This is a genomic window from Fervidobacterium gondwanense DSM 13020 (assembly GCF_900143265.1).
GTDB lineage: Bacteria > Thermotogota > Thermotogae > Thermotogales > Fervidobacteriaceae > Fervidobacterium > Fervidobacterium gondwanense.
Window position 1 is genome coordinate 1 of record NZ_FRDJ01000010.1, and the last position, 57,671, is coordinate 57,671.

Genomic DNA, 57,671 nt, shown 5'->3' on the forward strand with positions numbered 1-57,671 from the left:
GACGACGCAGCGGGTTTGGCAATCAGTGAAAAGATGAGGGGACAAATCAAAGGTCTTGACATGGCAATCAAGAACTCGCAAGACGCTATCAGCTTGATTCAGACAGCAGAAGGAGCACTGACAGAAGTACACTCGATACTCCAAAGGATGAGGGAACTTGCAGTACAAGCATCAAGCGATACGAACACAGACGTAGATAGGAACCAGATACAAGCAGAACTCAACCAGTTAAGAGAAGAAATTGACAGAATCTCCAGGACAACGGAATTCAACACGAAGAAATTGTTAGATGGAAAACTTGAGAACTTCAGATTCACACCAGATGGAAAAGTAGTTACAGGTGGAAATATTAATGTACAAATTGGTACAATCACAAACTCGGTGCAAGAAGGAACTTACGTTGTAGAAGTTGGGCAGTTAAATGGTGGCGTATCATCAGCAATAGATGTCAAGATTACGCTCATCACTGCGGGAGGAACAAACAGTAAAGTAACTGCTATCAACGTTGGAGCTCTTACATTTGCAGGAATCAATATCACCTGGACTGGCACAACATTTAGCATTGCAGACTTTGGAGGAGCACTACCTTCGAATGAAGTGATTGATAGTGCAGTTGTACGAGTGGAAGGTAGATACACAACGGCGAGTCAACTTATCTTCCAAATAGGTTCAAACGAAGGGCATAACATGATAGCAGGAATAGACAACATGAGTGCAAAGTCACTTGGATTGTTAACAAGCACACTCAAAGTGACAGACCAGAATAGTGCAGAAAAAACAATAATGGTGGTAGATGCAGCGATCCACAGGGTAAGTACAGCAAGGTCTGCACTTGGTGCAATCCAGAATAGGCTTGAGCACACGATAGCGAACCTTGGAGTAGCAGCAGAGAACCTGACAGCAGCGGAAAGCCGAATAAGAGATGCAGACATGGCGAAAGAGATGATGCAATTTACGAAGCAGCAGATACTGTTGCAATCGAGCATGTCGATGCTTGCACAAGCTAACGCTCAACCTCAACAGGTGTTGCAACTGCTCAGATAAACAATTTAATATCAAATGTTTAACAAAAGCGGGCTTCACGCCCGCTTTTGTTTTTTTGCTTTTAGGAAAGTGATTTACGAAAGATGAATAATATTTTAGAAGAATTACAAAATATCTTTTCTCCTTCGGAGGGGACATACATATGGAGAAATCTAACCGTTGCCTAATTAGTGTTGCTATGATTACGAAAAACGAGGAACACAATTTAGATAGGGCTTTGGGAAGCATTAAGCCTTACGTTGACGAAATTATTGTTGTTGATACTGGTTCAACAGACAAAAGTGTTGAAATAGCGAGAAAGTATACTGATAAGATTTATTTCTACGAGTGGCACGATGACTTCTCAGCTGCCCGTAATTATTCTTTACAATTTCCAACATGTGAATGGGTGCTCATATACGATGCTGACGAAGAAGTAAGAGAGGATTTTGCTGGCATAAGAGAATTCTTGGAGAAATTGCCTGATGATGTTAATACTGTTTATCTTCCTACACTTAATTATCTCGACTGGGATCTCAAAAAGACTGAGATAGCGTCAACGGCGAGGGTTTTTAGGAACGGCACCGTGAAGTATGAAAATATCATTCATAATCAGGCTATTTACAAAGGTAAGATAGTGGAAGCACCTTTCACGATATATCACTACGGATATATTTGGACACGAAAATTAAGAAAGAGCAAGTATGAAAGAACAAGAAATCTTATCGTTAAACTTTTGAATGAAACGAAAGATTTACCTTCACAAGAAAGAGTTTACTACCTTTGTCAATTATATAAGGCAGAACTCATAGGTTCAAGGAAGTACGTTTTATATGATATAGTCCAGGAAATACTGAGTATCATAACATCTGATAAGAAGATGCCATCAATAGGCCTTGAAGTGTTGTTCATGCATTCACTAGATCTTAACAACAAGGGTTTCAGGGAAGAAGCTAGAAATTTGTTACACTTCCTTTTAAAAGTCGAGCCAAGTAATCCAGACCCGTATTATGCTTTATTAGCTGTAGAAGAGGCTGAGGAAAATTATAGTAAGGTAATAGAATATGGAGAAGAATTTCTCAAGAAGATAGATTATGTTGAGAAAAATCCTGAGAAGTTTGCTTGGACAATAATTTCTATCAAGTACGTTCCTTCAGCTCATGCCTTATTATCTATTGCATATCTGAGGTATAAGAATGTAAGGAAATTCAAGGAACATTTTTCTAAGGCGTTTGATAAATCAAGACTCTTGCCACATGAAGTTCAGAAGTTTGTAACCGCACTTCTAAAAGAAATTGCGAAAACTGACGACAGCACATTTTCTAAGGTCTTGAATGAATTAGCGGAAATACTACGAATATCAGCAGAGTATGAACTAAAGATAAGTGTCTTTGAAATACTAGAAAAGATTACAAATTTGCACGTGGAATTTGATTTTTCTTTGTTTAGTCCTTTTTTAAACACGCGATTTGGAACACTTGTCTTGGAAAAACTGAAGAGTGGTAAAGACGGTCTAATATCTTATGTTCTTGGTGAAAATGAAGAAGAAATATTAGACAAAATAAAGGAATACGGTATAGAAGGGCTTATATTCTTCCACGAAAATATGAGTGATGATGATCCAGTCAAACTCAAGATTCTAAACAAGTTGCGCAAGTTTGAAGATGAGACGATTTCCGGAATCTCAAATGCACTTATTGGTGATATCAATCTCCGGAAAGCTAATTATTCTCTTGCACTTGATTATTATAAACGCGCTTCTCAGGTCTTTCCAGAATTGTCAAGGTTCATAAAATCTGTACTCGATGATCTGAAGACCAAACTTGATCCAACGATAGAAGGCGTTTTTAAGGAACTGAAAGAATTTTACATTAAAAACAAGGAATTCATGGTAGGAAATTTAAGAAATTTTCCAAAAGCAGAACTCGAGCGTCTATACCTTATATCAGATAGTGACTTTGCAAAGTATGTTAGCGCAGTTAACATTGCGGTATCAAATAAAGAAATGGCAAAAAGGCTATTTGAAAGCATAACTAACAAGGAAGACTTCCAGTTCTTAGAGTATAAGTATGCTAAACTGTTTGAAGAATCAGATAAGGATGAGGACTTAGGAAAAGCGCTTGATTATCATCGTAAGGCAGTGGAGAAGAATGTAAATTTAGGTGACATTTTAATAGGTACGTATAGATTTGATGGTTTCTATCCCCATGAGGAATTTGGAAATTCTCAAGATAAAATAGTATGGGTTGGGAATATCTCCGAAAAGCATTCTGGACTTGGCGTAATTTCGCCAATTAGGGTTTGGAGGAAAGGGGAAAAGTTCTATTATGCATCACCATTTCACACAGATGAAGCAATCAAGATTTATAAGGAAAGATTAAAGACTCACAAGCTACCAAGGCTTACTGTGAATAAGAAATATATTCTTGAAGCTCTATCATATTTAAATGCATCAGATATTAAACTAATTGAAAAAGATGATGAACATCTAAAAATTGTTAAAGCGTGTACGCTTGAATTGGGCATCGAATATTCTGAGGTTTCCAAAAATATATTAAGTTATGAACTTATAAACACCGCTAAGGAATTTAATAGTGCGTTGAAGAATGTTCAAAGTGGAGTGCTCTTCTATTTTGTGCCTGATTTTGAGAATCGAGAAGATATGGTTTGGTATTATCCACTATTTAGAATCATTAGAACAAGAAAGCAAGTGGAAACGGAACTTAGAAATCTTGGGTATACTCACATAGAGCATTTTGTATTTGACGAAAACACAAGAGCAGTGTTATTTAAGAGAAAATAATTAATATTTCATTATCCATGGAGGTGAGGTTATGCGTATTAACCACAACTTATCGGCTCTTAACGCATGGAGGCAGATTACACTCACAGACTCAGACATGAAAAAGGTACTTGAACGACTTTCCTCAGGTTTGAAGATCAACAGAGCAAGCGATGACGCAGCAGGTTTGGCGATAAGCGAAAAGATGAGAGGACAAATCAAAGGTCTCGACATGGCGATTAAGAACTCACAAGATGCAATTTCGCTCATCCAAACAGCAGAAGGTGCGCTGAACGAAGTACACTCTATTCTTCAAAGAATGAGAGAACTGGCTGTTCAGGCTGCAAGTGATACAAACACAGACGTTGACAGGTCCAGCCTCCAAGCCGAAATTGACCAACTAAGAGAAGAAGTGGACAGAATAGCGAGAACTACGGAATTTAACACGAAAAAGCTCTTAAATGGTAACCTTGAAGGATTTAGGGCTACACCAGATGCAAAGATTGTTGCGCAGGGAAACATCGATTTAGACATTACTGCCGTAAGTTCAGCTGCAAGCGTAAATGAAGGGACAATTATAGTCGAAATTGGTCAGTTCACAGGTAATACAACAGGTGCTCTCGACGCAAGGGTTGTATTAGTTCAAAGCAATGGAGTAAGCACGGTTGTAACATCTTACTCACAAGCCTCTGTTGTTATTGGTGGTGTCAAAGTAAAGTGGAGAAATGATAGATTTAACATCAATGAATTCGGAGCTTTGCCGCATGAATCAGTTATTGATACCGGTGTGGCAAGGGTCGAGAAAATTAACACGAGTGGAAACCAGCTTGTTTTCCAAATAGGTGCTAACGAAGGCGCCAATATGATTGCTGGTATTGATTCAATGATGGCAAAGGACCTTGGATTGATTACAAGTGTACTTAAAGTTACAACTCAAAATGCCGCTGAACGTGCAATTAGCGTCATAGACGCGGCAATTCACAAAGTTAGTACAGTTAGGTCTCAGCTCGGTGCTGTTCAAAACAGACTTGAGCATACAATAGCAAATCTCGGTGTAGCGGCGGAGAACCTGACAGCAGCGGAAAGCCGAATAAGAGACGCAGACATGGCAAAAGAGATGATGGAATTTACAAAGAGACAGATACTGTTGCAATCTGGCATGTCGATGTTGGCTCAATCGAATGCTATACCGCAAAATGTTTTGCAATTGCTGAGAGGATAACAGTTTTAAAAAGTAGAATAGGGCGGGGATACCCCGCCTTTATTTTTATTCCGTGATTTCTCAGTGTGGTATAATTAATGGGAAGAATTCTTAAGAGGTGATTGTATGGGATTGATAGAAGTTTCTGGACCGGTTATGACAGGTCCTTCGAGTTCACATACACTTGGTGCACTCAAGATCGCCCGATTTGTTTACAAGCTCATGGGAATTCCTGATAGCGTTGTATTTACACTCCACGGTTCGTTCGCACTAACGTACAAAGGTCACGGAACAGATAGAGCATTACTCGCAGGAATAATGGGACTAAAACCAGATGACCCGAAAGTGAAGGATGCGTATAAAATCGCCGAAGAAAATGGTCTGAAATTCGAATTCGAATTCGCAGACTTAGGTGACGTCCATCCAAATACAGTGCTTATCAAAGCTAAAAAGGGCGAAATCTACAATGAAGTTGAGGGCTCATCAATCGGTGGAGGAGCTATAAGGATTACGAAGATCAATGATGTTGACTGCTCCTTAGAAGGCAATTTACCTGCGCTTGTTGTTGTTAACAAAGACAGGCCCGGTGCGTTGAAATCTATCCTTGATTGTCTCGATGTGAATATTGCCAACGTTTATCTGCGAAGAGTTAATGCCCTTCAAGGAATCGCACTGACTATTATAGAACTCGACGAGAATCCGAAAGAGGAAACCGTTGAATGTTTAAGAGGACTGAAATGTGCATTGGAAGTGTATCAAGTTAAACTCGAAGAAGGTGAATGGGTGTGAAATATTCAGAACTCATAGAAATATGGAAAAATACGAATCTCGAATTCAGCGAGGTTATATTAGCTCAAGAAATGTTGGATACCGGCAGAGATCCGGTTAGGGTTAAGCATAACTTGAAGGCATTGCTTACTGTCATGTTAGAAGAATCTGAGCGAAATTATGGAAAAAGCTTTGAGACGTTAACTGGACTCACTGGAAACAATGGCCAAAAATTATCATTTCATACACCCCAAATGCTGAGCGAGTTCAGCCACGTTGCAACGGTTGTCGCAATTTCGATGGGCGAATCCAACGCATCTATGGGCAGAATAGTCGCTTGTCCAACAGCTGGTTCATGCGGTGTAGTCCCGGGTGCTTTGTACGCACTTTATAAAGTCAAAAAAGCTGATTTTGATTCATTACTAAAAGCTTTTATCGTCGGTTCTGGCGTGGGAAATGTGGTGGCAAAGCGAGCCACTCTATCCGGTGCAGCGGGTGGATGTCAGGCTGAGATAGGGACTGCAACAGCAATGGCTTCTGCTATGCTCACGTATTATTTTTCCCAAGACCCGATAAAGGTAGGAAATGCATCTTCGCTTGCTTTAAAAGCGTTGATGGGATTAGTTTGCGACCCGGTTGGAGGATTCGTTGAAGTTCCTTGCGTCAAGAGAAACGGTAATGCGGTAAACGTTGCAATTGCTTCTTCTGAAATGGCGCTTGCAGGGATTGAGAGCGTGATACCATTTGATGAAGTTGTGGAAGCGATGTACAACGTTGGAAAGTCGCTTCCTGAGTCATTGAGAGAAACCGGGCTTGGCGGCATTGCGGCGACAAAAACGGCGCAGGAAATAGTTGAGAATATACGAAATAAGTGGAATACTTAAGTATGCTTTTTTGATGTCGTACTTTTTCTTTTATCTTATCTTTTGAGCGGTTTGAGAATTTTTCAGTCTTTATATAGAATAGATTATGATGAGTCATATATTCAGAGGGGGTTGAACCGTATGGCAGAAGTTATTAGAGCTCCAAGGGGAACAACGCTGACGTGTAAATCATGGCTAACCGAAGCAGCAATGCGCATGCTTATGAATAACCTCGACCCGGAAGTTGCGAGAGACCCTGCCAATCTCATAGTATACGGTGGAAAGGGTAAGGCTGCAAGGAACTGGGAAAGCTTTTACAAAATAGTTGAAGTCCTTAAAGAACTTGAAGATGACGAGACATTGATAGTCCAGAGCGGTAAACCGGTTGCTGTTTGGAAGACGCATGAATGGGCTCCGAGAGTGCTCATTGCAAATTCAAACCTCGTACCGAAATGGGCAACTTGGGAATACTTCAACGAACTTGAAGCACGCGGACTCATAATGTACGGTCAGATGACCGCAGGTAGCTGGATATACATAGGCACGCAGGGAATTTTGCAGGGGACATATGAAACATTCTACGCAGTTGCGAAGAAATATTTTGGCGGAACGCTAAAAGGAAAACTCGTATTGACGGCAGGTCTTGGCGAAATGGGCGGAGCCCAGCCACTTGCAGTCACCATGAACGATGGCGTTGTTATCGCCGTTGAAGTCGACAAGAGGATGATTGACAGAAGGCTTAACACAGGATATCTCGATACGTGGACAGATAGTCTTGATGAAGCGATAAGAATGGCGAAAGAAGCGATGAAAGAAGGCAAGCCGCTGTCGATAGGACTTTTAGCAAACGCTGCAGATGTGCATCCGGAACTCGTCAGAAGAGGCATAATTCCTGATGTAGTAACGGACCAAACAGCCGCTCATGACCCGTTGAACGGATACGTGCCAGCAGGCATATCGTTTGATGAAGCGCTCAAATTGAGGAAAGAGAATCCGCAAAAATATCTTGAAATGGTTTACGACAGTGTTGTAAAACATGTGAGTGCCATTTTGGAAATGAAAAAACAAGGTGCAAAAGTATTCGAATATGGAAACAACATCCGCAGACTTGCGCAAGACCACGGCGTGAAAGATGCATTCGATATCCCGGGTTACATGCCTGAATACATAAGGGACCTTTTCTGCGAAGGTAAAGGACCGTTCAGATGGGCAGCGCTTTCGGGTAATCCAGAGGATATATACAAGACAGACCAGAAAGTGATTGAACTCTTCGGCGAAGATGAGCACCTGAGAAAATGGATAGAGATGGCGCAGAAAAAAGTGAAATGGCAAGGATTGCCAGCCAGAATCTGCTGGCTTGGTCAAGGTCAGAGAGCCGAGATGGGACTTGCGATGAATGAAATGGTGAAGAAAGGCGAACTTGAAGCGCCGATAGTAATTGGACGCGACCACCACGACACAGGTTCTGTTGCAAGCCCGTATCGAGAAACAGAAGCGATGAAGGATGGAAGCGATGCTATCGCAGACTGGCCCATCCTCAATGCGATGCTCAACGTTGCAAGTGGTGCAACATGGGTTTCGTTCCACCACGGTGGTGGTGTCGGAATTGGATACTCGCTCCATGCTGGTGTTGTTATCGTTGCCGACGGAACTGACTTGTCGAAGAAGAAACTCGAAAGAGTCTTAACAAACGACGTTGGAATGGGCGTTGTGAGGCACGCAGACGCTGGGTATGAAATAGCGATAAACACAGCCAAAAAGCATGGCATAAGGATGCCGATGCTTGATAAGTAAGATAAAATTAGGAGATGATTGAGTGTACGTCGGACCGAGTAAGTACGAATATATAAAGGATATAGAGTTTGATACAAGTGAGCTCATACAATTTTTGGAGAGCAAAAAAGAGCGATTGGATGTTTACCACCGCCATGTGGCGGTGGTAACTTGTCATATAAATGAACTCACTTCCGAAGCTGAGCAAAATAGCAAATTCCCATTCTACCTTAGTTTCATAGTTACGACGTCAAACGAAAAAATCGTCGGTATATCCATTTCACCACCCATGTCTCGTACACCAGCGATTTACAAATTAAACGAATTCAAAACGAAAGAACATTTCGAGCAGAAATTCATTGAAATATCTGGTTTAAAAGAGCAACCGACGTGTCAGTGCGGGATATTGAAACTGCCGTTAAAAACGAGATTTGTAGCCATATCCGGAAACGAAGAATTTCTAAAAAAGGAACTATTCAGCGAAAAGGTGATGGGAGTTGAATCGCTCTCGTTTTCGAACAAGGTCGATGACAAAATTTTAGAGCTCCTTGAAAGATACAGGAGCGGTTGGTACAAAATCTGCAGAACGGCTATAACCGACGACGGGATAAATTTCTTTGTAATAGACAAAAAACTTCCTGATGAGTTCAAACCTTTATTCTCAGAGGTTATTGCACTATTGAGGAAAAAGTACAATTTCCAACCGGCGAAATACTTTCCAATTACTGAAAAAGTATTGGGATCATTCAATGCAGAATTGAGCCTGCTTTTTTCACAAGAACCTTTTACACAGGTCGACAAATTGCTTTCAGATTATGAAAAGATCAAGAAGGACTTGATGAAGTACTTTAGTGAATGAAAACGAATTGAAAAGCGAATGCATTTTGTTGATTTTAATGGTAAAATACTTTATATACTGAAGAATATTGGAGATGATAATTTGAAGCCAAGAGGTTTGTTTCTCTCATTTGTTTTATTATTTTCACTGTTTTCTACGCTATTCGCTGTTAATTTTCCAACACCCACGCCGTACAAATACATAAACGACTATGTTGGCGTAGTTAATGAAGAATACGCGAAGAACATAGTCTCGATAGGCAAGGAACTAGAAGAAAAAACAACAGCGCAGATTGCTGTGGTTATTATTGACACATTACAAGGGCTTACCGTCGAAGATTACGCAGTTGAACTTTTCAGAAGATGGGGAATTGGTCAGAAAGGAAAGGATAACGGTGTACTGTTGTTAGTGGCAATAAAAGACAGAGAGATGCGCATAGAAGTAGGATACGGACTTGAAGGAGCTATTCCCGACGGAAAAGCTGGTCGAATACGAGATGAATACATAATTCCTTACTTCAAAGAAGAAGATTATTCGAAAGGTGTATACTATGGATACTTAGCGCTTGCAAAAGAAGTGGCGAAAGAATATAATGTTGAACTCACATTCGATGTGGACGCAGAATTACCTGAGGAAGATGAAGTTCCAGACATTGGGGAGATAATATTTATATTCATTATGATTTTCATAGTCCTTTCGATTTTCTCTGGTAAAGGATACGTACGCTACGGAGGACCGAGGGGACCTCTTGGACCAGGTGGGTTTGGCGGTTTTGGAGGCTTTGGCGGAGGTTCTGGAAGAAGCTCTGGTGGCGGATTTGGTGGCGGACGCAGCGGCGGTGGTGGTGCAAGTGGGAAGTGGTGATTTGAACTGATTTAATCTAAATCACTGGGAGGTTTAAGAAACAATTATGCCTAAAGAACAGAAACTGAACATACTTCTCTTAGAGGGTGTTGCTATCTTTTTCGTAATGCTCGTGCACGCCGGAACACCGAATTACATATATGCGTTTTTTAGCTATGGTTTGAGTTCGTTAGCATTTGCGAGAGGATACCAATGGAAGGATAGAGGATTTAAAGAATTAATTAAGTCAAGAGTTCTTCTCGTGCAAGCATACTACGTAGCCGGGTTTATTAATACTTTGATATATTTAATTTTGGCACCGCAAAATGTTTTGCAATATCCTAAGTATGTGTACATTACTAACTATCTTATTGGGAGAATGGACAAACTTGATCAAGTAGCAATTAATGCAGTTCCATTATGGTTCTTTCTGATGCTATTCTTATCAGAAGTTATGTACTATTTTGTGAATAAGAGTAGCTTTTTGTTAGCCGCTTCTGTACTCTTAGCGATAATCTTTAGAATCATTCCTCATGAGCCGTTTATTTTCAAGATCGACTCGGCCATAGTTGCATTGCTATTTTTCTGGCTCGGAAAAATTTGGAGAAAATACGAGCTTGAAGTTAGACCTCTGGACTTCGCACTTTCAATTCTTGCATTGATTTTGATTAGCCAAACAAATGGAGACATATCGTGGAACAACCAATGGTTTGGAAAGAGCGGATTTATCGCCTTGCTGGGGGAGATAGTGGCGGTATTCGTAGTCATATATCTTTCAGAGATGGTGAAAGCTATAAGCTTAGACAAATTTTTCTACAAGTTGGCTTTCAATGCGTTGTTTGTAATTGGATATCACATGCTCTTAGGGAGCTTGCTCTACGTAATTTTGAATTTATTTGGAATAGTTATATCCGATGTTATGTCACTTTTAAACAAGATCTGGTATATTTACTTTGCATTTGATTTACTAATAGTGTATTTAGCAATAAGATATATTCCAGCAAAAGTTAAATCGCTGTTGATTGGTGACTTTCGGAGGGTATTGAAATGATTAATAAACAAGAACTTGTATCAGTGATAATACCTGCTTATAACTTGGAAAGCTACATCGAAAGATCACTGAGAAGCGTTTTAGAGCAGACGTATGAGAATATAGAGATTATAGTAGTTAACGACGGTTCAAAAGATAGCACTGCAGAAGTTGCAGAGAAGATACTCAAAAATGCTGGGAAAATTTACAAGATAATCAATCAAAAAAACCAAGGGGCAAGCGTTGCAAGGAACACCGGGCTTACAGCAGCGCAAGGGAAGTACATAAAGTTCTTAGATGGAGATGATACACTCTTTCCGTGGACAGTCGAAGAGCTTGTAGGGGCGATTGAGGAGAATAAATGCGATATAGCATTTGGTGGTCAAAATGTTGTGAATCTTAAAGGAAAGATTTTGTATCGATATGATGAAATGTATGAGTATACTCAAGGAGTTTATGAGTCAAAGGAGATCCTAAAAAAATTTCTCCTACAAACAATGCATATATCATTGAATTCTTCTATATTCTTAAAAGAGATAATTGATAAAAACTTCATCAAGTTTACACCAGGAACTAGGTATTCAGAAGATAATGAGTTTATATCTAAGTATCTCTATTATTCAGGAAGTGGTTATGTGTTCAATAAGGCTGTTGCAAATGCACTTTATCGTATAAAATCTACAACTAAGATTCCAAGTTTATCAGTATTTCATAACGTTGGTGCAATGCTGAGGCTCAAAAGGTTTTTCGAAGAACGAAGAGAAAGAGAAATTGCTAAGATTATAGAATCAGAATGTATACCTGCGGCATACACTTGGACTATTGGAAATTTGGCGTTTAATGGATACCCACTCTTTGATTGGCTTAGAATCGCAAGAATGGATAAAGTGAGGAGAAATGTCATATCTTACAAAATTCACAATAAAAATACAAAATTTGGAAAGCAGCAAAATTTCTTAATTAGTCTTTTCCGCTTCTCTCCATTTTTAGTCTACGTGCTTCTTAGAAGCTACTCATATATCCTAAAAATCTTGCATCGATAAGTTTGATAACGATATGGAGGTCTCTAGGATGAATAAAAAATATCTACTAGCAACGGCGTGTAATGAGAAGTACGAAGAGTTCTTAATAAATCATTGGTTGAGGTCCTTAAAATCGAATTGCACATTAGAAAGCATTGATATCGTCGTTATAGACTATGGACTATCTGAAAATGCACGCAAAATTCTTAAAAGTGAAGCTGTTTTAATCAAAATCGCTGGAAAATTTAAAGGTCATATTAACAACACGAGATTTTTGGAATTGAATGATTTCTTACTTGAAAACGAAAACTATGAGCAAGTAGTGTTATGCGACTCAGGGGATATAATATTCCAGTCGGATATCTCTCATCTTTTCCAGTTAGAACCTGAAAAGATAAAAGCAGTTTGTGAAGAAATATCACCAAATATGGAAATCGTTGCCAACGATAAGAATGTGAAAAATGCTGACGAAATAAAGAAGTTTTTGTCTGACAAAAAATTGATAAACGCAGGCTTTGTCATCTATCCACGAAAACAATTTGTTGAACTTGTATGGTCAATGAACGAAATTATTAGAGATTTGGATGCTTGGGGAACGGATATGGTAGTCTTGAACTACTATGCATACAAAAAAGATTTTTATCAGCTTCATCCTAAGTATAACTTTATTCCCACTACGACGCAAAAAAAGTACAAAGTGAAAAACGGAAAGTTCTATCTTGTAGAAAATGGAAAAGTTGAACTAATCCCAGTTGTTCACAATGCAGGCAGACACAAGTTATTCAGGCCAATCCTAAACTTTGGCTACGGAGAAAGTTACAACATTCCGAGACCGCTCGCAATTTTTGCGTTGAGGACATTCTATCAAGTTCTATCGTTGTTCAAATCTAAAAGATAAAAGGGTGAGAACTCTCACCCTTTTCTATTTCGATAATATTCTGTTTATAATTTCCTTTACATTTTCACCGCTGGCTAACTTTTTGCCCAATTTAATAGTGTTTTCTCTCCATACTTGATAATCCTTTTCAGATACTTTACTTAGTATTTCATCAATTTCTTTCAAAGAATTTACCCCAAAACCTATATTGTATTCCTTTACGGTTTCGTATATTGCCGATTCTTTCCAAACAATTAGCGGCAATCCGCTAACTATATACAAAGATGCCTTATGAGGAGAATTGTATTTAAGATAGTGTCCGACCGTTCCGCTTATTCCGTTGACTTCTTCACCGTCCCATACTAATCCAAAGTGTCCTTCAATTTTGTATGGAAGTTCATCGGGATGAAACACACCTTTGTATTCCAAAACGCCGTCTTTTGTATCACCGTCATAACCTTTTCCGTATAGATAGACTGTGTAATTTAACGGGTTTACTTCTTTTATTATCTTTTTCAAGAATGTTGATTTTGAAAGATTACCTGCGAAAGAAATTACGTATTTTCCTAAACTTGGTAGAGTCTTGCTCATAACTCTTTCGTATACTGGGGTATCGAGGATGTAATCAAACAAGCCGAGAATGTAGATTTTTCCCTTATATCCTAATTTCTCTTTTATATAATCTGCCATTTTCTTTGAATGACATACTGCATGTGTAAAGTTTGAGAATACAAGCTTTTCCCTTGTGAAATCTATGCTTCTTGCAAGTCTTATACTTTCTATATCGTGAATTACAATGCATCTTTTGGCATTTTTGAACGCCTTCCTTAGTGCAGGGGCTATTAACAAATCGAGCCCTGTTCCGTTTTGGAAAAACACGATGGCATTATTTGCGAAATTTCGCTTAAGGTACAATGAAATAAGCCTACTTAGACTGAAAATCCTTGAATTACTATCACTTGCTTTTTTGAAAATGTCGACTCTTTTGAATTTAGCACTCTCAAAAATGATTTCGACGTCATTTTTGGCCTTGTAACCCGCATTAAATTTACTGCCCCAGTGAAAATATGGGACGTAATAAATCTCTTTACCTTCCATTTAACCACACCTCTGTCTTCCTAATTGAAGCTGTTATTACTTCATCCATGTTATAGTACTTGTATTCCGCTAATCTTCCGACAAATATATATTCACCTGTCCTTTCTAATCTTTCGACTTCCTCAGTATATTTTTTCCTTCTTTCCATGTTTTCACTTGTCATAACTATGTAGTATGGTTTGCCATGTGCTGTTGGATATTCAAAACAAACAGTAGTTTTCGAAGATTTTTCATCAAGAAAATGTTTGTATTCAGTTATTCTGGTCCAGTCATAGTCGTTTGGGTAATTAACCACAGCAACCGGTTGGTAGAACTCTATATCAAACGTTTTCAATACAAGATTTAAAGACCTGTACTCTAACTTTCCATGCGAAAAATCAAAAAATCTGTCCAATTCACCAGTATATACTACAAGGCTTGATTTCAGGTAATCTCTGATTTCAAAATAATCTATTCCCATCATCACTGTAATGTTGTCATGGTTCAGAATATTTTCGACGAGTTTTGTGTAACCGTATTTTGGTATGCCTTGATATTTATCAGAGAAGTACCTGTCGTCTCTGTTGGCCCTTACAGGTATTCTTTTTGCTACATCGGGTAATAGTTCTTCAGGATCTCGTTCCCATTGTTTAATAGTATAATTTTTGAAGAAAAGCTCATAAAGCCTTTCGCCAACTTGTGAGACAATAACATCGCGGAAATTTTTAGGAGGATTGTTGAATTTTGATTTCTTAACTTCATTTGATAAAAACTCTTCAACTTCGTATGTGGCAATATTGATGCCGAAAACTTCGCACAAAGTATCTCTATTGATCGGAAAGGGTATTAATTTACCCTCTGCGTAGCTTAGAACTTTGTGTTGATAATAATTGAATTCAGTGAACTTATTGACGAATTCCCAAACTGTCTTATTGTTTGTGTGAAATATGTGTGGACCATAAGTGTGAACCGTTATGCCATTATTATCTTTGTAATCATGGCAGTGACCAGCGATGTGTTTATGCTTTTCGATAACTAAAACCTTTCTACCACTTTCAGCCAAGATTCTTGCTGCTGTTGAGCCAGCTAAACCTGCACCAACTACTACGGCATCAAAAAACATTAAAAAATCACCTCTTCGTATTCTTATTTTACATAATTGACATTCTCAACCTTGAATGATAAAATATATCTTGCCTTACGGCTTTTGGGAGGTCGTCTAATGGCAGGACTGCGGACTCTGGATCCGCCAGTGGAGGTTCGAATCCTCCCCTCCCAGCCAGTTTAAGAAAGCCCCTTTTCGGGGCTTTTTATTTTTATCTCATGTCATCCAACATATCTTTTATTCCACTTGCCACAAAGTTTATTTCGAATTCAAATTGTTCGCCTGTCTCCATGTTCTTTATCATCACAACATTTTTCTCAATTTCGTTCTCACCGATTATTACGCACAATTTTGCGCCCGTTCTTGCTGCGTTCTTTAATTGTGCACCTAATCCTCTTTCCATTATTTCTAAATTCACCGCTATTCCTTCGTCTCTGAGCTGCTGAGCCAATCTAAATGCAACATTTCGCACTTCGCTTCCGCCAAAGTGTGCGATGTATACCTCGTTTATTCTCATATCCTCAACTTCCACATTCTCAGCCTTTATCGCAAGGACTAACCTTTCCATACCCGCGGCAAAACCGAGCGCAGGAACATCTTTTCCTCCGATTTCCTTTATCAACCCATCATACCTTCCGCCACCTGCGATTGCGCTCATCGCACCGAGTTTGTGGTGGTGGACTTCAAATACTGTCCTGTTGTAGTAATCGAGCCCTCTAACAAGCCTCGGGTCCTCGATGTATTTTATCCCAGCAGTGTCAAGCAGTTCTTTCAACTCTTCGTAGTGCTTACGTGCATTTTCGCCTATGTAATCGATAAGCTTTGGAGCATTCTTTGCATACTCTACATCTACCTTACAATCCAAAAGTCTGAGAACATTTCTTTCGTATCTAACTTTACAGTCATCGCACAACTTGTCTAAATGTTGTGAATAATATTCCTTTAGGGCTTCTTTGTACCTTGCCCTGTCTTCAGTATCACCGAGAGTGTTTATATGTATCTCAAAATCTACCAGCCCAATTTCCTTTAAGAACTCATTGACAAATATTATTAACTCAGCATCTGCAAGTGGGGAAGGGCTTCCGAAAATCTCTGCACCAAACTGGTGAAATTGCCTTTGCCTACCAGATTGTGGACGTTCGTACCTAAACATCGGTCCGATGTAGAAATACTTCTGTGGGAAACCGACAGTTATTAACCCATTTTCTACAAAAGCCCTGACAACTGGTGCAGTTCCCTCGGGTCTCAACGTTATACTTCTTCCGCCCTTGTCTTCAAAAGTGTACATTTCTTTCTGAACGATGTCTGTATCTTGCCCAACACTTCTAACAAATAATTTAGTCTCTTCAAAAATCGGTGTTCTAATCTCCGTGAAACCGTACAGCAGCGACAATTTCCTCGCCTTTTCCTCTATCCAGTACCAAAACTTCATCTCCTGCCCGTACAAATCCTCTGTTCCCTTTATTTTTTGGTACACAGTTTTTCCACCTCCGAAATTCGCTTCTTCGCATCATCCTTTGCGCCTTCGTCTACAAATTTCCATTCTGGTCTTATGGGTAACTCCAATACCTTGGTGTAATACTCCAAAGCTTTGCAGTAATCCTTCTTCTTTTCAAAAAGTCTCCCGTACATATAGTAAGTGTACAAATGATTCGGATTATTCTTCAAAGACCTTCCCAAATACTCTTCAGCAAGCGCCAAATTTGGGAATAATGGAACTTCGAGATTTCTAACTCCTGCAAGAAAGAACGGTTCCCATTCGTTAGGTCCGTATTCCATAGCTTTATTCAAATTGTAGTCAATCTTGCCAACTAACGTCAGAGCGAGCAGATTATTTTTCTGAACCCTGTGAGAAAGCACGACGGCTAAGCTATAATACCCTTTCCAGTATTTCGGATTCTCTTTTATTACTCTATCAGCGATATTGTAGGCCTTCTCGGAATATTCATATCCCTTACCGCCCCAGCTGTACAATTCCGTGTAGCCAATAACCACATCGCATATCTCAGATACGCTCAATCTTTCTAAATCTAAGTTTTTGAGAAACTCATCGAGCTCCTTTGCTTGTCTGTTACCTATCATATATTGAATTTTGTAAGAAATTTCACTTTGGGCAAGAACTAAGACATTAAAGAGCACGAAACATACAAACAGAAAACTCAATAATCTTCGCATTTAAACTCCCTTTAACTTATACTCTTCCATTCAGTGCCCATTTCCTAACAGCATATGCCACTCCAGCTTCATCGTTTGATTTTGTTAAAAACCTTGCATATTTCTTTACTTCTTCATGCCCGTTTTCCATAACCACTGGATAACCTACGATTTTCAGAAGTCCTATGTCGTTGAAGCTGTCTCCCAAATACATCGTCTGCTCGTGAGTCACGTTGAAATACCTCAGCAGATATTGAAAAGAAGATTCCTTTGAAGAATTTGGACCAAAGACTTCATAGAACGTTTCATTACCTAATGTGTTGTTTTTCACAACACTCGTTTGGTTCTGAAATCCATCCAACGCTTCCGAAATTGCCTTTACAACAGTTGGCTCGTCACCAACAACTGCAATTTCCGCAATCGAATTCTTTGTTTTTAGATATTTTAACACATCATCGACAACATTCAATCTCCAACTATTTTGCTCCAGATATTTCGAAAACGTACCGCTGTACGGCTCATCGACGTACATATCTTTCTCTTCAAGAAAGTCTCTATAGACTATGTAAAACAAATTATTTCTTCTTGCACTCTCAACAACGCGAATAGCTATCTGTACGTCTAACTCGGACTTGTAAATAACCTTGTCTTCCATCCATTGATAGATGAAAGCCCCGTTTTGAAAAATAACAGGCACATCGAGTCCAAGTTCTTCTATGTAAGGCTTGGCAGAATAAAAATTCCTGCCGGTTGCAACACTTACGTGCAAACCGTTCTCCATCGCTTCACGGAGTGCCAATACATTATCTTTTGGTATATGCTTTTCTTCGTTCAGCAACGTACCATCCAAATCAGTTACTATTAACTTAACCACTAAGAATACCTCCTTATTTATCCCCTTACCCCACGGCTCAGCGGGACACAACAACCTTACCTAAATCTCCGACTATTATCTGTACTCCTTTTGGTTTTCCATCGTTTTCAATGATTTCGACTTTCTTACCTATCAACGAAGAATCAATCCTGTACGAGAAATTCGATATCTTCACTTCGTCCATTAGGATAGAATTCTCTATCTCACAATTCTCAATAAGTGTGTTATTACCGATTGAAGTATAAGGTCCAATGTACGCATTTGAAATCGTGCAGTTATCACCGATAATCACAGGTCCTCTAATTACACTGTTCACTACCTCAGTGTTCTTTCCAATGCTCACTCTTCCCTGCAGTACCGATGTTGCTTCCACAGTACCTTCTATCTTAAACTCTTCAATTACATCGTCGAGGATCTTGTGATTTGCTTCAATCAAATCCTCAGGTTTTCCTGTATCCTTCCACCAACCGTAGATGATATGGCCCTCTACTGTCTCCTTGTTCTGAATCAACCAGTCTATAGCGTCTGTAATTTCCAGCTCATTCCTCCACGATGGCTTTATATTCGCAATTCCCTCGAATATATCCTTTCTGAACAGATACAAACCGATTATCGCAAGATTTGAAGGTGGCTCTTTTGGCTTCTCAACGGTTTTAACAATCTTGCTTCCTTCCATGACAGCGATACCGAACCTTGTTGGGTCCTGAACTGGCGATAACATAATCAGAGCGCTGAGTTCCTTCTTCTCTTCGAATTCTTTGACAAAAGGTCGTATATCATCCATGATGAGGTTGTCGCCAAGATACATCATGAAATCTTCATCGCCGAGGAAATCCTTTGCCATCAGAACGGCATGAGCAAGCCCTTTTGGCTCTGGCTGAAGGATATATGAAAGCTTTACGCCATACTTAGAACCATCGCCAAGCGTTTCTTGGAAATCGTTGATATTTTCTGGGCTTACTATCATGCCTATCTCATGTATACCCACGCTCTTTATCTTCTCGATTGTGTAGAGTATAACTGGTTTATTTGCAACTGGAATAAGGTGTTTAGCTGTTGTGTAAGTAAGTGGTCTCAACCTTGTTCCTTTACCTGCGCACAGAATAATTGCCTTCACTGACAATTCCCCCTTCCGATTGAATGTTGTAGCATTGTAGCAAATCAATTATATTACAAAATTTCGCATTTTCAAAGAAATTTACAGTTAAGAATTCTGTACATACACAAGTATACTGAAGAATCATTAAGAAACTGTGTGAACAAAGGCAGATAATTAAAGACAGGTGTTATTTCTGATGTTAGTGAAAATTTGGACGATTTGGATTGCTCATGCCCTAATGTTATCATTAAAATGCATAGCTATCGAAAATCAAACTTTGGGAGGGACGAAAATGAGCGCTTCTCATGTTTTGAAGCTTATCGAACAGGAAGGAATTAATTTTATCGACCTAAAAGTAGTTGACCTCTGGGGTAGATGGAGGCACGTAACATTAGCCAAGACAAACTTTTCCGAAAAGACTTTTACTGAAGGTGTAGGATTTGACGCGTCGAATCTTGGATATGCAGAAGTTTTCAGCAGCGATATGGTGATAATCCCAGATCCAGAAACAGCAATGATAGAAGAGTACGATAGCGAGAAAGTCCTCTCGATGATATGCGATGTCTACGAAGTAGAGAACATGACACCGTGCTCGCACGACCCGAGGACAATACTTAAAAAGACTCTCGAATCGATAAAAGACATAGCTGATGAAGTTTACCTCGGACCAGAGTACGAATTTCATATATTCGAAGACGTAAGATATGATGTAAAATCAAACAGAGTCATGTTCGAAATAGACAGTGCAGAAGGGTTTTGGAAATCGAGCGAGACAGGGGAGTATTTCATAGGCAGGAAGAAAGGATACCACAGAATCCCGCCATTTGACAAATTCATGGAAGTAAGAAACGCGATAGTCAAGAAACTTCTGGAATACGGCGTTCCGGTAAAATACCACCACCACGAGGTTGGCACATGCCAAGTTGAAATAGAACTTCCACTCGTTGAAGCTCTAAAAGCAGCGGACTACACAATGATAGTCAAGCACGTTGCAAGGCTTGTGGCAAAACAATACGGCTACATCGTAACATTCATGCCAAAACCGATGTACGATGAAGCAGGAAACGGAATGCACGTACATCAATTCTTAAAGAAGAATGGTAAAAACATCTTCAATGGCGACAAACTTTACAACCTTTCACAAGAAGCGCTCTACTACGTTGGTGGCATTTTGAAGAATGCACCAGCTCTCATGGCATTCACCAATCCGTCTACAAACTCATACAGACGTCTTGTCCCAGGATTTGAAGCGCCGACAAACGCAGTATTCGCACTTGCCAACAGAACATCGGCGATTAGAATACCTGCATACGTGAAAGACCCAGAAAAGCGCAGAATTGAATTCAGAACAATAGACGCCACATGCAACCCATACCTTGGATATGCAGCCATGATACTTGCTGGCGTGGATGGAATAAGAAGAAAAATAGACCCAACCGCTGAAGGCTTTGGCCCATTTGAAGGAGACATGTACGAAAAAGAACTCAAACCACTTCCAAAATCGCTCGAAGAAAGCTGTAAAGCATTAGCTGAAAACAATCAATTCCTAACAACATTCCCGAAAGAACTAATAACCCACTGGATAAATGCAAAACTTGTGGAAGAAAGACAAGTAAACGCAATACCTCATCCAAAAGAATACGACCTATACTTCGACGTTTAAAAAATAGTTCCTCCTCGTACCAGTACCCCCAGCCCTCGCTTCCAGCCAGCGAGGGCTTTGTTTTTTCAAAAAAATATATTGACAATTTCATATTACTGATATATAATCAGTACTGTGAATTGACTAATACATACGAAAAGAAAGAAGGTGAGACGATGAGGCGAAGATGCGGCTGTTCAGGACACGGAATGCATGGACCGCATAGATGCGAAGAGATGGGCTTTTCCATGGGAGATTTCTTAACAGCGGTTGTCTTAAATGAGCTTTCAAAAGGAGATATGCACGGATATGAGCTGTATGAAAGAGTTTCGAATTTGGAGTACTACCCATTCAAACACGATCAGAGCGTTCTCTACAGCCTTCTAAGAAAACTAAGTAACCACGGGCTTGTTGAGTATAGAATAGAAGAAGGTAGCGGAGCACCAAGAAAGGTTTACAGCATTACCGAAACTGGAAAAGAATACCTCAAAGAACTCAGAATCTATATTCAGAAACTCAAAGAATCATTTGAAGCGTTCTTGATGAGCTAAATAGTTAACAATTTCAAAAAAGGAGGGAACAAAGATGAGATTTGCGATACCCACAAACGATAGTAAGATGGTTGCAGATCACTTTGGAAGAGCTGAGTATTTCACGATAGTGGAAATCAAAGACGGAAAAGAGTTTGAAAGGAAACTTGTTGAAAATCTCCATGCAAAAGGTCACCACGGACATCATGGACATCACGGACACGAAGAAACCCACGAAACCAGCTGCTGCAACGGACATGGAAACGGACACGGAAATGGAAACCATCATCACGGACATGACGACGTATTCGAATCGACAGGACAGATAGACGCAGTCGTAGCAGTCAGGATGGGACAGCACATGTATGAAGAGCTCGTTGAAAGAAAAATAGACATCTACCTTGTAGAGCCCGGAACATCAATCGACACGATTGTCTCAAAAATGATTTCTGGAGAATTGAAAAAGATAGAGCCGAGGAAATAACGAGGTGAAGGACAACCCCCAGTTTAATAAGCTGGGGGTTGTTTGTTTATCCAAAGTCAAGACCGTTTGTTTGAACAACAATCCCATTCTCTCAGTCAGAATATTGGAAGGTGTGTTGGCTTGAGGAGATGTACACAAGAATGGGGGGAGTATGATGAAAAAAAGTGTCAACTATTCGCATGATATTTGGTTAAGGTGCGATAGCAAGACAGGGTTGTACTATCTGACGACGGAAGTAAGAGGACTGAAGTTCAAGGAATACGGTTATCCAACATTAGAACGATACTTGGTTAAGGTGGGAGGGATGGAAAACCCCAGGGAAACGGAAAGAGTGTACATCAGCGACGCTCTGCTTAAATACTTTGGTTCTGACCTCCCGAAGTGCTTAGACGCAGAACTTATCAAGACAAAGCCCTGGACATATTACCTTGTTCCAAGCAACACTTTCCAAACATTCATTATCTTGCTTGACAAAGGTGGGTTAGTCACTTTTGTCGAAAAACTGCCGAGAAACACTCGAAATTTTGTAATCCTGCCTGCGAGTGAAGTACAGTGGGATTTGGTGGTTCTCACACTGCCAAAGAAAAGAAGAAAAGAAGCAAAAATCACGTATGCAGCCTTTTCAGGATGTTGCGGCACGAGAATGGAAATAATCATAACACCTTAGGGGGAGATTATAAGGCCGGAGTTGCCGCGGATTTAGAGTAGACTCCACCTTTTTATTCCCTTCTCTCTTCACAGTTTATGTTGACTATTGTATATACTGATATTTGTATTAACCGTTAACAAGAAAAACAATTTCCATGGTATAATACAATGTAGCTGAGCGACTCTATGAGGGGTTGAAATTCTAAGATCTAATATGCCACAAACCACAGGAACTATGGTGTTAAAAAGGCTGTTTATTGGCAAATATCTTTGTACATTCCCATAAAATTTCGACACAGTTTGCGGATCCAGTGAAGCGTTCCTAACTATTCTCACAAACTTTCTAAAGGTGTTTAGATTATATATTGCTGCATGATTTCTTCTTTTGAAATTTTAGAACTTTGTGAACCTGTCTTATATTAACTATGAGGGATTTAAAGCCATGACAAGGCCTGATTAGTGGAAGTGGTACTGGGGAAACGGAAAAGTCAGTATAGCACAGAGTTTGAGCTTCCCTACAAGGGATTGAAACAATTGTGAGCGTCGCTATGAGGGTTTGAAACATATGGCTCTTGTTTTTTCCTCATAGTGATATGTTTTGAGCTTCCCTATAAGGGTGTAAAGACCCCCAGCGAAAGCTGGGGGTTATTTATTCACATATTTTTCGTATATCTTCTCTAATCTTTCCTGCAGTTCTTCAATCTTACTGTTATTTTCAACCACTATTCCCTCTTCAACAATATCTTCCTGCCTTTTCAGTATCTCTTCAATTGTCTTTTCGTCGTACCGTCCGCTTAGACGTTCTCTTATCGTTTCAGGACTTGCAACAACTGTTATCGTCAAATCGCAATTCTTAATCCCAAGCCTTCTTTTTATCGCTGCTTCTATGACTATGTCTTTCCCTTTCAGCTCTTCGAGCCTTTTGTCTAATAGTTTCAACATTGTAGGGTGTACTATCTGCTCGAGCTGTCTTAATTTCTCTTCTGATGCAAAGACTATCTTTCCTACTTCTTTTCTGTCGTCAGTTCCGAACGTTTTCTTGATTACTTCTTTGTTTATCTCAAATGCCTTATGACCCAGTTCATCTACGTTTATGTACTCAAACCCTTTACCAACAAAAAACTTTGAGACAGTGCTTTTTCCAGTGGCTATCTTCCCCGTGACACAGATGGTCATAGCAACCTTTCACCGAGAACTTTGTCCTTCATCTTCTCATATTCGTCGTTGTTCAAAATCATGAGGCTTATGTCATCATCTATCGTTTCTGAAAGTTTCTTTACAGCATCCTGCACTGTTTTTTCATCTTTGACGACAACCACAAATTCTTCATCTTTTAGAAATATTGCAACTGGATCGAAAATTGTTTTGAGGATTTCGACGTATTCTTTCATCATTCTACTTCAACCTTTCTCTGTGCAGAATCTTGGTAATTGTATTCCTCAAATCCGCCTCTTCCCATGAGTGCGTATGTTATCTTCTTTCCAAGCTCGACACCCGGCTGGTCATATGGGTTTATATTTAGCAGATGTCCAGCGATAGCAGTTGCGAGTTCGTAGTACATGATGAACTGTCCAAGGTGGTACTCGTCAATTTTCGGGAAGTTTACGGTTATCGATGGTCTTCCGTGCTTTGCAAGTGCAAGCTGCGTTCCTGTTTGTTCACTGTTGAGGAGTGTTGAGAGTTTCTTGCCACCCAAGTATGCCAGCTCTGGTTCGTTTTCGTGGAGTTTTGGAATTGTTATTTCTCTTTCGAACTGCTCAGTTCTCAAGAATGTGATTATCTTGTCATCTGGACCTTCGTTGTAGAGCTGTACTTGTGAGTGCTGGTCTACCGCACCGAGTGCTTTAACCGGTGTCTGACCAACGTTCACTTTATTTCCATCGTTGTCGTACATCTTTCCGAGGCTCTCTGCCCAAAGCTGTCTGTACCAGTCAGCGAGGTAATACAATCTGTTCGAATATGCCATCATAACAGAGATATTTCTGCCTTTTTTGTAATGCAAGTAATGTGTTACTGCAAGCAACGCTGCAGGATTTTCCCAAAGCGGCGATTTTATGGTTTTTTCGTAAGCGTCCTTTGCGCCGATTATGAGTTCTTCAATATCCAAACCTGCTGCTTTGGCAGAAAGCAATCCAACTGGAGTAAGGACGCTGAACCTTCCGCCAACATCTGGTGGTATATCAAGCATGCGTATGCCTTCGCTTCTTCCGAGTCTTCTCAGTACACCTTTTTCCGGGTCTGTTGTGAAGATTATATGTTCCTTCGGGTCTAATCCGTACGCATCGAGTATTCCGCGAACAATGAGGTAGTTTGCCATTGGCTCTGCCGTTGTACCAGACTTAGAGATTATATTGAATAGCGTTGTCTTCGGGTTTATACAATCAAGCACAGCGGCGAGATTATCTGGATCCACGTTGTCAACGACGAAAATCCTCAAAAATCCGTTTCTTTCTTCAACATTCATAGAATTCCAGTTGAACGGTCTTAGTGCGTTTTGAAGGGCGATATTTCCAAGTGCTGAACCGCCAATACCAAGCACTACGAGACTGTCGAATGTGAAGATAAAATCGCTCAGTTCGTTTACCGAGTCTATCCATTTTCTTGTAAGAACGGCATTAACGAAGCCTGGTTTGTTTTCGTCAAGCTTTTTCAAGAATTCTTCCACTTTTCCGGAGTAAGAATCTATTTCTGTGTAATCAAGCCCTCCTGCAACATTCTCAGAGAGGGTGTAAGTCAAATCGAACTTTAACACGTTAAGGCACCTCCGTTTTTTGCTCTCTTAATATTCTAATCTAAATATTACAACGATTGATTGCTAAGTCTGTTTTCTGATTTTTAAAGAATTAATACTTGATAGGTGCAATTATTGGAAGATCCTTAAGCAAATCCCTTGGATTAAGGTATGTGAGCTCAATTAAAAACGCACTTGCAACGACTTGACCTCCAACTTTTTCGACCAATCTCTTAAGTGCCAAAGCAGTACCGCCAGTTGCAAGAACATCGTCGACGATTAGTACTTTTTGCCCGGGTTTTATAGCATCTTCGTGTATATGGAGTTCCGCTTTCCCGTACTCGAGTTCGTATGTATCGCTTATCGTTTTGTATGGGAGTTTTCCAGGTTTTCTCACAGGAACAAATCCATTGTTTAGAATATATGCAAGTGGAGCGCCTATCATGAATCCTCTTGCTTCTGGACAGACAATAACGTCGAACTCGTATTTCTTTGCTTCTTCAACAATCGTATCGATAGCGTGTTTAAAAGCTGTTGAGTCTTTGAGAAGAGGGGTTATATCTCTGAATATAACTCCTTTTTGTGGGAAGTCTGGAATGTCTCTTATAAATGCCTTTAGGTCCACTTTGAAATGCACCTCCGTTTTGTTTTTTACGCATATATTTTACCACAAAAGTTTAAATATTGAAAATAGTAATGCGGAAAATATACCGCTGTACAGTGGGGCCTGCAACCAAGAGAATAGTACTCTGTTAAATATCCTTTCGTTGCGAATCCTCGTACCTCTGGCATACCCTACGCCGACTATGCTTCCGACTATTGAATGCGAAGCCGATATTGGCAAACCAATAGCGGAGAATAACCACAAAGTTACGGCGGATGCACTGATACTTACCATCGCTGAAAAGTCATCAAGCGCAACAAGCTCTCTTCCAATTGTATTAATACTGCGTTTTCCGAAAAAATAAACTCCAACAACGAGGGATAATCCACCGACTAATAACAGCAAATACGGATTAACACCCTGGGAAAGTAGAAGTCCTGTGATTTTTCCGGCATTATTGGCTCCGAAAGAAAATGCACCGTAGAGTGTGAAAGACCATAAGAAAGTTCTCAACACCAATTCTCTGACGCCTAAGTTTTTAATGCCTCTAAAAATTAACGCAAAGATTTTAAAGAACAAATATGCGATTGCAAACGAAGCAACAGGTGTGGCGAACCAGCCCAAGGCTATGAACAAAAGCACTTCTGTATTTACTTCTTTCAATAAGAACCCTACTCCAACACTTGCTCCTACAATTGCCTGCGTCATTGAAATAGGCAAATTAGCTCGCAAGAAAAATAAGGCAACCGCTGCTGAGGAGATGTTTATTATAAGCGCTCCGGCTGTATCTACCTTGACGAGGTTTGATGCAACTTTCAAATTTGGCATACCTTCAATCAAAGAGCCCAAAAGGATGAAAATTATAGAAAAATAAAGGGCTTTTCTCATTTTAAAGATGCCGTTTGCTATCGTTGGACCGAGGAGACTTCCGGCATCGTTGGCGCCAATAATTACAGAAACGACAACAGATGGTAAAAGCAGCAAAAATACCGTAAAGTTCATCTATCCCACCCCTGGAGAAATATTAGCAAGACTGAGAATATAATTATACAACTATTTGCTCATCTTTGGCAATAAAAAAAACAAAGAGGGCACAACTGTACCCTCTTTTCTGGTTTTTGGAGCAGGCGGTGGGACTCGAACCCACACCCTCCTCCTTACCAAGGAGGCGCTCCACCTCTTGAAGCTACGCCTGCACCAAGCGAATCATTTTTGCCGAAAGATATTTTACCAAAACAGGTAATTGAGGTCAAGATGAAAAATTAGAAACTTATTCTTCCTCTTCATCTTCTTCGTCTGTATCGATGAAGAAATCCTCGTCACCCATCATATCTTCCCAAATCTTTACGACATCGTTGAACTCTTCTTCATTTTGCACGGAGTCAAGGAAAACGTTTCCCTCGTCGTCTTCTGACTTGACGAACAAGTATGTATCTCCAAATTCAGAGATTTCTTCATTCTCTACGAAGATTTCTTCACATACCCAGTAAGTTTTTCCTTTGTTTTCGACTTCGCCAAGCAGTACGAAGTGGTGTTCGTTTCCTTCCTCGTCCATAAGCGTGAATGCGTCGATGTGGTCATGGTGTTCATGATCGTGGTCGTGTTCGTGACCGCAATCACATTCGTGATCATCGTGATGATGGTGTTTGTGTTCGTGATCAAACATGTTAATCTCTCCTTCCTCAAAGAAATATACGATTAAATGATACCACACATTCGCTAATTTTGTTTAATTTTGTGTTAAATTTATGTTCTCTTTGCTTTCGGAGTGTTATTCCGAATAAGAGATGAGTTTTCTCATAATCGTGTCAGAAAGTTCGCCCTTTAAACCGGGTGTATTCGACAAATTGACAAGCATCCTGATGAAGGCTTCGAACGAATCTCTCGGCACAACTTTTGAAAGTTTGAACAGATTTTCAACGATCGTTTCGACATTGTTCTTGAGACTTTCGAGTTCTTTGTCATCTACCGTTGTTATGAAATCGACGAGCCTTATCAAAATTCCATTAGCTTCGTGTATATCAAGCTCCTGAGGTATGTGACCTTTTAAGAGTATCTCAGACGGGCTGTACATGGAACCTGATATGCTCTGATCTACGAATACCTTTGCTGCCTCAGGTCCAACTATCCCGCTGGCAAGGATGTAAGAATATTCTTTCTTTTCCTGTTCGTTCATAAGTGAAAGCACCCGGCTCAGTTTATACCAGCTTCTCGGGCTCGGCTTTATGGAGGTTTTCAAAGAGACGCCTTCGCGAACGGACAAAAATTCTGGATATTTGGAGATAAAACTAATGACTTCCTCTGCAACGTTTACCTGCCTTGACCAACTTATCCACTCTTGTGGGTCCGGGTGGACTTCCAATATAAAGAACCTGCTCAGAAAAGCCGGATCGGTTATTAGCTCCACCTGGTCGTAATTTTCATCTGGCGGGTTCATGGAAGCCATTATCCACGTACCTTCCGGAAGTACGTGGTTGTGTATCCTTTTATCGACAAGCAGCTGCATTATAGCATTTCTGATGCTTCTGTGAGCTCGGTTTATCTCGTCAAGCAGTATTATAGTATTCCCATCCTCGGGCCACCAATCTGGTGCCAAGAATTTTGTCTTGTTCTCATCTCTTGCAGGCAGACCTATCAAATCTCCGGGCTCCATCTGGGACAGAACGAGTATGATAAGCTTCCTGTTTGTCTCTTTTGCGATGTCTCTTGCAATGTCGGTCTTCCCAACACCAAAATGGCCGATGAGAAGAGGAATTTCTCCGGCTTCCATTATCTTTTTTGATAAGTACTTTGCTTCGTTGACTGTCACATCTAACACCTTCCTTTATATTCCCTTTTCATTCTTCAGGTGGAAGTTCGATATCTTCAGGAATGACTTCGAATGGGGCGATTTCTTCCTTTGTAGCAGCATCTTGATTGCTGTCTTGCGGGATTTTTTCTTGAGATTCTGATGGCTCGGGCGTTTCAAATAAATCCTTGCCAATGCTTTCAAACGAAGCTCCACCGGCTTGTCTTACTAATTCTTCTATCATGCTTTCATCTTTAAACGTATCGGTGAGGCTGTACACAAATGTCCTTCCCAGTTTTCGCCTCTTAATAACCCCAGCTACTAGCAGCTGCTTGATTAAATTGGACGAATCCTTACCGCGCATGCTGTCTATCTCGAGCTTAGTTGCCTGCCTTCGAACAGCAAGAAATACCGCAATTTCCAATTGAGATGGAGACAAACTTCCGAGATTTCTTCGCTTGGCAACCTTAGAAACAAAATCGGAAAACTGCGGTTTTGTGTAGAATCTATAGTAATCCTCTATTTGTTTCAACTCAACTCCGTACTCTTCGCCGGAATACCTTTCTTGAAGATATTTCAAAACCTCATCAAGTTTTTCTTCAGGCAGTTCGGTAAGTTCAATAAGCAATGTTTTCGATATACCTCGGGAAGCGAATATAATGGCTTCAACAAGAGAAACATATCTTTTCAAATCATCTTGCAGTTGCGACATCTTCTTTCACCACTCTTCTTAAGACCATGTCGTCGTCAATTGTATACCTTTCAAACCTTATCAACTCGAGCACAGCTAAGAACTTAACGATGATTTCATACCTTGAATTGCTATTTCTCAAAATCTCGTACAGGCTTACATTGTCATATATTTCTTCTATCTCAGCCATTATCCTCTCGAGAGAATAGTTCTCTTTTTTAATAACATAAACCTTCTGCTTAACTTCGACTTCTTGAATAGCCGCTTTAACGATCTTAACTAACTTCTTTTCGTCGACCTTCGGGAAAACGTATGGAATCTTTACGGGATACTGATCGGGATTGCTGCTGTTTGCAATGTGTTCCGTTAACTCTTTCAACCTCGCGTATTCCTCAATTCTGCGTATCAACAATTCCCTTTTGTATTCGTACTCTTTCTTTTCCTTTTCGCTCATCGGAAGCAAGCTTTTCGATTTCAGTTCCAAAAGATACGCAGCGGTCGCTATGAACTCCGAAGTTATATTCAAATTAAATTCTTCCATCTGGTTAACATAGTACAAAAACTCATCCGCCAGCTGAGAAATGGACAGCTGACGGATGTCTATTTTCTTTTTTTGAACTAAATAAAGGAGCAGATCTAAGGGACCTTCAAATTGCTCTAACTTAAAATGCAGCTCCATCGCTTAATTAAAAGAAACCTTCTTCCTCCACTATGGATTCGTACGGGATTTCGTAAACTTCGAGAATACCTGCAACACTCTCTGCGTCCTTGCTGTCAACTTTGATTGAGACCTGCCTGCTTTCACCATCTTTGAGAGTGAGTATTGATAGTATGTTGATTTTGTTGTTAGCGAGTACGTCTATGACTCTCTTGAGCTCTCCGGGCTTGTCTTGTAAAGTGAGATTGATCCTTATCCCATGCTCGTCCATTGCGGCGATTTCAGTCATCGCTTCGAGAACTTCCTGGATTGAGAGCACGCCGATGACTTCGCTGTTGGAATTCACAACTGGGAGTATCGTTTCCTTGTTTTCGATGAGCATCATTGCCGCTTCTTCGATTGTTGAATCTTCAACGATGTAGAAGTCAGGGAAAACAACATATGGAGCAACTTTTTCATCCATCTCGACTTCTTTGACGACCGATTTGTGGAGCAAACCGTCGAATTTGCCATCCTCATCGAGGACGATACAGTAATCGCAAGAAAATCTTCGCATCTCGTGTAGTGCCTCTGAAATTGTCTGCGAATTCTTCACCTTTGGAAATAGAGTATTTACCCACCTTACTGCTTTCATGAATAAAACCTCCTTTGCCTCTCATTTTAGTTATGGATTCTTAAAAATAGTAGTAATATACTTCACCGCTGTCTGAACAATACACTGCGAATGAATTGCTTGAATTATTTATCCTGAGTACCTCAAGAGGATAATCCCCCGTATCTAACGTGATTATATCTTTTCCATTTGAAGTAACCATAACCTTATTATACGGTGCACTTAGAATTACAACTTGCTGACCAACCTTAGTAACATACGTAGGCGTGTAAGGAACCTTGAATGTCCCTATAATTTCATCGTTCTTGAGCATATAAATCGTTGAGTTTGACATAGAAGCTATGTAATAAATCTCACCGTCGAAATATGCACTTGATATATATGAAGCAAGTTTTGTTAATTTGCTACTTGCCAAGTTGTACACTTGTCCTCCGCGTGTGTCGACAAGCAAGTCGTTTACCAAAATTGAGGGCGTTGTAAGGCCTATTTTTACCGGCTTTTCGTTAAGAAACTCGACATCCTGTGACTCGTTCCAAAGGTACGTACCTAAAACTTTATTTCTCCAAAGAAAAATATATGCTGCGGAACCTGAAAAAGCTGACTTTGACACCAATTTCAGATTCGTATCGTATATGTGCAGAGCGCCGCCTTCGAGGAGTATATATACATTTTTTCCATCGAAAAGACTACCTTGAATGCGTCTTTCGAATTTAACACTAAACAAAAGCTCTCCATCAAGAGATATCTTCGAAAGATAAGGTCCTGTCCTGTCGACAACCAAATAGCTATTCTTAAGGTCGTATACAGCAATGACAAAATTACCAATGTAGTTGAAATAAGATAAAATTTGCTTGCTTGATATATCATAGACCGCCATGTTGCGGCTGAATGGATCAATAAAAATAACGTCCCCATTAGTGCGGAAATTTCTGAATGAATACTTTATACCAACGTAGACCTTCTCGATAGTTACAGAAAACACGCTTGAAAACAAAAGGATAAGAAATAAAAAAGATATCATAAATCTTAGTGTGTGTCTGTGCATACTCTCTTCAACAGCTCCTTTGCTACTTCTTCCTTAGTACCTTCCAGATTTACAACCGCTTTGCCTTTGAATATTATATATACCTCTGTCTTATCGCTTCCCATCACTTTTCGAGCATCGTTTGCAACTATAACATCGGCATTTTTCTTTACAAGTTTTTCGTAACCGTTCTCGATGATATTCTGAGTCTCTGCTGCAAATCCAACAACAATTTGCGCCGATCTTTTGTGGTGACCTACGTATTCTAATATATCAGGCGTCTTGCTCAATTCAATAACAAGCTTATCTGAAGACTTTTTAATCTTCTCCTTTGCACTTTCAGCTGGTGCATAATCCGCAACAGCGGCACACATAATAAGTATATCATAGTCATCGTATTTTTCCAAAACATTTTCAAACATCTCGCGTGCGCTTTCAACCTTCACTATTTCATCTACAAAATAAGGATATTCCATACACGTTGGTCCGGTTATCAAACACACATCTGCACCTAATCTTTTCGCCACGTTCGCAATTGCATATCCCATCTTACCGCTTGAGTGGTTCGAAATGTACCTTACAGGATCAATGCTTTCCCTTGTTGGACCCGCTGTAACGAGCACCTTCTTGCCTGCAAGCGGCTTCTCTTCAGCCAAGATATGTATAAATTCTATAATTTTTTCATTTTCAGGGTACCTTCCCTTTCCAACCTCTCCACAAGCCAAATGTCCAACTTCCGGTTCTAAAACCTTCCATCCCAATTTCTTAACCTTCTCCAAATTCTCCAAAGTTGCGGGATTTTCGTACATCCGAGTATTCATCGTTGGAACGATGACCTTGTTTTCCTTGTTAAATGCGAGAGCAGTTGTTGTCAAAAGATTGTCAGCAAAACCATTTGCAATCTTTGCAATCGTATTTGCCGTTGCCGGAGCTATGATAAAAACATCAGCCCATTTTGAAACTTCGGTGTGAATTATCCAGCCAGACTCAATCTCGTACGTATCCGTATAGACTTTACAGTTACCAACTGACGAAAACACAACGGGGTTAATCAACTTAGCTGCATTCTCAGTCATTATCACCTGCAGATTCCATCCTTGCTTTCTAATCTTACTTGCCAAATCGACAGCTTTGTATATAGCAATCCCAGAAGAGACACCTAATAGGACATTCATCTTACCCACCACCCTTACTGTATCGTATTTTTCGCCATACGAATATACCTTGTACATATTATTATATCATGTACCAATTTCGCATGTGAATTTGATTTCTGTATTAATTAAAGTACCTTACTCTGATGGCTATTAAAAGTGCTCAGAAACAGCTTAATGTTACGTATAGTTAACAAAACATGAAGCGTAAAAATGATATAAAAAGATACTTGTTGAAATTCAATGCTATCAATGTAAAATCATAATAATTTATATGCATTACAATTGTAACAACAAAACTTTAATTATAATAGATGGGATTACTCGAATGAGTCCAAATGTCCAAAAATTTATGAATTTTATAATCTAAGACTGATAAAGTTGTCATATCTATCTAAATTAGCACATTTTCTTCGTATTTTAAATGAAAATAATAGTAGGTATTGACTTTAAAAAATCAAGTATGTTAAAATATGAAAAAATTTTTTAAGCGTGTTAAAATTCCAAGCTGTTCCAACAGATTGAAAAGACACAATAAGTTATTTCTCATTACTTTTTCAAGGGAGGGTGAAGGTATGAGTAGTTTGAAGAAAGCCGTCTTAGTTCTTCTTTTAGTTAGTTCTCTTAGTGTGTTTGCAGTTGTGAAGATTGGTGCTCTCTTGCCACTCACAGGTGGGGTCTCTGCGTTCGGAGATTTGGTAAAAAAGGGTATCGAGCTGGCACTTGAAGAAAGAGGAACTGTGCTTGGCGAAAAGATTGAGGTTGTCTACATGGACACGAGAAGTGAGAAAACAGAGGCAGCTAACGGTATTGCAAGGCTTATTGATAAAGAAGGAGTTATCGCTGTTATAGGCGAAGTTATCAGCGGTAACTCGATTGCAGCTGGCGAAATAGCTGAAAAGAAAAAAGTACCTATGGTCAGCCCATCTTCGACAAACCCACTCGTGACACAAGGTAAGAAATTTGTTTCAAGGGTATGCTTCATCGACCCGCTCCAGGGTACAGCGCTTGCAGAATTTGCAGTTAAGACATTGAAGATTAAAAAGGCAACGGTCCTCACGGACGTTGAGCAAGACTACAGCGTTGGTCTTTCAAACTATTTCATCGAAAGATTCAAGAAATACGGCGGACAGGTACAGCAGTTGCAATACAAATCAGGAGACAGCGAATTCAGCGCCCAGCTGTCACAAGCGTTGGCATTCGGAGCAGAAGCGATAGTAGTGACAGGATACTACAATGAAATAGCTCTTGTTGCACAACAAGCAAGGGCACTCGGATTCAAAGGATACATCCTTGCGGGAGATGGAGCTGATGCGCCAGAGTTAATAAAGATAGGTGGACAAGCAGTTGAGGGAATATACTTTACAACCCACTACCATCCAGACGCACCTGTTACGAGCGTTTCCAAAAAATTCGCTGAAGCATTTGTAAAGAAATACGGAGTAAGGCCGTCCACACTGTCAGCACTTGGGTACGATGCATACATGTTAGTAGTAGAAGCGATAGAGAGAGCAAAAACAACAAAGCCAGAATTGATAGCTACAGCAATTAGGTCTATTAAGAACTTCCAAGGTGCAAGTGGAACGATTACGATAGATGCAAATACGGGAAATGCAACAAAAGATGTTGTGATTCTAACAGTTAAAAAACAGCAGTTTGCTTTTGCTGCGACTATTTCTGCAGCATCTTTGAAATAGTTTGTTCAAAATTGGGGGGTTAAAACCCCCTTTTAAAATCTTCTTGGGGAGGGATTTATGTGAGGAAAACGGTCGTTGTACTCTGGCTTTTACTTGTCCTCAGTGTCTTTGCTGAGATTAAGATAGGTGTACTCCTACCGCTGACAGGCGGTATTTCTGCTTTTGGTGACTGGACGAAGAAAGGCATAGAGCTTGCCTACAAGCAAAAGAACACAGTTCTCGGTCAGAAGATTGTACTCGTGTATGCAGATACAAGAAGTGAAAAAACGGAAGCTGCAAACGCTATGGCAAGGCTTGCCGACAAGGAAAAAGTCGTTGCTGTAATAGGAGAAATCGCAAGCAGCAACTCTATGGCAGCAGCGGAAATTGCTGAAGCAAGGAAAGTTCCGCAAGTAGCTGTTACGTCAACTAACCCACTCGTGACACAAGGCAAGAAGTTTGTTTCAAGAGTCTGCTTCATCGATCCATTGCAAGGTACAGCACTTGCAGAATTTGCAGCTAAGAACCTCAAAGCCAAGAAAGTGGCAATATTTGTGGACATAGAACAGGACTACAGCGTTGGTTTGACGAACTACTTCGTCGAAAGATTTGAAAAGAAATACAAAGGCCAAGTACTCAAGGTACAGTACAAATCAGGCGACCAAGAGTTCAGTGCACAGATTGGACAAGCAACTGCTTTTGGAGCAGATGTAATAATGTTCACAGGTTACTACAACGAAATAGCACTCGCTGCTCAGCAAGCAAGATCCATGGGCTACAAAGGATACTTCATCGCAGGTGACGGTGCGGACGCTCCAGAGCTCATTAAAATAGGTGGTAAGGCTGTTGAGGGACTCTACTTCACAACACACTACGTACCGGAAGCTGCGACGACGAAACTTGCTAAGGACTTCGTAGAAGCATTCAAAAAAGAATTCGGTACGCTCCCAGCAATGAACGCAGCGCTTGGTTACGATGCTTACATGCTCGTCGTAAACGCTATTGAACGCGCAAAATCAGCAGATCCTGTAAAAATTAACGAAGCAATCAGAGCTACAAAAGGTTTCCAAGGCGTTAGCGGAAACATCACGATCGATGCTAACGGAAACGCAATCAAAGACGTCATTATAGTAAAGGTTAAAGATGGGAAATTCGCATTTGAAACAAGGATAACGCCAGAAAACTTACAATAATTCGCAACAACGCCCGTGCTCTGTGCTAACCGCACAGGCACGGGTTTAGGTTTTTACACATTCTCGAGGAGGTGTCGATATTGACCATAAACCTTACTATCTTTGTTCAAAATCTGTTCAATGGGTTGATGGTTGGTGGGTTGTATGCATTAATAGCTGTGGGATACACAATGGTGTATGGTATACTGAGACTCATTAACTTCGCATTTGGTGACATCATGGTCATGGGTATATACTTCGCATTTTACGGAGCTACGCTCATTAGATTCAGCTTTCCTCTCGCTGTTATATTCTCGCTTGGTGCAACGGCTGTACTGGGTGTTCTTATCGACAGGCTTGCTTACAAGCCACTGAGAAATTCGCCAAGAATTTCAGCCTTGATAACGGCAATTGGTGTGTCGTTCTTCATTGAAAGCTTTGCGGTTGTTTTCTTCGGACCGAACTACAAAGCATTCTTAGAGGCTTTGAAAAACAAAACTATTGCCTTTGAATCGTTCGTCTTCGGCAACGTCTACCTTCCAAAGATCATATTCATCATCCTTGGCATAACCGCTGTTGCTTTGGTTCTGCTTTATCTGATTGTCTACAGAACAAAAATGGGAATGGCAATGCGAGCAATATCTGCTGACATACCGACAACATCATTAATGGGTGTCAATGTTGATAATGTTATTGGCTTTACATTTGCTATCTCATCCGCCTTAGCTGCTCTTGCTGGCATCATGTGGGCTTTGAGGTACCCGAGCTTCTATCCATACACCGGTTTTGTTCCGGGACTTAAAGCGTTCATAGCGGCTGTTCTTGGTGGTATAGGCTCCATTAACGGAGCAGTCCTTGGCGGTATACTGCTCGGTGTCATAGAGATGATGATAATCACATTTTTCCCAACCCTCATGCAGTACAAGGATGCGTTTGCGTTCATAATCCTTATCCTCATACTCCTTGTAAGACCAGCAGGGCTACTCGGCAAACGCGCGGTAGAGAAAGTTTGAGGTGAGAGCAGATGAAGAGCAAGACGAAAAGGGATTTAACACTGACCGTACTATTCGTAATTTTCGTTGCTATTTTGCTTGCTATTGCCAATGTTAGATTCGATTCTTACCAAAGACAAATACTATCACTGATGGCGATATACGGAATAATGGCTGTGAGCTTGAACCTTGTTAATGGTATAACTGGTGTATTTTCACTTGGTCATGCAGGTTTTATATTACTCGGTGCGTATACATCGGCACTTCTCACAATTCCGCCTGACCAAAAACAGATGATATTTATCATTGCACCACCGAGCCCTCTAATAGCGAACTTGCACACCGACTTCTTTACGGCGACGATAATAGGCGGTCTTGTCGCAGCTTTCGGAGCGTTCATAATCGGATTTCCGGTTTTGAGACTTTCGGGAGATTATCTTGCTATAGCGTCGCTCGGTTTTTCAGAAGTCTTAAGGATATTTGCACTAAACCTGCAATCGATAACGAACGGTTCTCTGGGCTTAAAGGGACTGCCAAACTACACGAACATCTGGTGGAGCTGGGGCTGGCTCTTAGTTACGGTATTGTTTATTGTTAGCTTGGTAAAAAGCTCATACGGTAGAGCACTCTTAGCTATACGAGACAACTCGATAGCGGCTGAAGCGATGGGAATAAACGTCTTCAAACACACCTTGCTTTCATTCGTTATCAGCGCATTCTTTGCAGGCGTGAGTGGAGCGCTGTATGCCCACTGGCTCACCACGATAGACCCGAGGATAACGACATTCGGTCCAATCCTAACCTACTACGTGCTCATTATGGTCGTTCTCGGTGGACTTGGTAGCATAAGCGGGTCGATAGTTGGTGCAATAATCTTCGCGTTCCTCATGGAATGGCTCAGAGCGTTCGAACAGCCATTCACACTCTTTGGAAAAGAATTCCCAGCGATACAAGGCATGAGGATGCTCGTTCTCTCAGTGCTGTTTGTCATAACGATGATCGTCTGGAAGCGCGGAATATTTGGAAGAGGAGAACTAACATGGGAAGGAATAATAAGATTTTTCAAGCGCATCAGTTCAAGAGGTGGTAAACAATGAGTGAAGTCAAGACAAATAACAAAACTCAAAAGCCTGTGATACTAAAAATGGACCACGTAACGATGCAATTCGGAGGATTAACTGCGGTCGATGACTTCGATAACGTCGCATACGAAGGCGAAATCCTCGGTATAATAGGTCCGAACGGTGCTGGAAAAACCACAGCGTTCAACGTCATTACAGGCATATACTTCCCAACAAAAGGAAGGATAATATTTGAAGACATAGACATAACACCGTACAGACCGCACCAGATAACGCATCTGGGCATTGCAAGAACGTTCCAGAACATAAGGCTCTTCGGAACGCTTACTGTTCTTGACAACGTCCTTGTTGCAATGCACCATTTGTTGTCAACAAGAGATGCTGATGCGATACTCAAAAAGCACGGTAAAGAACCAAAAATCAAAGGACACCTCTGGTTCTGGAGGGCGGTCAGCAAAATAGGTTACAAAAACCAGGAACAAGCTATGCGAGAAAAAGCTATGCAATTGCTCAAAAAAGTCGAGCTCGACCACCTTGCGGACGAAATAGCATCATCACTCCCATACGGTCAGCAGAGAAAACTTGAAATCGCAAGAGCGCTTGCGACTGAACCGCGGCTACTCCTGCTCGACGAACCAGCGGCAGGTATGAACCCGAAAGAATCCGAAGAACTCATGGAATTCATAAAATACATCCGAGATGAATTCAAACTCACGATCATACTCATCGAACACGACATGAAAGTCGTCATGGGCATATGTGAAAGAATAATAGTTATGGACTCAGGAAAGATAATTGCTGAAGGAACACCTGAAGAAATAAGTCGAAATCCGAGAGTTATCGAAGCTTACCTTGGTAAGGAGTGGGAACATGCCGGTGCTTGAAGTTGAAGGCTTACACGTATTTTACGGCTCAATCAACGCAATTAAAGGAATATCGTTCAAAGTTGATAAAGGAAAAGTCATAACGCTTATCGGCGCCAACGGCGCTGGTAAGACGACGACGCTATCAACAATCGCTGGCTTGGTTAAAGCAAAGAGGGGAAAAATCATCTTCGAAGGAAAGGAAATTCATAACCTGCCACCGCACCAGATTAACAGACTTGGCGTATGCCTTGTTCCGGAAGGTAGAAGAATCTTCCCAAACTTAACGGTCATGGAAAACCTCATGATGGGCGCATTCAACAGAAAAGACAAAGAAGGCGTAAAACAAGACCTTGAATGGGTCTTTTCACTATTCCCAAGACTTGCGGAGAGAAAAAACCAACTGGGCGGAACGCTCTCTGGTGGAGAACAGCAGATGCTTGCGATTTCGAGAGCGCTCATGAGCAGGCCTAAACTACTCATGATGGACGAACCATCGCTTGGACTTGCGCCTATACTTGTTGAAGAAGTCTTCGAAATAATCAAAAAACTTAACGAAGACGGAATGACAATACTGCTTGTTGAACAGAACGCAGTCGGTGCGCTCAACATATCGCACTATGGATACGTACTTGAGACAGGAAACATAACCCTCGAAGGAAATTCCAAAGATCTACTCAAAGACGAAAAAGTCAAAAAAGCATACCTCGGGTTGTGATTTGTTAATTCATTACGAACTCCAAAATACCCGGTTATAGCTGAATACGACCGTTCATACCCGTTTTTTGGATTGTGAAATATACAATCGATAGTTGTCGAAAAGAAGTATGCACAATATTTTGGGTGGGGATTTTGAATTCCCCACCCTTTTAATTTGACAAAAGTTTTCCGTTGATGTACTATATATTGTGTACAATCCTAAAAATATCCAATATAATGCGTTGACTATCCTATTTAAGCGCTTTTTTGAATTTGTGGGGGAATGAATATGACATTTGAAAAGCCACTTTTGCGGGTTGTGAGGGTACTGTACGGCGACCATCCAGAATTGCCTTCCGTCAGCGTATATTTCCAAGGCTGTGATGCTTTTCCAAAATGCGCAGGCTGCCACAATCCTGAGACGTGGGAATTCAACGAAGATTTTTCCGTTGACTTTGAAAGTCTCAAAGAGCACGTCATTTCAAAACTTCAAACACTGCTTAAAACGTACGAAAAAGTCAGCTTGGCGTTACTTGGCGGTGAGCCACTGTCGTTCAGGAACAGAAGATATTGTTATTTACTCGCTAAAGAAGTTAAAGAAACATTTGGCGACAAAGTCGTCGTAATCGTGTACTCTTGGAGGACGCCGAAAGAACTGCTTAACATGAACATACCGCTGAGCTATTTCGATGAATTCGTACTCGGAAGGTACAACCACAAATATCACAGAAACGGATTTCCAGCTTCGGCAAACCAGCTTTACTTAAATAAAGAACAACTTATCCAGATATTGCAAATTATTAGTGCAAGGGGGACAAGGTATGTCAAAGTTAGTTGATATTCTCAAAGTTTTCAACTTCGAAAATGATTTCGTGGAAGAGATTTCTCAAGTTCCCGAAGTTTTTCTTGGTTTAGAAGGCATTGACTGGCAGCTTGATATAGTAAGATTCACTGAACACTTCTTCAACAATGGAATACTCAGCTCTACGATAGATGCCAACGCAAACGTTAGGAGCACGAATGTATATACATACTTCAACGAGGTAGTAAAACCCTGGTCGAAACTCTACTCGCTTTATTACATATACCAGCGCATGAAGTCGCTCTTTGGCAAAGAGGACGCAAGAAAATTTCTGAGGTACGAATTGTATGGCGACGTGTATCTTCACGATGCGCACCACTCAGCATTCGAGCCGTACTGCTATGCCTACTCGCTCAGGCCCATTGTCGAGAAGGGCTTGTTCTTCATCGACAGCATAAAATCCGTCCCAGCAAAGCACCTGTCCTCATACATACAGCACGTTATCCAGTTTGTCATGTTCGCATCGAACCAACAATCAGGCGCTGTTGGACTGCCCGATTTCTTCGTCTGGCTTGCGTACTACTACAAAAAGGACATCGGATCTGGAGTAATACCAAAAGGGCAAGAGAAAGAATATCTGTATCAGATGTTCCAGATATTCACATACTCAATCAACCAACCAATTAGGGGTACGCAGTCTCCGTACACGAACTTCACATACCTTGATAGAAATTACATAAAGTCTATATTCAATGGCGAAACATATCCCGATGGCACGCTGATTACTGACTATGTAGAGGACATAATCGCACTCCAAAAAGAATACTGGCAGTGGATAAGCGAAGAAAGAGAAAAGCAGATGTTCACATTCCCAGTCTTAACTGCATCGCTGCTCTACAAAGATGGAAAATTCATCGACGAAGACAGCGCGAGGTTCATAAACAAAGTGAACTTGAAATGGCAGGACACAAACTGGTACATCTCAGACAGCATCGATGCCGTAGCTTCTTGCTGCAGGCTCACGAGCTCAACTCGTGAAATAAAATTCAAAATGGGACCGGACAAGCTCTCTGGAATGGTCAATTCCATAGGTGGTTCTGACTTGAACATCGGGTCATTCAAAGTCGTAACGCTCAACCTTCCAAGAATAGCGCTCGAAGCGAAAAACAAAGAGCAATTCTTGGAAAAATTGAGGGAAAAAGTCAGAGTCGTACAAAAATCCTTGGCAGCAATAAGGAACATAATCCAGGAAAGGATTCAGCAGGGCGTCCTGCCGCTTTACAACCTTGGCTTGATGGATCTCAACAGGCAGTACGGAACGGTGGGAATCAACGGTGTATATGAAGCGATGGAAATTCTTGGACTAACAACAGTTGACATCGATGGCGTGAAGTACACTCAAGAAGGCGAAGAGTTTGTAGCCACTCTGCTCGATGAGATAAGAAAACTTAACGACGAGGCATTTGAAAAATACGGCTTTACATATAACATCGAGCAAGTCCCTGCAGAAAAGGCGGCTGTTACGTTTGCACAGAAGGATAAAATCTTATATGGAATAAACTACATACTCTACTCTAACCAATGGTTGCCACTAACGACAAACACCGACATGCTCAATAGAATAAAATACTCAGGAATATTCGACAAGAAAGTTTCAGGCGGGGCGATACTGCATATAAACATAGACTCACCGTTCAGAAGCGAAGAAGAAGCTTGGAACATGGTTAACTTAGTAGCTCAGATGGGTGTTGTGTACTTCGCATTCAACCAGAAAATCAGCGTATGCCAACACGGGCACGCATTCTATGGAGAAAAATGCCCAACGTGCGGTGGAAAGAAAACAGACGAATACCTGAGAATCGTTGGCTACTTAGTCCCTGTGAGCTCCTTCAACAAAGTCAGACAAAAAGAAGAATACCCAAAGAGAATATTCTACTGATAAAAAATAACTCCCATCCCCCTTTAGCTCCGCTGATAGTTAAAACATTCTCAACTGTCCCTCCGGGACAGTTTTTTTCGTCGACTTAATCTTCTTCATTTGTCCTTCCTTCAAAATTCCAACCTTCTTCTCTATATCACTCTTCTCAACGATTATATTCAATATCTCCCTCGCCCTATCGACTATACTCTGCGGCAGTCCCGCGATGGCCGCTACCTCTATCCCATAGCTCCTGTCTGCTACTCCTTCGATTACCCTGTGCAGGAAGATGACACCATCTGCTGTCTCTTTTACATCAACTGTAAGGTTCTTTATCCCATCGTACGCATTAGCAAGTTCTGTCAACTCAGTAAAATGCGTTGCAAATAAGGTCTTGCACTTCACCTCGTTATATATGTACTCACTCATAGACCATGCGATACTAATACCATCGAACGTACTTGTCCCCCTTCCAACCTCATCGAGCAAAACGAGGCTCCTCTCCGTTGCTTTCGAAAGAATCAGTGCAACCTCGCTCATCTCTGTCAGGAAAGTACTCTTTCCTGTTGAAATATCGTCCCTTGCGCCCATGCGCGTGAAAATCCTGTCGAAAACAGGTATCTTCGCAAAACTTGCCGGCACAAAACAGCCAATCTGCGCCATTAGCGCAATCAACCCAACTTGCCTGATGTACGTACTCTTTCCGCTCATATTCGGACCTGTCAATATGAACATCCTGAGCCTGTTATCCATATACGTATCATTCGGCACAAAGCTGTCCACAAACCTCTCAACAACAGGATGCCTGCCCTGCAATATCTCAAGCTCGCCATCTGAAAGCACGGGCCTTGCGTATCCGTACAGACTTGAAACGTATGCAAATGTAGTGTAAATATCTATCCAGCTAAGCGTCTCGGCAACTTTTTGCAACTGCTCAGTGTAGACCTTTATCTCATTGCACAGATTCTCAAACAACGCCTTCTCGAGAGCCTCAACCTTCTGCTTTGCAGCCATGATTTTGTTTTCGAATTCTTTCAATTCCGGCGTTGTGTACCTTTCGGCGTTCACAAGTGTCTGGAGCCTTGTGTAGTGCTCCGGAGCATTTTTCACCTGTCCTTTCGGAATCTCTATGTAATAACCAAAAACATTGTTGAAGCCAACTTTCAGCTTCTGAATTCCCGTCTTTGCCCTCTCAATTTCTTCAAAATCCTTCAACTTCTCATTTGAATGGTACAAAAGCTCGCGGTACTCATCGAGCTCTTTTGAAACCCCTTCCTTGATTATCTTTCCTTCTCCAAGCTCACCTTCTATCTCATCGTACATCGCACTTTGAATCTTCTCTTTTACAACACTTAAATCTGGCAAATCCTCAAGCAATTTTGAAAGCTCGTCGTTACTTGCCAGCGCATCACGCAGAGGTTCTATAACCTCGAGCGTGAGCCTCAGGCTTATCAAATCCTTCGGCTTTGCGCTGTCGTATTGTATCCTGTTTATTATCCTCTCCAGATCGTAGACGCCATCGAGATACTCTCTTACCTCATTCATCAACAGCTTATCTTCCAAAAACGCACTCACCATATCGAGCCGTTTCTCTATCTCTCTTCTATCCTTCAAAGGATGTAGAATAACCCACTTCAAAAGTCTCGAACCCATAGGCGTCTTTGTCTTGTTCAGCACATCGTACAAATTCTTCCCCCGTTCTCCGGGAACAAGCGACAGATTCTCGATTGTTGTCGAATCGAGAATCATATATTTCGACTCGTCGAGCGTCCTTGGAAACCTCAACTTCGCCTGTTTATTGATTGTGTAATTCAAATACTTCACTAAAGCTCCAAACGGATAATGCGCATCGCCAAGCTCAAAATGGTCGATTGAAAAAACATTGTACGCTTCCTTTATCGCATCGATTGTATTCGTATAATACCAATCATCGAGCCGGTCAATAAAAACCTTTATCTTATCCCTCAACTGTGGATACATGCTCTCCGGGCATATAACCTGCGTGATTTCGTGGGTATTTACAAAATCGATTAAATCATCTAGGCTGTCAAAAGCCTTAACGACAACATCGCCTGTTGAAGTATCTGCCAAGACAGTATATATCTCTCCGGATTTTGATTCATAAACCGACATCATGTAGTTGTTGCTCGTTGAAAGCAACTCATCTTCGATAATTGTTCCGGGTGTAATGACGCGCGTTACCTCACGCTTCACAATACCCTTAGCCAACGCTGGGTCTTCCATCTGCTCGCATATAGCGACCTTGTAGCCGCTGTCCACGAGCTTTTTCAAATAATTATCCAAAGCATGATAAGGAATGCCTGCCATAGGGGCATCCTGGCGCTTTGTAAGGACAATATTAAGCACCTTAGAAACAGTCAGGGCATCATCGAAAAACGCCTCATAAAAATCCCCGAGGCGGAAGAGCAGGATGGAATCCTTGTATTTCTCTTTTATTTCAAGATATTGCTTCATCATAGGGGTTAACTTTACGTTGCCAAACAGATTCTGGCCCGAGTGACCTGCATGACCTGTCACAATACCACCTCTTTGAAAAGCTATAGATTGACAAAAGTCGGTGAAGAGATTAAAATTTACATCAATATTTTAACATTTTTTCCAAAACATAGTAAGGGGGAATAGGAGGGAATACTATGCTTGAAGGAAAACTTGTGAAATTGGTAGAGTACAAGAAAGAATACTTAGAAAAAGCACGGGAGATGATAAACGACTGGGAAGTTAAAAAATACCTCACACCTGGTATACCATTCCCGCTAAGAATAGAAGACGAAGAAAAATGGTACAGCTCGCTCAATCCATTTGGGAATGGAACATATTCATTCGCAATACTGCTCAAAGATACGAATGAATACATAGGTGGCTGCGGGGTTAACACAGTAGACTGGAAAAACTCCGTTGCTGAAATAGGAATCTTTCTTGGTTCGCAGTACCATAACAAAGGATATGGAACGGATGCGATGGAAGTACTCATACGATTCATATTCAAAGAAATGAACATAAACAAAATAAGACTTCACACCTATTCATTCAACAAACGTGGAATCCGCGTGTACGAAAAAGTTGGATTCAAAACCGAAGGTGTGCTGAGAAAAGAAATATTCAGAGAAGGACAATACCACGACATAGTAGTTATGGGACTTCTAAGAGAAGAATGGCAAGAAAAATAAAAGAAGGGAGCTTAAACGCTCCCTTCCTTCTTCCTCTTCTCAAAATTAAGTTCAGCGATGCTCTTTTGCAGATACAAAGGCTCAATATCGTTTACAAATCGCTCATTTTCAATTTCTTCGCATGCCAAAAGATACAAATTCCTTGCTGTAGGCAAACTCAATTCACTCAACTCGAACTTATTCAACTTAACATCGCTCTCGAAAAACTCCGCCCCATCGCCAAGGAAAAGCTTTGGGCTGAATTCTCGATATCGTTCATTTATCAAATCAACCGTTTCTATGAACGGTGACACAATCTCATCAAGCTTCCCATTCTCCGGCTTATACAGAGCACTGTACAAATACCCTTCCCTTGCCTTTCTAACAACAGCGATGTATCCATTATAGAACAGCCCATTCAGCGCTATCAGTTTCAACGAACTAATCTGAACAAACTTATTGCCAATTCCAAGCCCGTAGGCAAACGAAATCCCAACACGCAGCCCCGTAAGCCCACCAGGACCTATACCGATTCCGACTATATTCAGATTGCCAAAATCTACCTCAGCCATCTTTTCAACAACCTGCGAAACCTGAATCCCGTGCTTTGCCTTTGTCTCGAGCTCAACAAAAATCTTCTTTTCATCGTCCACATAACACGCAACAACTCTTGGTGTTGATGTATCCAAAGCGAAAAGTTTCAAATTAACGCCTCCTTGTCAAAGTATCATCAAGAAGAATTTTAGCACGAATTAAAAAAATTTGAATTCGAAAACTGTTGAAATTTTTTAAATATCGTATGTTAAAATATCCATAACCACACTTCTACAAGGGGGGAAGGGTATGAGTATCTGGCTACCTATTTTGCTGCTGCTCTCGATAGTCTTCATCGTCTACTCAACAGTTCGATGGAAGCTGCATCCATTTTTAGCACTGATCTTTGCGGCATTCTTGTACGGCTTACTTGCAAAGATGAACTTGGGAGACATCGTTAAATCCATCACTGAAGGTTTTGGTGATACAGTCAGCTCGATAGGGATAGTCATAGTTGCAGGAACGATCATAGGCATCTTCCTTGAAAAATCAGGTGGAGCATTTACCATGGCAGAATCGGTTCTCAAAGTAACAGGAAGAAAGAACGTCCCGCTTGCCATGAGCCTCATAGGTTACATAGTTTCCATACCGGTTTTCTGCGATTCGGGATTCGTCATTCTAACACCACTGAACAAAGCATTGACGAAAAGAGCCAACCTTTCTCTTGCCACCACAGGAATCGCTTTGAGTTTAGGTCTTTACGCAACACACACCATGGTTCCACCAACTCCCGGTCCAGTTGCGGCTGCAGGTAACCTCGGCGCAGATCTTGGATTAACCATACTTATGGGAATGATAGTAGCCGTTCCCGCAATTATCGTTGGTTGGCTATTTGCAACAAAGTATGCGTCGAAAATACAGATTGACCCAGAACCCGAACTGACTGAAAAAGAAATTGAACAGAAAATGAAAGAGGCACCGAAAAGCACAATGGCATTCCTGCCAATTGTTCTGCCAATAATTCTCATTCTCCTCAAATCAGTATCAGATTTCCCGACAAATCCATTCGGCACTGGCGGATTCAAAAACTTCATCGGCTTCATCGGTCATCCAGTTACAGCATTGATGATAGGTGTCTTAATCTCCTTCTTACTCCCGAAAAAACTCACAAAAGATATGATTTCAATGGGTGGCTGGGTTGGACAGGCAGTCACGCAGGCAGGAGTTATAATACTCATAACCGCTGCCGGTGGTGCGTTTGGTAAAGTACTACAAAACTCTGGTGTAGCAAATCTCATTGGTGAATCTTTATCAAAAGCAAACCTCGGCATGTGGCTTCCATTTATCATTTCAGCTGCAATAAAAACTGCGCAAGGTTCATCAACGGTTGCACTCATCACAACATCAGCTCTACTTGCTCCATTGATGGAACCTCTTGGCTTAGTTTCACCAATTGCCAAAGCACTCACGGTTGTGGCAATCGGAGCTGGCTCAATGGTTGTTTCACACGCTAACGACAGCTACTTCTGGGTTGTCAGCCAACTCTCAAAGATGGACGTTAAAACAGGCTACAAACTCCAAACATTTGGAACACTCCTTGAAGGCTTAACAGCTGCGGTGACAGTCTGGATAATAAGTCTCTTCGTGATTTAATATATAATGAGCACACATGCTCTGGCTAACCGCCAGAGCATGTTTTATAACCTCACAAACTTCCAACAGGAGGCGATACAATGCCACAGTTAAAAGAGCACATCAACCAAATCATCTCATACACCCTACATCACATCCTCCCAGACAATGCTGTAAGGCAAAAACTTGAAGAACTGAATATTCAGACAGATAAAAGAAGAATTATCGTCGTTGCAATAGGCAAGGCAGCTTGGCGCATGGCAAAATCTACAAAAGAAGTACTTGGAGAACGAATCGATAAAGGAATAGTAATTACAAAATACCAGCACTCCGAAGGAGCGATAGAAGGCTTGGAAATATTTGAGGCGGGACACCCAATCCCTGACGAAAACACATTGATTGCAACAAAAAGAGCGCTTGAACTGACAAGCAATCTCTCAGAAAACGACATCGTACTATTCTTAGTCTCCGGTGGAGGCTCAGCGCTCTTCGAAGAACTACAAGAAGGTGTAACACTGCAAGACATACAATTCATAACACAGCAGCTTCTCAAAAGTGGAGCGAATATCGTTGAGATAAACACAATACGAAAGCATTTGTCAATTGTAAAGGGAGGAAGATATGCCCAGCACGTATATCCTGCAAAAGTAATCACCCTTGTACTCTCAGATGTACTCGGCGACAGGCTCGACTCCATAGCCTCAGGACCCGCGTATCCCGACTCAACGACAAGCGAAATGGCGCTCCAGATAATAGAAAAATACAACATACCAGTCTCTAATGCGATTTTAAACGCGCTAAAAAACGAAACGCCAAAAGAACTAACGAATGTCGAGACCTACATAATCGGTAGCGTTAAAGTTGCATGCGAAAAAGCAATGGAGAAAGCTAAAGAATTGGGCTACAACACGTTGCTTCTAACAACCACATTGGACTGCGAAGCCAAAGAAGCAGGCAGATTCCTAAGCGCAGTCGCAAAAGAAATAAAACAAAACGACGTTCCGGTGAAAAAACCAGCTGCTGTTATTCTCGGCGGGGAAACCATAGTGCATGTTAAGGGCAACGGCAAAGGCGGGCGCAACCAAGAACTCGCACTATCATTTGCCTTAGCGATAGAAAGTATCGAAGGCATAGCCTTGTGCAGCTTCGGAACAGACGGCACAGATGGTCCGACTGATGCAGCAGGAGGAATAGTGGATGGAACGACTGCTTCCAAAACCAGAAACGCCGGTTACAACCCAGAACTAATGCTTGAAAACAACGATTCATACAACGCCCTAAGAATCGCTGGTGACCTACTCATAACCGGACCGACGGGAACGAATGTCAATGATTTGATCGTGATGGTGGTGGGATAAGAGATTGGAGCTGTTCAAGATATGAATGGTTTTCCTCAACCTCCCTCTAGAATATGCAACACCTTTCTTACGGTAAGCTTTCTTTCCTATTATATTAGTCAATTATTTACCAAATGTTTATACTGAAGAAACCAATTCCATAACTTACTTAAAAGAACAAGAAGAGTATGCAATGTTAACAATTCTCTCTGTGTAAGCGCAAGAGGAGGTCACTGTGATTAGAAATGGTCATGATTAATTAACACTGACATATTGTAATTGTTACTATTTGATGGTAAAACATAAAATAACGAATCCATAGAGAAATTAAAGCGAGGAGGGTTTCGGCTTGCACAAAGTTTTCTGGGACTCAGAATCAAGTGGTGTGATTCTAAGCTATGACAATCTTGGTATTGAGATAAATGAGCCGCCAAGACCTGTATTCTATGAGGAATTAGATCTGCTAGGATTTGATAAGCTTTGGTCATATCCGAGAACGCATGAGCCTCTTCTATGGGCGTCCGGAAGGAACTATTACTATAAAGGTCGCCTTGTAGCTCGAGCGGTTGGAGGAAGTATGAATTCATTGCCAAAGATTGAGCTGACAGACTTAGGTAGAGATCTCAAGCTTGACCCAATCAACATTCAGCTCCTTGTTGAAAAGAACAAAGATGCCTTGTTTACAATAGAGAACGAGGCAATGGATTTTGTAACTCATGTCTACAAAGTATACAAGAAAAAGAGTTCATTTGTTGTTTCCTACAGTGGTGGAAAGGATTCACAAGTAGTCCTAGATCTCGTGACAAGAGTGATACCACCTGACGAGTTAACTGTGATTTTTTCTGATACGACAATGGACATATCTTACACGCACGAAGCATATGAAAAAACAAAGCAAGAATACCAAAAAAGATACGACGGGTTAAAATTTTACAAGGTTGAACCAAATAAAGCAGCTGTCGAATTTTGGAAAGATTTCGGTCCACCAAGTAGATTGCAGAGATGGTGTTGTACAGTCATAAAAAGCTCGCCAGCGATAAGTTTTATGAGAAAACAGTTCGGGAGAAAGTCTGTAGTAAATTTTGTTGGGGTTCGTTCTGATGAGAGCACGCAAAGAGAGAAACACAGAAGATTAAGCGAAGGTGAAAAACACGCTTTTCAGATTAATGCAGAGGTGATTAAGGATTGGAATACAACTGAAGTTTTTCTTTATATGCTTTATAGGAAAATATACATCAATAAGGGATATAGATACGGACTGACTAGGATTGGATGCTCAGTGTGTCCCTTTAATTCGGTTTGGTCTGAAAGTTTGCTGCGCAGAATAGAGTCTGATATATATGAGCCCTATATTATCGTATTGAAAGAATTCCTGTTAGACCAAGGTGTAGAGCCTGAGAAATTAGACGAATATATTTATGATGGTGCTTGGAAAAAACGCGCTGGGAGCGAAAGTTCAGAAAAGCGCGAAAATCACCTGGAAATATTGGAGGAAAACGAAAAACTGATAGCTGTTATAAGAAATCCAAAACAAGACTTCCTTGAATGGGTAAAAGTTGTAGGTCAGGTGGCTTATTTTAAGAATGCAAATAATGTGGTTAAAGGAGACGTAAGAGTAAGGGAACGAAACATACCATTCGAGATGGAATTAAAGGATAACAAGACAATCATTAGAGTCACAACTTACGGGGATAAGAATATTCAAAGCACTTTCAAAAACTTATTCAATAAGACGACCTACTGTGTAGGTTGTGGAACGTGTGGAGCAGAATGTCCAGTAGGAGCTTTAACATTCTTTCCTTCACTAAAGGTAAACGCCAATCTCTGCATTCATTGCGGCAACTGCGTTAATGTATCAGAGAAGGGCTGTTTAGTTGCAAAATCTTTACAGACAGCACAGGGGGGAAGAAACATGAATAATGACAGATTGTTGAAAGGATTTGGAAGGTATCTGACGTTTGGTATGCGTGATGAGTGGTTATCTGCTTACTTGAAGAACGTAAATAAATGGTTTGAAGAAAATACTTTAGGACCAAAACAAGTAGAAAGCATGAAGGCGTGGCTTATGGACTCTGGCTTAATAGATAGTAAAAAGAAACCCACGGAGCTAGCAGAGATTCTTAGCAGGATATATCCGTATGATAAGAATTTTGTTTGGCTAATTTTGTGGAACAATTTGTATTATACTTCGTCTGTTTGCAAAGTTTATGTGGATAATGTTGAATGGGGAGCATACATAAGTTCAAAGGATTTTGAAGATATGGTTTCATCAATAGATCCTGAACTAAATGACAGGACGAAGAAAAGCGGTATTGGCTCGTTATTAAACATGTTTGAAAATTCTCCATTAAGCAAAGAAATCGGGATAGGTCAAATCAAAAAGAACGGAAACCAAAGATTCGTTTCTAAGAAACCTTTTGAAGAACCACATCCGTTTGCTGTTGCCTACAGCCTCTATAAAGCTGCAGAGTATTTAGGATATAGGGATTTGACTGTCTCTGAGGTGTATGATTCGAGATTCGATGGAGGACCGTATAAGCTATTTGGTATTCCAAGGTCAAAACTTGAGAGAGTGTTAAGAAGACTTCAAGAAGATCCAGAGAGGATATTGAAAATAGATTTGGTTTCGGATTTAGACAACATATTCTTGAGGGATGATTTGGACTCACTGCAAATACTTAGAATTGCGGAGGCGAGGATTAAATGAAGTATTCAGAGATAATAGGTCTGTACGACTCATTTCACCCGGTATATGATTTAGAGAACGAGTATGACAAAGAGTATTGGAAAATATTTGTTCCAAACAAGAAATTTTACGAAATCTTATCTAACGTCATAACGTCTTTTGATGGCTTAGAAAAGGAAAGAAAATCTATATGGATTCAAGGCGCTTATGGTACTGGTAAGAGCCATGCAACAGCTGTCATAAAGCACCTACTCTGGGATGATCCTAGAGACATCAGGGATTTTGTTGAGAGAATAGAAGATTCTCAGTTCCAAGAAAGAATTAAACACTTTAGAAATGATAGTAAGGTACTTCCAGTAGTAATTAAGGGTACTTCCGGAATAGATGGTCCGAGAACACTTAGGTACGTGGTTCAAAGGGCCGTAAAAAAGTCTCTGCTCCAGGTCGGGGATGATGTGGAAATTGAATCGGAATTCGAGCAGGTCATTAATCAGATAGAGAAAGGAATAGTAAGACTAGAAAAACTGATTCAGGAAGCTGATTTAGCAATATATGGCGATGGCCAGGAGATAATGAAAAAGCTCAGGAATGGCGATACAGAAATCCTGAGGAAAATAGAGAGAGTCCTAGAAAACGAGGGATTACACGTTACATACGACAACATAACCGACTGGTTGTCTAAAGTCGTTGAAAAACTCAGAGAGAAAAGAGTGGCTGACTATCTTGCAATATACTGGGATGAATTTACCGGTGTCCTTGAGCTTCAGAATGCGGGTTCCATATTAACGGAAATTCAAAGTATTGCCGAGCTCTCGGAGCATGAAGGAGTATATTTATTTATTATATCTCACAGAAAAATAGAACAATTCTCGAAGTTGAGAGATGACATTGGAAAAGTTAGAGATCGATTCAAAGTTATCGAGTACTCAATGGAACCGATAACAGCTTACCACATTGTCAAAGGGGCTCTTAAAAAGTTAAGACCCCACGATTACGAGATGGTACGAAAAGAGACTTTAAGCCGGGACGTTAAAGATGTTATGGAAAGCATAGCTGTGCAGGAACAAAAGACCACAAATGCTTCCGAATTATTAGAAACACTTCAGGACGGTTTTCCTATACATCCGTACACAATATACACTGCGGTTCTTGTAGCAAGATATTTCGGCTCGACAGAGAGGAGCATCTTCAAGTTCTTACATGACGAAGTCCATGGTTTTAAAGGGTTTATAGAGAAGAACCCAGATGAGGAGGGTGAGTACTTCCTAACTGCTGATAAATTATGGGACTTCTTCTATTCGGACTTTGAAATAAGAGAAGACGATGCCACGTTCGTTATAACAGAAAGATACAAGCGCTTTAAAAACCAAGTGGAACAGAATGGAGAAGAGTATATTAAGGTTTTCAAGGGAATCTTATTGTTGAATCTATTGTCTAGGTACATAGATATTTCCGAGGCACACGAAAACCTATATGCGCCTCATAGGAAAAATATTAAAATGATGTTTGCAGGCTCGATCAAACCGTCGTATATAGATACGATACTTGCTTTCTTCGAAGAAAACGAAATCTTTGTAAGAACACAAGACGAAAACTATTTTGTTACTAATTCCTCTCTCAAGCACGAGGAGATAAACAAAGAGAGGAAACAGTTAGAACCATACTATAACAATGTTAGCAAGATTGTAGAAGAAGTCATTAATAATTTAGACAGTGCCAAGGAAGAGTTGGAGAAACTAGTCCAGATTGGTACAAGAGAATACAAGTACGTGTTACTTGACGATAGTATGAACGAAAATACAATAAGGTCTAGACTCCTTAGTAAGTTAAAACCGAGCAGCGCACTAAATTTTGCCTTAATCTTCGGAACAAACGAATATGCTCTCTCTAGTGTCAAAAATTTGGTTCGAAACCTATCTTTAGAGAAAAATTTTTCTCATATAATCTTCTTAGTTTTAGACACGCTTTTCGAAGAGCAAGTCAAAAATGAGTTTATTAAGAATAAGGCAATGGCTAAGGTTGCCGAAAGTCACAGGTTTAATGATGAAGCTTTGCTTTATCAGAACAATGCCATCAAGACAATCAAGGATTGGCTCAGTGAAGTAACGAGAGGTTACGTGAACTGGTATCTGAACGGAGCCAGCGATCGAGTTCCATGTGACAGTCTCGGTGATAAGGTTGGAATACAGCTAACTAACAAGGTGTTTCCGCACGGTTTTGAAACGTTAGAGGAGTTACGCAAAAACGACAATGTTTGGACAAGAAGGAATTCTGCTAAGGCGGCAGAACCTTTTATCCTTGCTAAAAACAGAGACGAACTAGTAAGACAACTTGAAGATAAAAAAGGTATTTACCGTTTTCTTGTCGATATCATAAAAGACAACTCAGGTGAGTATATAGTAAGCAATAATTTAGAAATAAGACCAGATGTTGATAAATCCCATCCGTTAGTAGTCTTAAGTGAAGAGGTTGAAAAAGCAATTGAGTTCGAATCCAAAAAAGGAATATTCAATTTGGGAGAAGCGCTAGAGTTTCTCTCAGAACCACCATATGGTCTATATCCCTGCGCCGTTTATTTTGCGGCCCTCGCATTCAGCCTGAGAAAGTACGTAGGGAAGCTATATGATCTTGGAAAGAATGGTAAGGAAGGTCAAATTAATGAGATGCAGATGATTGAGAAAATAGGGCTTATCTTCGACTATTTCAGCGACAGAAAAAGGATAGATAAACTTGAGGTTCGCAAGGGTACCGAGCAAGAGAAAAAACTCTCTAAGATTTTGGCAGATATATTTGGAATAACCAGTGAAATAACCAGTTCGTTAGTAGGTGGTACCTTCAATGACATACGATGGGGATTAAGGGAATGGAGCAAGAAATCTCGTTTTCCAATATGGAGCTTGCGGTATGCAATTGGCAGCGAAGAAGATAAGCTATTAACGGACGCAATTGCTTCAATTTGCGAAATCACAGAGTCACGTGAGCAGGATATTGATATCGAGACTTTGAGTAAATGGCTTAAGAATATAGATATGGCAAAATTTGAACTGAAAGGAATTATTGACGAAGGTGCAATTAGAACTGGATTTATAAGATTTATAGAAAGACGTGTCCCAGGTATAAGTGGTCAGATAGGAGACATTGAACAGCACATAGATGACATTTTAGACTATCTCGGTAGGAAAATGCAAGAAGAAGTAGGTACTTGGGTCGAAGATAAAGTTGAATCGGAAGTGAAGAGCTGGTTTATTGAAAAACTTAAACGTCACAATGGGCTTTCAGGAAATGTGGGTACAATAGGCGACAATCCTTCAGTGCCTTTGCTTGGCGATAAACCTGATTCCGTGGGTTACGATGCAGGAAATGGCTCATCAAATAACGAAATAGCAGAAATAAAAGAGCTTATTAACAAAAGCGAAGAGTTGAGGGTAAAGGCAGCTTTGATTAAGATAGTTGAGATTGCTTCCAATAACATTGAGATTAGGAGGATTGTAAAAGAGGTGCTGCGGGGGAATTTGAATGAGCATTTACGGAGCTAAATGGACTGAAGGAGCTACAGTCGAGTTCGCTTCATACACCGATGTATGTAAACAAATAATCAATGAAACAGATAGGGAAACTTTGTCACACAGGCGATTCCCGTTAAGATTTATCTTTTCAAATTCTGCAGAGGACATAAGAAACATCATAAATTCTGTACATTGCGAGCTCGGAGCCCGTGTTTTGAACATTTCCGAAGTCCTAAATAATGACGAACAATGGCCAACAAGAGATGAAATCTGTCGTCTCATAAAGAACACAGAGACAGATACTGTTCTTATAGCATTGTCAGAATATCTAAGATTTCTTAATGATACTGACTTTTCATCCTTTTTGTACGCAATATCTAGTATAGAAAAGCCAAATGTCAGAGTTTTTATCCCAATGTTAGGTTTATGGGAAAGATTCTATGCACTGTTTTGGAAAGAATTCTACAGGGCGAAAGAATGGGCTCCCGTTTGGAGGATCAGTAGTGCGCCAAACAAGCATACAAAGATATACTGCTTACAATTTAACACTGATAACTTAGACAGCAAATTAGAAGGAAGTCTGCCCGGTTGCAAGTTGGTAAAATCAGTATCTGAATGGTTTAGTACATATCTTCAAACAGAAGTTGAGAAAATTATCATAGTCTCAAAGGTACTAAACATGCTTTCTAAAAACGCATCTTCGGATAATGCGGTTGACTTTAGATTGCTTCAAGACCAAAAACAGCTTTTAGAAGAGGTTTATGGATTGGAGGTTCCTATAGATTACAACGAGAACGAGAAAAGGTACTGGACACAGTTATTTCACCTAATAAGTCAACAACGTCGTGACTTCTCTAATAGTTTTCTGAAAATTGTGGAATACCATTTTAACGTGCATGACATGAGCTCATTGAGTCTAGGAAAAATTGTAAGGTTAATAGAACAGGCGAGTGATTTTGACATTTGGTTGTTAGCAAAGACCTTGCCTAAGGTTAATAAATCTAATGAGTATCTCAATATTTGCCTTTCTTCGCTCGATAGCTTCAAACAAGAGAAACTAATATCGAAATTATGGTTTAAGATATTCTCATTCAAAAGCGAACACCTAAGTCAGAAGACCTGTGATGAACGAAGAGACATTCTAAGAGAGATTACGCGAGCTATGTCAGACCCTGAGGAACTAATTCCAGATCTGGAAAAGGAATTGAGTACTTTATTGAACAAATTAGATAAGCGGGAAGTTATAAAATATCTCACAGGACTGACGAGTTATGAACGAGAACTTATAATTAAACTACTATTAGAGGTTGATAGTAAAGACGGAATTCGAGATGAACTAATGAAGTTATACCCAGAATTAAAGTACTACATAGACTGGGAAAGCATTAAGTTGAGTATCGATGCTCCAGAATGGATAATAAGGTATTTCACTTTGTACAACTTCTCAAAACTTCAAAACAAGAAACACGAAGAAATTGATACGATACTAAATAAGTTTAACCACAATAAGGAGAGTTTCTCGGAATGGTATATTCATTTAAACCTTGTTCTAAAGTTAATTGAGGACAAGGGAAGAGAAATGTCTTCTGGCACTCTCAGATACATTTGGATAGATGGTTTAGGTGCGGAGTGGCTGCCACTAATAGCTAACCTTGTTGAAAAATCGGGGAAAGCAACTATTACCTTTAAGGCTCTCGCACGCGTTTCTCTTCCAAGTACAACAAAATGTAATAGGTACGAGTACGAAAAAATAGCTGATTTAGATAATTTTGTACATTCTCAATCATCTTACAAACATCCAGAATGCCTAGTTAAAGAAATAGAGATTATAGAAAAAATTGTTGACAAAATTCTTAGATATCCTGAAGAAAGAATCATCGTTGTTTCTGATCACGGCTTTAGCTTTCTTTGCACAAAAGAACATGGAAGCTACAAAGCATTCAATTTCGATGCTGAACACGAAGGAAGGGTTATGTTCATGGAGGAAGGCAATGATTACATCGGTGATGAATACTACATGGTTTGGAACATAATGGATGGAACGTGCAAGGATATCTACAAGAAGGCTCTGATCGCTTTGAAACACTTATCATTGAACAACAAAGTTCCGTATAGAGAAGTTCATGGCGGTGCAACACCCGAAGAGGTTATTGTCCCATTCCTAATTATAGAAAAGAAAAAAGAGTCTGACCATGGTTCCATCAAGAAATTTGAAGTAAAGTTTGATAGTACAGAATTATCTTTAAGGAATCCGATCCTGAGGTTTAAAATCATTCCAAAACCTGACAAGGTGGTTGCTAAGATTCAAGGGAAAGAACTTAATGTGGAGGCAAGTTCATCACCGAACGAGTTTACAATTAGATTAACCAGTTATTCAACGGGAAAGTACGTACTTAACCTATACATTGACGAAGGAGTGTACGAACAAGAGATTAGCATCTACGGAGGCTTTAAGGAAAGGGAATTGTTCTAACAGCTTAGCTTATGGGGGGATTATACGTGGACACTAACTTAAACGAACTTGACGAAAAGATACGTAGCGTTTTTCCCTATGAGTCTGTGATGAAACAACCGGGCCTTCAACAGGTATTCTCTGGCTATAACCTCCCATCCTTTGTAAAGGACTGGCTTCTCCAAAAACATACAGAAATTGATGGAAGTATCGATACGGACAGTTTAAAAGACTTTCTGACGAAGCATATTGCTTAC

50 protein-coding genes and 2 tRNA genes (1 of these 52 running past the window's edge) are annotated in these 57,671 nt (G+C 40.5%); 31 read left to right on the plus strand and 21 right to left on the minus strand.

Features of this window, described 5'->3' with window-relative positions; all coding sequences use genetic code 11:
- The 11 genes from BUA11_RS07920 to BUA11_RS07970 form a co-directional block, all read left to right on the plus strand.
- Positions 1-1,044 (plus strand): flagellin N-terminal helical domain-containing protein (locus BUA11_RS07920; RefSeq protein WP_072760267.1); only part of this gene is annotated, 1,044 nt, incomplete at its 5' end.
- A 142-nt stretch (positions 1,045-1,186) separates the two neighbouring features.
- Positions 1,187-3,826 carry a tetratricopeptide repeat-containing glycosyltransferase family 2 protein gene (locus BUA11_RS07925; RefSeq protein ID WP_072760269.1) on the plus strand — a complete coding sequence of 880 codons (2,640 nt, stop codon included), beginning with the start codon at positions 1,187-1,189 and terminating at the stop codon, positions 3,824-3,826.
- A gap of 31 nt (positions 3,827-3,857) precedes the next feature.
- Positions 3,858-5,027 (plus strand): flagellin N-terminal helical domain-containing protein, encoded by a 1,170-nt coding sequence (locus BUA11_RS07930; protein WP_072760271.1) that lies wholly within the window; start codon positions 3,858-3,860, stop codon positions 5,025-5,027.
- Positions 5,028-5,132: 105 nt separating this feature from the next.
- Complete coding sequence (sdaAB, locus tag BUA11_RS07935) at positions 5,133-5,795, plus strand: L-serine ammonia-lyase, iron-sulfur-dependent subunit beta (protein ID WP_072760273.1); 663 nt, start codon at positions 5,133-5,135, stop codon at positions 5,793-5,795.
- Positions 5,792-6,658 (plus strand): L-serine ammonia-lyase, iron-sulfur-dependent, subunit alpha, encoded by an 867-nt coding sequence (gene sdaAA / locus BUA11_RS07940; protein ID WP_072760275.1) that lies wholly within the window; start codon positions 5,792-5,794, stop codon positions 6,656-6,658. The genes sdaAB and sdaAA overlap by 4 nt, the downstream gene beginning before the upstream one ends.
- 120 nt (positions 6,659-6,778) lie before the next feature.
- On the plus strand, positions 6,779-8,431 hold the full coding sequence (gene hutU, locus BUA11_RS07945; RefSeq protein WP_072760277.1) for a urocanate hydratase: 1,653 nt from the start codon (positions 6,779-6,781) through the stop codon (positions 8,429-8,431).
- Between the two features lie 22 nt (positions 8,432-8,453).
- Positions 8,454-9,269: a DUF4895 domain-containing protein gene (locus BUA11_RS07950; protein ID WP_072760279.1), complete on the plus strand. Its 816-nt coding sequence runs from the start codon at positions 8,454-8,456 to the stop codon at positions 9,267-9,269.
- Between the two features lie 81 nt (positions 9,270-9,350).
- Positions 9,351-10,112, plus strand: a complete 762-nt coding sequence (locus tag BUA11_RS07955) for a TPM domain-containing protein (protein ID WP_245789640.1) — start codon at positions 9,351-9,353, stop codon at positions 10,110-10,112.
- Positions 10,113-10,158: 46 nt separating this feature from the next.
- The gene (locus BUA11_RS07960; protein ID WP_072760281.1) at positions 10,159-11,142 is read left to right on the plus strand and encodes a hypothetical protein; all 984 of its coding nucleotides are present in this window, start codon (positions 10,159-10,161) and stop codon (positions 11,140-11,142) included.
- Positions 11,139-12,164 (plus strand): glycosyltransferase family 2 protein, encoded by a 1,026-nt coding sequence (locus BUA11_RS07965; protein WP_011994605.1) that lies wholly within the window; start codon positions 11,139-11,141, stop codon positions 12,162-12,164. Before BUA11_RS07960 ends, BUA11_RS07965 begins: the two co-directional genes overlap by 4 nt.
- A 28-nt stretch (positions 12,165-12,192) precedes the next feature.
- Positions 12,193-13,041: a glycosyltransferase family protein gene (locus BUA11_RS07970; RefSeq protein WP_011994604.1), complete on the plus strand. Its 849-nt coding sequence runs from the start codon at positions 12,193-12,195 to the stop codon at positions 13,039-13,041.
- 24 nt (positions 13,042-13,065) lie between these two features.
- Here the strand turns inward: BUA11_RS07970 and BUA11_RS07975 are convergent, their stop codons facing one another.
- Both BUA11_RS07975 and glf read right to left on the minus strand, forming a co-directional pair.
- The gene (locus BUA11_RS07975; protein WP_072760283.1) at positions 13,066-14,118 is read right to left on the minus strand and encodes a glycosyltransferase; all 1,053 of its coding nucleotides are present in this window, start codon (positions 14,116-14,118) and stop codon (positions 13,066-13,068) included.
- A complete protein-coding gene (glf, locus tag BUA11_RS07980) occupies positions 14,108-15,220 on the minus strand; it encodes a UDP-galactopyranose mutase (RefSeq protein WP_011994602.1) in 1,113 nt (370 codons plus the stop codon). Before glf ends, BUA11_RS07975 begins: the two co-directional genes overlap by 11 nt.
- A gap of 85 nt (positions 15,221-15,305) precedes the next feature.
- Here glf and BUA11_RS07985 point away from each other — a divergent pair.
- Positions 15,306-15,379 (plus strand) — tRNA-Gln (locus BUA11_RS07985).
- 34 nt (positions 15,380-15,413) lie between these two features.
- On the opposite strand, the gene hisS is transcribed toward BUA11_RS07985, so the two are convergent.
- From hisS to BUA11_RS08005, 4 genes are read right to left on the minus strand one after another with little or no spacing between them, the layout of a single operon-like run.
- The gene (gene hisS / locus BUA11_RS07990; RefSeq protein ID WP_072760285.1) at positions 15,414-16,679 is read right to left on the minus strand and encodes a histidine--tRNA ligase; all 1,266 of its coding nucleotides are present in this window, start codon (positions 16,677-16,679) and stop codon (positions 15,414-15,416) included.
- Entirely contained in the window at positions 16,664-17,377 is a 714-nt protein-coding gene (locus BUA11_RS07995; protein WP_072760287.1) for a tetratricopeptide repeat protein, read from the minus strand. The genes hisS and BUA11_RS07995 overlap by 16 nt, the downstream gene beginning before the upstream one ends.
- Before the next feature lie 16 nt (positions 17,378-17,393).
- The gene (locus BUA11_RS08000; protein ID WP_072760289.1) at positions 17,394-18,230 is read right to left on the minus strand and encodes a Cof-type HAD-IIB family hydrolase; all 837 of its coding nucleotides are present in this window, start codon (positions 18,228-18,230) and stop codon (positions 17,394-17,396) included.
- Positions 18,231-18,267: 37 nt separating this feature from the next.
- Positions 18,268-19,347 (minus strand): glucose-1-phosphate thymidylyltransferase, encoded by a 1,080-nt coding sequence (locus BUA11_RS08005; protein WP_072760291.1) that lies wholly within the window; start codon positions 19,345-19,347, stop codon positions 18,268-18,270.
- Between the two features lie 274 nt (positions 19,348-19,621).
- Here BUA11_RS08005 and glnA point away from each other — a divergent pair, with 274 nt between their 5' ends.
- The 4 genes from glnA to BUA11_RS08025 all read left to right on the plus strand — a co-directional run bounded on the left by glnA (position 19,622) and on the right by BUA11_RS08025 (position 22,652).
- Positions 19,622-20,992 (plus strand): type I glutamate--ammonia ligase, encoded by a 1,371-nt coding sequence (glnA, locus tag BUA11_RS08010; RefSeq protein WP_072760293.1) that lies wholly within the window; start codon positions 19,622-19,624, stop codon positions 20,990-20,992.
- A 155-nt stretch (positions 20,993-21,147) separates the two neighbouring features.
- Positions 21,148-21,522 (plus strand): PadR family transcriptional regulator, encoded by a 375-nt coding sequence (locus BUA11_RS08015; protein WP_072760295.1) that lies wholly within the window; start codon positions 21,148-21,150, stop codon positions 21,520-21,522.
- 34 nt (positions 21,523-21,556) lie between these two features.
- Entirely contained in the window at positions 21,557-21,985 is a 429-nt protein-coding gene (locus tag BUA11_RS08020) for a NifB/NifX family molybdenum-iron cluster-binding protein (RefSeq protein ID WP_072760297.1), read from the plus strand.
- Positions 21,986-22,139: 154 nt separating this feature from the next.
- On the plus strand, positions 22,140-22,652 hold the full coding sequence (locus BUA11_RS08025; RefSeq protein ID WP_072760299.1) for a hypothetical protein: 513 nt from the start codon (positions 22,140-22,142) through the stop codon (positions 22,650-22,652).
- Between the two features lie 626 nt (positions 22,653-23,278).
- On the opposite strand, the gene coaE is transcribed toward BUA11_RS08025, so the two are convergent.
- The 13 genes from coaE to coaBC form a co-directional block, all read right to left on the minus strand.
- Entirely contained in the window at positions 23,279-23,809 is a 531-nt protein-coding gene (coaE, locus tag BUA11_RS08030) for a dephospho-CoA kinase (RefSeq protein WP_072760301.1), read from the minus strand.
- Positions 23,806-24,024, minus strand: coding sequence for a hypothetical protein (locus tag BUA11_RS08035; RefSeq protein WP_084634422.1), 219 nt, complete (start codon positions 24,022-24,024; stop codon positions 23,806-23,808). The genes coaE and BUA11_RS08035 overlap by 4 nt, the downstream gene beginning before the upstream one ends.
- Positions 24,024-25,385: a glucose-6-phosphate isomerase gene (locus BUA11_RS08040; protein WP_072760304.1), complete on the minus strand. Its 1,362-nt coding sequence runs from the start codon at positions 25,383-25,385 to the stop codon at positions 24,024-24,026. Before BUA11_RS08040 ends, BUA11_RS08035 begins: the two co-directional genes overlap by 1 nt.
- 91 nt (positions 25,386-25,476) lie before the next feature.
- Positions 25,477-25,989 (minus strand): adenine phosphoribosyltransferase, encoded by a 513-nt coding sequence (locus BUA11_RS08045; protein ID WP_072760305.1) that lies wholly within the window; start codon positions 25,987-25,989, stop codon positions 25,477-25,479.
- 39 nt (positions 25,990-26,028) lie between these two features.
- The gene (locus BUA11_RS08050) at positions 26,029-26,970 is read right to left on the minus strand and encodes an inorganic phosphate transporter (RefSeq protein ID WP_072760306.1); all 942 of its coding nucleotides are present in this window, start codon (positions 26,968-26,970) and stop codon (positions 26,029-26,031) included.
- A 117-nt stretch (positions 26,971-27,087) separates the two neighbouring features.
- A tRNA-Thr gene (locus tag BUA11_RS08055) sits at positions 27,088-27,164 on the minus strand.
- A gap of 74 nt (positions 27,165-27,238) precedes the next feature.
- Entirely contained in the window at positions 27,239-27,634 is a 396-nt protein-coding gene (locus tag BUA11_RS08060) for a DUF1292 domain-containing protein (protein WP_084634417.1), read from the minus strand.
- Positions 27,635-27,739: 105 nt separating this feature from the next.
- Entirely contained in the window at positions 27,740-28,777 is a 1,038-nt protein-coding gene (locus BUA11_RS08065) for an AAA family ATPase (RefSeq protein ID WP_072760307.1), read from the minus strand.
- A gap of 28 nt (positions 28,778-28,805) precedes the next feature.
- Positions 28,806-29,468, minus strand: a complete 663-nt coding sequence (locus BUA11_RS08070) for an SMC-Scp complex subunit ScpB (protein ID WP_072760308.1) — start codon at positions 29,466-29,468, stop codon at positions 28,806-28,808.
- A complete protein-coding gene (locus tag BUA11_RS08075; protein WP_072760309.1) occupies positions 29,449-30,126 on the minus strand; it encodes a segregation and condensation protein A in 678 nt (225 codons plus the stop codon). The genes BUA11_RS08070 and BUA11_RS08075 overlap by 20 nt, the downstream gene beginning before the upstream one ends.
- Positions 30,127-30,133: 7 nt before the next feature.
- Positions 30,134-30,739, minus strand: a complete 606-nt coding sequence (locus BUA11_RS08080; RefSeq protein WP_072760310.1) for a CBS domain-containing protein — start codon at positions 30,737-30,739, stop codon at positions 30,134-30,136.
- A gap of 40 nt (positions 30,740-30,779) precedes the next feature.
- Entirely contained in the window at positions 30,780-31,763 is a 984-nt protein-coding gene (locus BUA11_RS08085; protein WP_072760312.1) for a hypothetical protein, read from the minus strand.
- Positions 31,745-32,917: a bifunctional phosphopantothenoylcysteine decarboxylase/phosphopantothenate--cysteine ligase CoaBC gene (coaBC, locus tag BUA11_RS08090; protein WP_072760314.1), complete on the minus strand. Its 1,173-nt coding sequence runs from the start codon at positions 32,915-32,917 to the stop codon at positions 31,745-31,747. The genes BUA11_RS08085 and coaBC overlap by 19 nt, the downstream gene beginning before the upstream one ends.
- 554 nt (positions 32,918-33,471) lie before the next feature.
- Here coaBC and BUA11_RS08095 point away from each other — a divergent pair.
- The 8 genes from BUA11_RS08095 (at position 33,472) to BUA11_RS08130 (ending at position 42,121) form a co-directional block, all read left to right on the plus strand.
- Complete coding sequence (locus BUA11_RS08095; RefSeq protein ID WP_072760316.1) at positions 33,472-34,593, plus strand: ABC transporter substrate-binding protein; 1,122 nt, start codon at positions 33,472-33,474, stop codon at positions 34,591-34,593.
- A gap of 59 nt (positions 34,594-34,652) precedes the next feature.
- A complete protein-coding gene (locus tag BUA11_RS08100; protein WP_072760318.1) occupies positions 34,653-35,765 on the plus strand; it encodes an ABC transporter substrate-binding protein in 1,113 nt (370 codons plus the stop codon).
- An 80-nt stretch (positions 35,766-35,845) separates the two neighbouring features.
- A complete protein-coding gene (locus BUA11_RS08105) occupies positions 35,846-36,757 on the plus strand; it encodes a branched-chain amino acid ABC transporter permease (protein WP_084634418.1) in 912 nt (303 codons plus the stop codon).
- Positions 36,758-36,768: 11 nt separating this feature from the next.
- Positions 36,769-37,833: a branched-chain amino acid ABC transporter permease gene (locus BUA11_RS08110; protein ID WP_072760320.1), complete on the plus strand. Its 1,065-nt coding sequence runs from the start codon at positions 36,769-36,771 to the stop codon at positions 37,831-37,833.
- Entirely contained in the window at positions 37,830-38,702 is an 873-nt protein-coding gene (locus BUA11_RS08115) for an ABC transporter ATP-binding protein (protein WP_072760322.1), read from the plus strand. Before BUA11_RS08110 ends, BUA11_RS08115 begins: the two co-directional genes overlap by 4 nt.
- Positions 38,689-39,399 (plus strand): ABC transporter ATP-binding protein, encoded by a 711-nt coding sequence (locus tag BUA11_RS08120; protein WP_072760324.1) that lies wholly within the window; start codon positions 38,689-38,691, stop codon positions 39,397-39,399. The genes BUA11_RS08115 and BUA11_RS08120 overlap by 14 nt, the downstream gene beginning before the upstream one ends.
- A gap of 270 nt (positions 39,400-39,669) precedes the next feature.
- A complete protein-coding gene (locus BUA11_RS08125; protein WP_084634419.1) occupies positions 39,670-40,218 on the plus strand; it encodes a 4Fe-4S cluster-binding domain-containing protein in 549 nt (182 codons plus the stop codon).
- A complete protein-coding gene (locus BUA11_RS08130) occupies positions 40,202-42,121 on the plus strand; it encodes an anaerobic ribonucleoside-triphosphate reductase (protein WP_072760326.1) in 1,920 nt (639 codons plus the stop codon). Before BUA11_RS08125 ends, BUA11_RS08130 begins: the two co-directional genes overlap by 17 nt.
- A gap of 39 nt (positions 42,122-42,160) precedes the next feature.
- Here BUA11_RS08130 and mutS read toward each other — a convergent pair whose 3' ends face one another.
- Positions 42,161-44,578: a DNA mismatch repair protein MutS gene (mutS, locus tag BUA11_RS08135; RefSeq protein WP_072760391.1), complete on the minus strand. Its 2,418-nt coding sequence runs from the start codon at positions 44,576-44,578 to the stop codon at positions 42,161-42,163.
- A 176-nt stretch (positions 44,579-44,754) separates the two neighbouring features.
- On the opposite strand from mutS, the gene BUA11_RS08140 reads away from it, so the two are divergent.
- Positions 44,755-45,288: a GNAT family N-acetyltransferase gene (locus BUA11_RS08140; protein WP_072760328.1), complete on the plus strand. Its 534-nt coding sequence runs from the start codon at positions 44,755-44,757 to the stop codon at positions 45,286-45,288.
- An 11-nt stretch (positions 45,289-45,299) separates the two neighbouring features.
- Here the strand turns inward: BUA11_RS08140 and tsaB are convergent, their stop codons facing one another.
- The gene (tsaB, locus tag BUA11_RS08145; RefSeq protein WP_072760330.1) at positions 45,300-45,971 is read right to left on the minus strand and encodes a tRNA (adenosine(37)-N6)-threonylcarbamoyltransferase complex dimerization subunit type 1 TsaB; all 672 of its coding nucleotides are present in this window, start codon (positions 45,969-45,971) and stop codon (positions 45,300-45,302) included.
- A gap of 139 nt (positions 45,972-46,110) precedes the next feature.
- Here tsaB and BUA11_RS08150 point away from each other — a divergent pair, with 139 nt between their 5' ends.
- The 6 genes from BUA11_RS08150 to brxL form a co-directional block, all read left to right on the plus strand.
- Positions 46,111-47,454, plus strand: a complete 1,344-nt coding sequence (locus tag BUA11_RS08150; RefSeq protein ID WP_072760332.1) for a GntP family permease — start codon at positions 46,111-46,113, stop codon at positions 47,452-47,454.
- 80 nt (positions 47,455-47,534) lie between these two features.
- Positions 47,535-48,791 (plus strand): glycerate kinase type-2 family protein, encoded by a 1,257-nt coding sequence (locus BUA11_RS08155; protein ID WP_072760334.1) that lies wholly within the window; start codon positions 47,535-47,537, stop codon positions 48,789-48,791.
- Between the two features lie 328 nt (positions 48,792-49,119).
- Positions 49,120-51,477, plus strand: coding sequence for a phosphoadenosine phosphosulfate reductase domain-containing protein (locus BUA11_RS08160; protein ID WP_072760336.1), 2,358 nt, complete (start codon positions 49,120-49,122; stop codon positions 51,475-51,477).
- Entirely contained in the window at positions 51,474-54,992 is a 3,519-nt protein-coding gene (locus BUA11_RS08165; protein ID WP_072760338.1) for a hypothetical protein, read from the plus strand. The genes BUA11_RS08160 and BUA11_RS08165 overlap by 4 nt, the downstream gene beginning before the upstream one ends.
- Entirely contained in the window at positions 54,973-57,435 is a 2,463-nt protein-coding gene (gene pglZ, locus BUA11_RS08170; RefSeq protein WP_072760340.1) for a BREX-4 system phosphatase PglZ, read from the plus strand. The genes BUA11_RS08165 and pglZ overlap by 20 nt, the downstream gene beginning before the upstream one ends.
- Before the next feature lie 26 nt (positions 57,436-57,461).
- Positions 57,462-57,671, plus strand: partial view of a BREX system Lon protease-like protein BrxL gene (gene brxL / locus BUA11_RS08175; protein WP_245789642.1) — the beginning only. Its footprint extends 1,233 nt past the window's final position; 210 of the gene's 1,443 nt are visible here — the first part of the coding sequence; the start codon lies at positions 57,462-57,464; its stop codon lies beyond the right edge, outside the window.

Coding starts and splice junctions, on each gene's coding strand:
- BUA11_RS07925 (WP_072760269.1), top strand. CDS start 1,187: ATGGAGAAATCTAACCGTTGCCTAATTAGTGTTGCTATGATTACGAAA.
- BUA11_RS07930 (WP_072760271.1), top strand. CDS start 3,858: ATGCGTATTAACCACAACTTATCGGCTCTTAACGCATGGAGGCAGATT.
- sdaAB (WP_072760273.1), top strand. CDS start 5,133: ATGGGATTGATAGAAGTTTCTGGACCGGTTATGACAGGTCCTTCGAGT.
- hutU (WP_072760277.1), top strand. CDS start 6,779: ATGGCAGAAGTTATTAGAGCTCCAAGGGGAACAACGCTGACGTGTAAA.
- BUA11_RS07960 (WP_072760281.1), top strand. CDS start 10,159: ATGCCTAAAGAACAGAAACTGAACATACTTCTCTTAGAGGGTGTTGCT.
- BUA11_RS07965 (WP_011994605.1), top strand. CDS start 11,139: ATGATTAATAAACAAGAACTTGTATCAGTGATAATACCTGCTTATAAC.
- BUA11_RS07970 (WP_011994604.1), top strand. CDS start 12,193: ATGAATAAAAAATATCTACTAGCAACGGCGTGTAATGAGAAGTACGAA.
- BUA11_RS07975 (WP_072760283.1), bottom strand. CDS start 14,118: ATGGAAGGTAAAGAGATTTATTACGTCCCATATTTTCACTGGGGCAGT.
- glf (WP_011994602.1), bottom strand. CDS start 15,220: ATGTTTTTTGATGCCGTAGTAGTTGGTGCAGGTTTAGCTGGCTCAACA.
- BUA11_RS07995 (WP_072760287.1), bottom strand. CDS start 17,377: ATGCGAAGATTATTGAGTTTTCTGTTTGTATGTTTCGTGCTCTTTAAT.
- glnA (WP_072760293.1), top strand. CDS start 19,622: ATGAGCGCTTCTCATGTTTTGAAGCTTATCGAACAGGAAGGAATTAAT.
- BUA11_RS08015 (WP_072760295.1), top strand. CDS start 21,148: ATGAGGCGAAGATGCGGCTGTTCAGGACACGGAATGCATGGACCGCAT.
- BUA11_RS08020 (WP_072760297.1), top strand. CDS start 21,557: ATGAGATTTGCGATACCCACAAACGATAGTAAGATGGTTGCAGATCAC.
- BUA11_RS08025 (WP_072760299.1), top strand. CDS start 22,140: ATGAAAAAAAGTGTCAACTATTCGCATGATATTTGGTTAAGGTGCGAT.
- coaE (WP_072760301.1), bottom strand. CDS start 23,809: ATGACCATCTGTGTCACGGGGAAGATAGCCACTGGAAAAAGCACTGTC.
- BUA11_RS08035 (WP_084634422.1), bottom strand. CDS start 24,024: ATGAAAGAATACGTCGAAATCCTCAAAACAATTTTCGATCCAGTTGCA.
- BUA11_RS08050 (WP_072760306.1), bottom strand. CDS start 26,970: ATGAACTTTACGGTATTTTTGCTGCTTTTACCATCTGTTGTCGTTTCT.
- BUA11_RS08060 (WP_084634417.1), bottom strand. CDS start 27,634: ATGTTTGATCACGAACACAAACACCATCATCACGATGATCACGAATGT.
- BUA11_RS08070 (WP_072760308.1), bottom strand. CDS start 29,468: ATGTCGCAACTGCAAGATGATTTGAAAAGATATGTTTCTCTTGTTGAA.
- BUA11_RS08075 (WP_072760309.1), bottom strand. CDS start 30,126: ATGGAGCTGCATTTTAAGTTAGAGCAATTTGAAGGTCCCTTAGATCTG.
- BUA11_RS08080 (WP_072760310.1), bottom strand. CDS start 30,739: ATGAAAGCAGTAAGGTGGGTAAATACTCTATTTCCAAAGGTGAAGAAT.
- BUA11_RS08085 (WP_072760312.1), bottom strand. CDS start 31,763: ATGCACAGACACACACTAAGATTTATGATATCTTTTTTATTTCTTATC.
- coaBC (WP_072760314.1), bottom strand. CDS start 32,917: ATGAATGTCCTATTAGGTGTCTCTTCTGGGATTGCTATATACAAAGCT.
- BUA11_RS08095 (WP_072760316.1), top strand. CDS start 33,472: ATGAGTAGTTTGAAGAAAGCCGTCTTAGTTCTTCTTTTAGTTAGTTCT.
- BUA11_RS08110 (WP_072760320.1), top strand. CDS start 36,769: ATGAAGAGCAAGACGAAAAGGGATTTAACACTGACCGTACTATTCGTA.
- BUA11_RS08115 (WP_072760322.1), top strand. CDS start 37,830: ATGAGTGAAGTCAAGACAAATAACAAAACTCAAAAGCCTGTGATACTA.
- BUA11_RS08120 (WP_072760324.1), top strand. CDS start 38,689: ATGCCGGTGCTTGAAGTTGAAGGCTTACACGTATTTTACGGCTCAATC.
- BUA11_RS08125 (WP_084634419.1), top strand. CDS start 39,670: ATGACATTTGAAAAGCCACTTTTGCGGGTTGTGAGGGTACTGTACGGC.
- BUA11_RS08130 (WP_072760326.1), top strand. CDS start 40,202: ATGTCAAAGTTAGTTGATATTCTCAAAGTTTTCAACTTCGAAAATGAT.
- mutS (WP_072760391.1), bottom strand. CDS start 44,578: ATGATGAAGCAATATCTTGAAATAAAAGAGAAATACAAGGATTCCATC.
- BUA11_RS08140 (WP_072760328.1), top strand. CDS start 44,755: ATGCTTGAAGGAAAACTTGTGAAATTGGTAGAGTACAAGAAAGAATAC.
- BUA11_RS08150 (WP_072760332.1), top strand. CDS start 46,111: ATGAGTATCTGGCTACCTATTTTGCTGCTGCTCTCGATAGTCTTCATC.
- BUA11_RS08155 (WP_072760334.1), top strand. CDS start 47,535: ATGCCACAGTTAAAAGAGCACATCAACCAAATCATCTCATACACCCTA.
- BUA11_RS08165 (WP_072760338.1), top strand. CDS start 51,474: ATGAAGTATTCAGAGATAATAGGTCTGTACGACTCATTTCACCCGGTA.
- pglZ (WP_072760340.1), top strand. CDS start 54,973: ATGAGCATTTACGGAGCTAAATGGACTGAAGGAGCTACAGTCGAGTTC.